Origin of the sequence: Arthrobacter sp. SAFR-023 (assembly GCF_051965295.1) — a bacterium.
In the GTDB taxonomy this organism is placed as follows: Bacteria; Actinomycetota; Actinomycetes; order Actinomycetales; family Micrococcaceae; genus Arthrobacter.
In genome coordinates this window covers 1-54,517 of record NZ_JBQCMF010000011.1, presented here as the reverse complement: position 1 = coordinate 54,517, position 54,517 = coordinate 1, and the positions used below count along the sequence as shown (strand labels likewise).

Below are 54,517 nucleotides of genomic sequence, written 5' to 3'. Positions count from 1 at the left end.
CGGCGCTCATCGCCCTAGGGTATGCCCGCGGAAGGGTCCGGACGCTGGCACGCAGTACTCGTTTTTCCGCCGCGCGCTCCGGCACTACTTGCTTTAAGCCCTGCACCCGGACCGGAAGATGTGGTTAGCTGGCTGCGTGAATGCGAGCGGACAGGTCGGCTGGGACGGGGCAGTAAACGCCTGGCTGGTGGCCGGCTCCGTGTACCGGATGGGGCGGCGGGAATGGGTTACCGAGGCTGGCTGGAGGAAGGCCTACGGGGACGGCATCCGCACCATCATCGACCTCCGGAACGCCGCCGAACGCCAGCCCCGGCCCAGCGACCCTGACGTGGGCGTGGCGCTCGCCGCGTTCGACGTCGTGCACGCGCCCACGGAGGACCCGGACAACCTTGAGTTCAAGGCCCTCTGCGATCCGTACCTCAACGATCCCGCGCACTATGCCGCCAACGCCCGCCTGTTCCCGGACCGGCTGGCCGCCGTCTTCAAAGCGGTGGCCGCTTCCTCCGGTGGCGTGGTGATTCACTGTTCCGCCGGCCGCGACCGGAGCGGCATGATCGCGGCCATGCTGCAGGACCTCGCGGGTACAGGCGACTCGGAGATCGTCGCCAGCTACCAAGCCGCCATGCGCGGCATCAACGAACGCCACCGGACCATGTGGCCCCCGCACCCGCACGAACGCTACCTTGACGAGGAAACCCTCGCCCCGCTCCTGGAAACCCGCGGTGCCCGGGTTCTGGGCTTCGTGCGGCAGCTCAATACCCGGGAATTCCTGCTGCGGAACGGCGTCACCGAGCCTGAGCTGGAGCAGGTGCTGGCCGTCCTCGGCGCTAGGGTTGCCCTGTGACCTCTTCCACTTCCGGCCCTTTGCTCCGGCGCGCACTCGCCCTTGGGGCCGCGGCTGCGGTGGCGCTCGGTGCCCCGGTCGCGTCCGTGCCGGCTTACGCTGCCCCGGAAACCACGACGGCGGCGGTTGGGGCCGGCGCGGGCGCGTCGCCGGCGTCGCCGTCCCCTGCCGCCGATCCTGCCGGGGGTTCCGGAGGGCCGGGCACCGCCGCATTCCCAACAGCCCCGGCGGCCGGGGCGGCAACGGCGGAATTGTCCGGAGAAGGCCTTGCCGGCGCCGTTCTGCGGGACCTGGGCATGACCATGGCGGAATTCAACGCCGCAGGAGAGCAAGGCAAGCGAGCGGCCGCCGCCCTGCCAAGGCTCCGGAAGGCGGCCGGATTCGAATCAATCAGGCTGGACGGGGGCAGGATCCTGGTCGAAGGCACCGGCGCGGAGCTCGCCGACGCCGTGCGCGCACTCAACGACGCCGATGCCGCGTCCCGGCAGGAGTTCGTGCTGGTACGCTCTGAGGCGCCCGCCCCGGAGACCCCTTCCCCGCAATCCTCCCCGCTCCCGGTGTCCCCTGATTCTTCACCCACCCCGCCTGCCGCCGAGCCGGACAGCGCGGCGGCAGATCTCCGTGCGACGGGCATTGACCAGCTTTACCAGGCCTACCTCCGGGAAGTGGGACCGGCAGGCCTCCAGGCTGTGGCCGAGGCGAACGGCAAGTTCGTCATCCGCACGGGTGGTGTGAACCAGCCCGAGTCGAAGCCGCAGGCCCGGCGTGTTGCTGACAGCGACGGTCCTGCGGCCGCGATTGCTGGCACGCCCGGCGGGTCACACCTGTCGCCGTCGGAATTTGTGGAGCAGTATGCCAACGTGGTCCTGGAGAGCGGCGAACCTCTGGTTCGGGAGGAGGACTTCTTCGGCGGACAAGGCTACAGGATCGACGGCTGGGTGGCCTGCTCCGCCGGGTTCAGTGCCTTCAACGCTGAGGGCCTGCCCCTGGTCCTCACTGCCGGCCACTGCGCTGACGACGGCGCCGCGCGGCTCGCCGAGGTGACCCTGCCCGCCGGGGATCCCGCGGGCGGATCCGTGACCGACCCCGCCGTCACCGGAAAACTTGGAACGTTCGGGTTCAGCCAGTTTGGCGGCCCCGGGAACTCGCGGGTCACCGATCCGAAGAATCCCGGCACCCCCGGGAACGACATCGCCGTCATCGAGTCCATCCGAGCGGACCTGGATGCGCGCCCGGCTGCCGCCACCTGGGCGGATGCCGCCAATCTCGCAACCGGCTCAGTACCCATCGTGGGCGCGGCGGCGCCGTTCCAGGGGCAACCCGTCTGCCGTTCCGGACGGACCGTTGGCTGGTCGTGCGGAACTGTCGACGAGGTGGGGATTTACATCGTGGGCGGGGGCTCGGGGGACCCTGCAGACCTGCGTTCCTTCCGCGGACTGTTCTCCAGATCCGTGGAATCCAGCGGCGGCGATTCCGGCGGCCCCTGGATCAGCGGAAACTACGCCGTGGGCACACACTCCGCGGGTAACAGCAGCTTCTCCACCGAGAACTTCGCCGTGGCGGCAACACTTGAGGAGTCCATGGCGGTCCTTCCCGGCGTGCAGCTGAGGCTGTTTCTGAACAGGCCAGTCCTTGCCGGCGTCCTGCCTCCGGGGCCCATCAAAACCGGCCAGCGCGTCGCCGGCCGGCTCGCCGCAGCTCCGGCCACCGACGTGCCGGCACGAACGCAGGTCCGGGTGACGTTCCCCGGCAGCGAACCGTTCGACGTGGACGTGGACGACCAAGGAAACTGGGCCTTCACTGCACCCGCTCCGGCCGGCGAGTTCACGGCCCAGACGGTGAACGGCTTCAGCCGCTCCGGGCTGAGCACCTTCAGCACAGTGCCCGAACCGGCGGCGCCTGAATCACCAGCACCGGGCGGTGCCGGTGCCGGTGCCGGTGCGCCCAGCCCCGGCGGGTCACCGTCCGCGCCCCCGTCGGTGGCGGCCCAGGACCCCAAACCGGCCGGCCTTGTGCCCGCGCCGCAGCCGACGGTGGTGGCCGTGCTTCCTGCTGCAGTTCCGGACCCGGATTCACGGCCGACGATGCTCGCCGACACGGGGGTATCCGGTCTGACGCTCGCCGCTGCTGTAGCAGGCGCGGCCCTGCTGCTCGGCGGCCTGGTGCTGGTAGTCGTGCGGCGCCGCGGCAGGCGCTAGCCTCACGGCGACAGCGGAGCTGGGGCGGATGAAGCCGTGCCGGCTCAGCCGATTGTGGCGGCTTCGTCCAGCGTGTGCGGTTCGAAGTGCTCAATGATGTCGCGGATCGATGCGAGGCCCTCGGTGAACGCTGGCGACGCCCGCCACTGCTCGACCTGCTCGAGTGAGGCCCAGGGCCCGGTGCTGATGAAGCGGTTGGGCACATCCCGGTCACGCATCAGCAGGCCCCGGCCGCCCGGATAATCCTTGTGGGTCCTGTCGGCCATGTCCTTCCAGGCCTTTACGAAGTCGTCCTCGTGGCCCGGCTTCACGAGCCAGATACCCAATGTGTAGACAGACACATCCACCACCTCCATTGGTGTGCAGAGCGGATACCTGATTATCGTCCCGCACCGCAGCGCAGGGAAGACGCTGCTGGCTTACGCCACAGCCGGACTCCTACTTCGGCTGGGTTCCTACTTCAGCGGTGCCGGCCGCACGCGGACCGGGGCCAGCAAGGTGATGAGCATGATGGCGGTGACCGACCCGGCGGCGATGATCGAGGCCAGCACGACGATCTGGAACCGGCCCGCCTCCAGCGGTGAAAGCCCGCCGAAGATTGCGCCGACGAAGGCGCCCGGCAGCGTGACCAGGCCCGTCGTCTTGGTCTGGTCCACCGACGGAATGAGGGCGGAGTACACGGCGCTGCGTGCCATCTCGCGGGTTGCCTGCCGGGGAGAGGCGCCCAGGGCGAGCCAGCCCTCCACCTGGTCCCAGCGGTCGATCACCGCCTCGTTGAACCTGCGGCCCGCAAGCGCCGCGATCGCCATGGAATTGCCCACCACGATCCCGCCGATCGCCAGCGCGTAGCGGGAGGTGAGCTCGATGGCGCCGGTACCGAACACGATGGCCAGGGATGCGAGGATGCCGGCGGCCATCGAACCGGCCACGACGGCAAGGTGGCGCCAGGACCAGGCGAGGCGGCGTGCGGCGGTAAGGGTGGCGACCGTGAACATGACGGCCAGCGCCACGGCCACCCATTCGGCGCTGGCGATCACGGCGCCGAGGACCAGGCTGACCGCGGCGAGCTGCGCAGCGCCGCGGAGGATGGCGAGGGCCGGCGCGAAAGCATGCGGAACCCGGAAACCCTTGAGGACGGCAGCCGTCAGGACCATCAGGAGACCCACCGCGATTAGGGTGGGGGTCAGGCTGCCAAGCTCGGTCACCAGATCAGCCTAGCCGGGGTGCCCCCGCGTAGGACGTCAGGCCCTCGGGGCAAGCAGCAGGTTGGTGATCCGCATGCTGCAGAGCCGCTGCCCGGCGTCGTTGGTGATCAGTACTTCGTGCGTGGTCAGCGTGCCGCCAAGGTGGATGGGAGTGGCCGTGATGGTGATGACGCCGGTCCGGGCCGAGCGGTGGTGCGTTGCGGAGACGTCCACGCCCACGGCGGTCTTGCCCAGCGTGCTGGCGTGGATCACCGCAGCCCACGATCCCACGGCTTCGCCCACGGCCAGCGAGGCGCCGCCGTGCAGCAGGCCGAATGACTGCCGGTTTCCCTCCACCGGCATGGTCGCCACGACGCGCTCGACGGACTCCTCCACGATTCTCACGCCCATCTTCTCGTCCAGCTCGCCGAGGGTGATCTTCCACAGCTCTCCGGGCGTTGGGCCTTCGGGTGCTTTAGTGGCCGCCAGTTCTGCGTCGCGGGCTTCCGGCGTCATGTGCTCTCCTTGGGTCGTGTGGGGTGCCACTAGTGTGCAGCGGGGCTCATTCATGTACTGTAGACATATTACCGAACGGACGGTCAGTAATGTTCTGGCCGGATCAGATTTGTCCCCGTTGGAAGGACCCGTCAACGATGACCACCACCGCCACTGCCCCCGAGGCCACCCTGGACACCGTGCAAACCGTCCCCAGTTTCGTGCAGGACTCCTGGTGGACTCCCGACGCCGGCTCGGCAGCTTCCGCTGTTCCCGTCCGGGACGCCAGCACGGGGGAGATCCTGGCCAAGGTGAGCACCGACGGACTGGACCTTGCCGCCGTGGTGGATTACGGCCGCACCACCGGCCAAACGGAACTCGGCAAGCTGACCTTCCACCAGCGTGCCCTCAAGCTCAAGGAGCTGGCTCAGTACCTGAACGCGCGGCGCGAGCACTTCTACGCGTTCTCCGCGCAGACCGGCGCCACGAAGATCGACTCGATGATCGACATCGACGGCGGCATCGGCGTGCTGTTCACGTTCGGGTCCAAGGGCCGGCGTGAGCTGCCCAACGCCCAGGTGGTGGTGGACGGGCCCATGGAAGTGCTGTCCAAGGACGGCTCATTCGCCGGCGAGCACATCTATACCCGCATCCCCGGGGTCGCGGTGCAGATCAACGCCTTCAACTTCCCGGTCTGGGGCATGCTGGAGAAGCTCGCGCCCGCGTTCATCGCCGGCGTCCCCACCATCGTCAAGCCCGCCACGCCCACCGGCTACGTCGCCGCGGCCGTGGTGAAGGCCATCATCGAATCCAACATCCTGCCCAAGGGATCGCTGCAGCTGATTTCCGGCTCGGTCCGCGGGCTGCTGGACGTGCTGGACTACCGCGACCTCGTGGCCTTCACCGGCTCGGCGTCCACCTCGCAGTCCCTCAGGTCCCACCCGAACGTTGTGCTGGGCGGCGTGCGGTTCACGTCGGAGACCGACTCGCTCAACGCCGCCATCCTCGGCCCGGACGCCGTGGAAGGCACCCCGGAATTCGATGCCTTCATCAAGTCCGTGGTCACCGAAATGACGGTTAAGGCCGGGCAGAAGTGCACCGCAATCCGCCGCGCCATCGTGCCGCAGGAACTGGTGCCCGCCGTGGTTTCCGCCATCGGAGCCCGCGTGGAGCAGCGCGTGGTGCTCGGCGATCCCCGGGCCGAGGGGGTCACCATGGGCGCGCTCGCCTCGGTGGAGCAGCTCGCCGATGTCCGCGCCGCCGTGCAGTCCATGCTCGACGCCGGCGGTGAGCTGGCGTACGGAACGCTCGATTCGCCGTCGGTCACCAGCGCGGATGGCGCAACCGGCGTTGTGGAAGGCGGTGCCTTCATGTCTCCCGTGGTGCTCAGCTGGGCTGACGCCGACGCCGAGCCGGTGCACTCCCTGGAAGCCTTCGGCCCGGTGTCGTCCGTGATCGGGTACAAGGACATTCCCGACGCCGTCCGGCTCGCCGCCCGCGGCGGCGGTTCGCTGGTCGCCTCGGTCTGCACCAACGATCCGTCCGTTGCGCAGGAACTGGTCACGGGCATCGCCGCCCACCACGGCCGCGTGCTGATGCTGAACCGCGAGGACGCGCGGTCGTCAACCGGCCACGGATCGCCCGTCCCGCACCTGGTCCACGGCGGACCGGGACGTGCCGGCGGCGGCGAGGAACTGGGCGGCATCCGTTCGGTGATGCACCACATGCAGCGCACCGCCATCCAGGGCTCGCCCAACATGCTCACCGCCGTGACCGGGATCTGGCACACCGGCGCCGACCGCAACTTCACCGTGGACACCGAGGGCACGCACCCGTTCCGCAAGTCCCTCGAGACCCTGCACATCGGCGACGCTGTCCGTTCGGAACTGCGTGAGGTGTCGCTCGAGGACATCTCGGCCTTCGCGAACTCGACCGGTGACACGTTCTACGCCCACACCAACCAGGAGGCCGCGGAAGCCAACCCGTTCTTCCCGGGCATCGTGGCGCACGGCTACCTGCTGCTGGCCTGGGCTGCCGGGCTGTTCGTCGAGCCGGCTCCGGGTCCGGTCCTGGCCAACTACGGCCTGGAGAACCTGCGGTTCATCACTCCTGTGGCTGCGGGCGACTCCATTCGGGTGACCCTGACCGCCAAGAAGATCACCCCGCGCGAGACCGATGAGTACGGCGAGGTGGCCTGGGATGCCGTCCTGACCAACCAGAACGACGAAATCGTGGCCACCTACGACGTCCTCACCCTCGTGGAGAAGTAACCCCGACGCGCTATCAGATCCTGCAGAATTTCCCCGACGCTCCATCAGATCCTGCAGGGTTTTCCCGGACGTGTCCCCACTGGGCGCGGCCGGGCGGAATTTGCCCTGCTCTTTCGGGGTTCTCCGGGCGTAAAATGACCCGCGTAGGAGGTGGCGAAATGACCCTAGCACTGAGAACAGCCACTACCATCCTGCCTGTCGATGATCCGGACCGCGCCCGCGGATTTTACGCGGAAACGTTGGGCCTCCCACACCGTGGCAAGGCTGAGGATGGAAGCGATTTATTCGGCAACGCTGACGGCCCCATGCTGCAGCTGATGCCTGTAACTGACGGAAAGCACTCGGAGCACACTGCGTTGAGTTTCGAGGTCACTGACATCGAACGGACCGTCCAGGACATGGAGTCCAAGGGCGTTCGGTTCCAGGACTACGACCTCCCCGATTTGAAGACCGACCACCACATCTGTTCAACCGACGCCGAGAAATGCGCCTGGTTCATGGACACCGAAAACAACATCCTCTGCGTCCACGAAAGGCTCGGAACACAGGCTGAATATCAGCTCTGATCCGCCCACCGTTGCAGATTCCCAAACCCTTCCTCACCTAGGTGAGGAGGGGTTTGGTATTAGGCGGCAGGAGGTGGGAGAGGGTTGGTTTTGGCGTCTCAGGACCACGGGGTGACCGGGTGCTCCTGCGGTTCGCCGTCCACGGACACGTCCGCCCGCTCGTTGAAGAAGCAGACCAGGCCGTGGATCTGGCGGGCGTCGATGAACCGCGAGTCGTAGGCCCAGGCGATGTTCTTGCCCCGGGCCGACTCCGGAAAGCTCCAGTACTTGGCCTCGCCCTTATAGGGGCAGACGGTGCGGTGCGGGCTGGCCTCGAGCAGGTCCAGCCGGACGTCCTCGGGCGGGATGTAGTACCGCACGGGAAGCAGCGTTTCGTAGAGCAGATGGGCTCCGACCGTGTCCGCCAGCATCACGCCGTCGAGCTTCACCTCGATGCGCCGCAGCGTGGCACGGATGTCCACGCGGTGGAACGGGTCCCGCGGGTGGCCGATGATCTCCTCGTGGTCCTCGAACCAGTGGAAGGCGCCGAAATCCAGGATGACGTAGCCTTCCAGATCCGGATCCGAGGGCCGGAACGCTGCCCGGGGCACACTGAACGCGGATGCCACGACGTCGAGCTCCTCGCCCGCCGCAGTGTGCCGCCTGAACCCGGTCCGCGGGTCCAGGGCCGGCGGAGCCTCTGCCATCAGGCGGACCGGATACTCGTCCGGACCGGCGTCCGCATCAGCTCCAGGCGGCTCGAGCCGCGCCAGCAGATCCTTTTCGGGCACGGCGTAAACCGGGGTGACGCGTTTCGGTTCCCAGACCAGGAGGGCTTCCACAGTGTCGACGACGGGGCTTCCGTCGATGCCCGCACGGATCCTTTTGGAGGTGGGCTGGTACCGGAGATCAGGAAATGCGCCGAACAGAAGATCCGACAGTTTCGTGGCCATGCATACAATGTGGGCATCAGGGCGCCCGGCGTCAACGGCTAATTCGCCAACGCCTGTTCGCTAGCCTGTCAGGGCTTGGCATGCAGGCCGTCGAACGCCATGGTGATGACGTCGTCGGCCAGCTTTTCCGGCGAGAGCGAACCGCCCGGCTTGTACCACTCGACGATCGAGTTGATGGTTCCGAACAGGAGGCGGGTCACGGTGCGGGGATCTATGTCCTGGCGCAGTGACCCCTCGTCGCGGGCCGCGGAGATCAGCTCCGCCACCCGGTGGTCGAAGGCACGGCGGCGTTCCATGGCGTCCCGTTCGATGTCCGTGTTCCCGCGCAGCCGCAGCAGCAGCGTGACGAAGGGCAGCCGCTCCACCAGCACGGCGATGGTCTGGCGCAGCACGAACTCCAGCCGCGCGTCGGCTGCCCCGGAGGTTGCCCCCGGCTGCTCCAGGATGGCTTCCAGCCCGCCGAGCGCGTGGTCCAGGGCCAGCTTCAGCAGATCGCCCTTTGACGGCACATGATGGTAGATCGCCGACTTGGAGATGCCCAGGTTTTCGGCGAGGATGCCCATGGATGTGGCGTCGTAGCCGTGGCGGTTGAAGACCTCGACGGCGATCAGCAGCACCGACTGCTGGTCGTAGCCGGGACGGCCGCGCTTGGTGGGGGCTGCTGTGTTTGCTGCTGTGTTTGCTGCTGTACTGGGCATACGGGCTATTTTCTCATGAACGTTCGGTAATCCCGGCAGACCGCCAATTCGGAGGGTCTGCGCGGCGGGCCGTCAGCGTTTTCCCAAGGTCCGGATCCCACAGTTTTCTTTCGTCAGGGGAATCAGTGCGGCAAAGCTGACCAGCGGGACAAGGAGGTCCCGGTGGTCGGCGTTCGGTCTCAGAACCACATATTGGGATGACCGCCGGGGCGATGCGTTTGGCATGTGCCCCGGGCCAAGGAGGCACTGAGCATGTCTGAAAAAACAACATCAAACGGGCTGGGACGCCGCGCGCTGCTGCGCCTGGGTGCGGCCGGAGGAGCCGGAGCGGCGCTCGCGGCCGCACAAACCTGGGCCGGTCCGAGGCTGGCTCAGCGAGGGCTGCTGTCGCCCGACGGCGCATTCGCCGCCACATCCACAGCCCTGAGTGACGAGTTGTTCTACATCGAAAAATACCCAACGAGTCCGCTGATCCTCGCGCCGTTCCGTGACGCGCTGCCCATCCCCAAGGCGCTGGCCCCGGTGCCGCGGTCGGTCTATAGCTCCTGGCGGAATCCGCCGGGGCCGGGGCCGGGCCAGCAGAACTCGCTGCGCAACGACCAGCATCAGTTGTGGCCCAGTCGGATCGGCTATCCGGACCCCATTGTCTACAAGATCGACGTGTTGCTGCGGACCCATAGGTTCACGACGTCGCAGGTGCTTGCGATCGACTCGGACGGCAATCCGACGCGGTCATACGACTCACTCGGCCGAAGGGTCGATGCCGGCATCAAGCGGACGTTGCCCCCGAGCACGATCTACGGTTTCAACGGGACCTTCCCCGGCCCGATGATCAACGCCGAATACGGCAGGCCGGTGCTGGTGCGGTTCGAAAACCATCTGGACGAGAACCCGCTGAACCTGGACCGCCAGGACTTCGGGTCACCGGACTGGTCCTTCCTGACCCACCTGCATAACGGCCACACTGCCCCGGAGAGCGACGGCAACCCGCACTACTCCATGGTGAGCGGGCCGAAGCACCCGGGCTACCTGCCAAAGATGTTCGTGGACAACCTCTACCTGAACTGGCCGGCCGGCGGCGACGACCGCGAGAAGCAGAGCTTCTTCTGGTTCCACGACCACCGGATGGACCACACCGGCTCCAACGTCTACAAGGGCATGGTGGGCCTGTACCCGATCTATGACCCGAAGTACGGCACGGACATGGGCGACGAGCGCCAGGGGCTGCGGCTGCCCGGCGTGCGAACCAACAACCCGGACGGGTCCTTCGACGTCAAGTACGACATCCCGCTGGCCTTCTACGACTGCCGGCTGGACGACGGCGAAACTGTGCACAAGGACATCCACGACGTGCAGAACGAGTTCCCGGCCGCGAAGAACCCGGCCGAGCATCCGGAGTGGTGGGGCAAGACCTTCTACAAGCACTTCCCCAATCACGGCTTCGTGGGCGACATCTTCACGGTCAACGGCACCGCGTCGCCGGTACTGGAGGTAAAGCGGCGCAAATACCGCTTCCGCTTCCTGGATGCTTCCGTCGCGAGGATCTACGAGTTCAAGCTGATGAGCTCTACCCAGGGACCAAAATCGTCGGCGTCCCTGGGCTACCAGGACGACGAACTCGACGGCCAGTACCGCATCCCCGACGCGCAGCAGTGCATGCAGTTCACCCAGATCGCGTCCGACGGCGGGCTGCTGCCAGTGCCGCTCAAGCGCGACTCCTTTGAGCTGTGGCCGGCCAAGCGCCGCGAGGTCATCATCGATTTCACCCGGTACCAGGACGGTACGCCCACCACGAAGGGCGACGTCATCTACCTCACCAACGTGATGAAGATGCCCAACGGACGCATGTGGTCCAACTCGTCCCGCTTCTCGCCGGACCCGAAGTACAAGGTGCCGGTGCTTAAGTTCGTGATCGGCGACAGCGCCCCGGATGACAGCCTGATCCCCACGGCCCTCCGGCCCCTTCCGCCGCTGCCAAGCAACTGGCAGACCATGCTGGACAACAGGATGGTCTTCGAGGTGAAGCGCGGCAGCCTGGGAGGGGAGACCGAGTGGCTCATCAACGGCAAGCCCTTTGACCCGGCAGCGGTGGCGGCGAGCCTGAGAAATCCCGCCGGCCGCGCACCCCTGGCCCAGCAAAGGAAGGGCAGCTTTAATCTGTGGGAGGTCCGCAACGGGGGCGGCGGCTGGGTCCACCCGTTCCACCTGCACATGGAGGAACACCGGACGGTCATGCGCAACGGCAAGGACGTTACCCGGGGTGGCGACAAGTCGCATCCCGATGACGTGTCCAAGGAAGACCTGGTGGCCCTCGATCCCGGCGAGTCGACGATCCTCTACCGGGGCTTCCGCGACTTCGTGGGCCCGTACGTGGCGCACTGCCACAACCTGGCACACGAGGACCACGCCATGATGTTCGGCTGGTCGATCACGCCATGACCGTCCGTTGAACCTGGCGCCGGGACCCGCCGGCTGGCGGGTCCCGGCGTGCGGATGGACTTACCCCTTCGGGCGCAGGTCGTAGATCCGGCGCAGCTTGCCGTTGGAGCGTTCGAGCGAGCCTGGCTCCACCACATTCACGGTGCACGAAGAACCCACGTGGATCTTGATCTGCTCGCGCAGGGTGCGGGCCGCCGTCGTGCTGTCCTCGGACGTGACATTGTCACGGCGCTCGATCTTCACGGTCAGCTGGTCCATGCGCTGGCCCTCCGGCCGGGTCAGTTCGAGCTGGAAGTGGGGGCTGAGCTCGGGGATGCGCAGGGCGATTTCCTCGATCTGGGACGGGAAGAGGTTCACGCCGCGGAGGATGATCATGTCGTCGCTGCGGCCGGTGATGCGGCCCATCCGGCGATGTGCCGGGCGGGCGGTGCCGGGGAGCAGGCGCGTGAGGTCCTTGGTGCGGTACCGGATGATCGGCAGGGCTTCCTTGGTGAGCGAGGTGAACACCAGCTCGCCGTGCTCGCCGTCGCCCAGCACGTTCTCCTTGCCCGGGGCAGGGTTGAAGGGGTCGATGATCTCCGGCCGGAAGTGGTCCTCCCAGATGTGGCTGCCGTCCTGGGTCTCCACACATTCGCCCGCGACGCCGGGGCCCATGACCTCGGAGAGCCCGTAAATGTCGCATGCCTTGATGTTCATGGTGACCTCAAGCTCGTGCCGCATCTCCTGCGTCCATGGCTCCGCACCCAGGACCGCGTACTTCAGCGAGGTGGAGGTCGGGTCGATCCCCATGTGCGCCATGGCATCGGCGATGGTGAGCAGGTAGGTGGGCGTGGCCAGTATGACGTCCGGCTCGAAGTCCTGGATCATCTGGATCTGGCGCTCGGTCTGCCCGCCGGACATCGGAATCACCGTGCAGCCGAGGGCCTCGGCGCCGGCGTGGGCACCCAGTCCGCCGGTGAACAGGCCGTAGCCGTAGGCGTTGTGGACCTTCATGCCCGGACGGACGCCGGAGGCGCGGAGGCAGCGGGCCACCAGTTTGGCCCAGTCGGCCAGGTCCTGCTTGGTGTACCCGACGACGGTGGGCCGGCCCGTGGTGCCCGAGCTCGCGTGCACGCGCGCCACCTCGCTCTGCGGCACCGCGAACATGCCGAACGGGTACTCCTGGCGCAGGTCCTCCTTGGTGGTGAAGGGGAAGTTGCCGAGATCAGTCAGTTCACGCAGGTCCGAGGGGTGGATGCCGGCGTCGTCGAACTTGCGCTTGTACAGCGGGACCCGGTCGTAGGCGTACGCGACGGTGTGCTGGAGCCGGCTGAGCTGCAGCGCCTCAAGCTCGTCCCGGGACATGGTCTCCTCGGGGTCCAGGATGGCGTCGATGGCGGCGGGGACGGCCACAGTGCGCGCAGCGACGGTGGGTTCAGGGGCGTGGAGGGTCATGGTCTGCTTCCTACTTCTTGGGGATGGTACGGCTGCGTCCGCGGAACTCGGCAATGAGTTCCCCCGGCTGGCCGGCGCTGGCCCCAGCACCGGGATCGGCAGCGAAGATCTGGATGTCGTAAAGGCCGCTGCGGCCAGCGCTGGAGCGGCGGTCGGCGACGGCGGTGATCACCTGGCCGTGGTAGGCCGGCTTGAGGAAGTTGATGTCGACGCCGGCAGCAACGGTGATGCTGTCGGGGTCGGCGGGCGACGCGGGGTTGCAGGCGAGGGCGAAAGCGGTGTCTGCGAAGGCGAAGATCATTCCGCCGTGGGCCATGCCGAAGCCGTTGAGCATTTCCTGCCGGAGGGTCATCCGGATGGTTGCGTGGCCGTCGCTCACGGCGAGGACTTCTATGCCCATCCATTCCGAGGCGTAGTCGTTCTCAAGGATGTGGTGGGCCACACCGGGGATTGCCGTTTCAGCCATGCGTCGTTGCCTCCAGCTTTATTTACCGAATGTTCATTAGGTAATCCCATTGGAGGGGTGCGTGTCAAGGGTGCGGGCCAGGCGGAGGGGGCCGGCGACGGCAATGACCACCAGCGCTGCCAGGACATGGAGGAGCGCCACGGTCCACCAGAGCGTAAGGTAGTCGGGCCCCAGCATGGCGGGGAAGACCAGGGCCCCGGAGGTGTTGAATGCCGCGTGGAAGACCATGCAAATGGGCACGCTTCCGCTGGTGTTGTAGAGCCAAGCCAGCAGCACGGACTGCGCCAGGACCATCAGCAGGAACGGAAGCGGCGGCCGCTGCCCGGTGGGATCCGACAGCAGCTCGGGCAGGTGCCATGCCGCCCACACCAGCCCGAGGAGCAGCGCCGCGGACAGGGCGGGGCGGTCCCGCTGCAGGAGCGGCAGGGCGTAGCCGCGCCAGCCCAGCTCCTCGAAGAGGCCCACGGCCACCAGCGTGAAGGCGAAGGTGCCCAGCAGCATGAACCAGCCGGGGTTCGGGCCAAGCGAAGGCTCGGGTGCGCCGCCGGAGACGGTGAGACCGGCAGAGACCGCCACCAGCAGGCATGGCAGTCCCATGGCGGCGGCGTACCAGCGGCCGGCCACGCGCCAGCGGGCGAGCTGCCGGAGCAGTCGCAGCAGCTCGGCCTTGCCGCCTGCGAGGTAGGCGGTGATGGCCGCGGCCAAAGCGGGTCCGAATGGTATCAGGGGCGAGCTGTCCGGGTTGAGGAGGGTCAACGGCCAAAGCATCCACGAAATGGCGAACGCCAGAGCAAAGAACAGCGGGAGCCGGTGGCCCGCCGGCCAGGCCAGGGCCCGGCGCCGCGCCCCTTCCTTCCGGGTCCGACGGCGGTCCCCGCCGTCAGCGGGCACTGCCCGTCCGGCGGGCATGGGCTGCTCAGCCGGCGACGGCTGCGCCATGACCCGCCTCCGCCGTCAGTGTGCGGAATTTCCGGAGCAGCGCCAGGACCACCAGCAAAACGGTGGCCGCGGCAATCTGCTGCCAGGCGCCGTCGAACACTGCCAGTTTCGGCGGCTCCGAGGCGCTGAACGAGGCGTGGAGGAGGGCCACGATCAGCAGGCTCTGGCGCGTTCCAAGGTAGGCGAACGCTGCCACCGGGAGCCCAGCGATGAGCCGGCGCAGGGGACGGGCGGACGATGCTGCGGATGGATCGGAAGCGCGGCCAGCGGGGTTCATCGGGACCACCATCGTTCAGGAACGTTGCAGCTCGGGAGGCTGCTGCGGATGGGCCGGTCCCGGGGCGCTGGCCCACTCCGGGTCCGGACGGCGAATGTGCGCCGACGTGGCAATCAACACCATTGTCTGCTCCCGGAAGCGAGGCAACAAGTGAAAGTATGGGGGAGTGCGCGCCCCGGCGCGTGCAAGTCAGCACACCGGCACGTCCAATGCAGTACGTTCCATGCAGGAGCTTCCAACCAGGGGACAGAACATGGCCAAAGGGATATATGTCAGTGCGACCACTCCGGGATCGGGGAAGTCGCTCATAGCGCTGGGCCTGGCGGACACGCTCCACCGGCACGCGGACCGGATCGGATTCTTCAAGCCGGTGGTCCATGGGGAGGACGCCGGCGCGGATCCGATGGTGGCGCTGATGAAGTCCCGCTTTGATCTCGGGGACGATCGCTGCCGCGGAGGGCTGACATTCACCGAAGTCCGAGGCCTGCTCGCGGAGGGCAGGCGCGAAGACATCGACTCCCGCTGTGTGGAGATCTTCGCGGAGATGGGCCGGCACTGCGACGTGATCATCGTGGAGGGCACGGACCTCACCGGCCACGACGCCGCCGTCGAGTTCGACCTCAACGCGCGTCTCGCCAACAACCTGGCCGCGCCCGTCGTGGCGGTGGTGGGCGCCAAGGGTCGCAGCGTGGCGGAGGCTGCGGCCGCCGTCGACGTTGCCCGCAAGGAGCTGGCCGCCGAGAAGTGCTCGCTGCTGGCCATGATGGTTAACCGGGCGGACCCGGAGGACGTGGACGCAATCGTCGCCGCGGTGAAGCCGGGCGCCTCCGGCCGGCCGGTGTACGTTTTCCCTGAACTGGAGGACATCGCCCGGCCCACCACCGGGGAGGTGGGCGCCGTCCTCGGCCTGCAGCAGATTGCCGGCCGCGCGGACATGGAGCGGGACGTCCGTGACGTCAAGGTGGCCGCCATGAACGTGGGCAACTTTTTGAACGTGCTCGACGACGGCGCGCTGGTGATTGCGCCCGGCGACCGGGCGGACGTGATGGTGGCCTGCCTGGCGTCGTCGTTCTCGCCTGAGTTCCCGGTGCCGTCGGGGCTGATCCTCACCGGCGGCTTGGCCCCGGACGCCAACATCTATCCGCTTCTGGCCTCCGCCCCGTTCCCGGTGTTCGCCACGGAGGACGACACCTACACCACGGCCCGGCGCGTCTCCGAGGTCCGCAGTGAGATCTGGAGTGGCCACCGGCGGAAGGTGGCGTCCGCGCTGGGGCTGTGGTCCCGGCAGGTGGACGAGGCCGAGATGCTCGAGCGCCTGCACCTGCCCCGCGCCGAGCGAATGACCCCGCTGCGGTTCCTGCACGACCTCATTGAACGGGCCCGCTCGCAGCGCCGTCACATCGTGCTGCCGGAGGGCAAGGACATCCGGATCCTGAAGGCCGCCGAGATCCTGCACCGCCGGGACGTCTGCGACCTGACGCTGCTGGGCCGGGAAGCCGACGTCCGGGAGCTCGCGGCCAGCCGGGGCATCGACCTCGCCGGCATCAACATCGTGGACCCCGCAACGTCCGAGCTGCGCCAGGACTTCGCCGCCAGGTACGCCGAGCTGCGGGCGCACAAGGGCGTGGACCTGGCCCGGGCGCTGGAGGTCATGCAGGACGAAAGCTACTTCGGCACCATGATGGTCCAGCTCGGCGTCGTGGACGGCATGGTCTCCGGCGCAGCGCACACCACGGCCCACACCATCCGCCCGGCGCTGGAGTTCGTGAAGACCCGGGAGGGCGTGAAGATCGTCTCCTCGGTGTTCCTCATGCTCATGCCGGACCGGGTGCTGGTCTATGGCGACTGTGCGGTGAACCCGGATCCGAACGTGGAGCAGCTCGCGGACATCGCACTGGCCTCGGCGGAGACCGCGGGCCAGTTCGGCGTGGAGCCGAGGGTGGCCATGCTGTCCTACTCCACCGGCGGTTCGGGCTCCGGCGAGGCCGTGGAGGAAGTCCGGCAGGCCACCGACCTGGTGCGTGAGCGCCGCCCGGACCTCGCCGTCGAAGGCCCCATCCAGTACGACGCCGCCGTGGATGCTTCCATCGCCGAATCCAAGATGCCTGGCTCGTCCGTGGCCGGGCAGGCGACCGTGTTCATCTTCCCGGACCTCAACACCGGCAACAACACGTACAAGGCGGTGCAGCAGAGCTCCGGAGCAGTCGCCGTCGGGCCGGTCCTGCAGGGGCTGCGCAAGCCCGTCAATGACCTCTCCCGCGGCTGCACCGTGGAGGACATCGTGAACACGGTGGCCATCACCGCCATCCAAGCGCAGACCGCGGAACCCGCCCCAGAACCCAGTACAGAACCGTCCGCCGTTTCAGCAGCCCAGGCTTAGGAGGCCCCATGCTCGTGCTCGTCATCAACTCCGGCTCGTCCTCGCTCAAGTACCAGGTCCGCGACGTCGCCGAAGGCAGCGTGCTCACCGAGGGACTGATCGAGCGGATCGGGGTGTCCAACGGCGGCCAGGGCGACGGCGAAGTGGTCGGCCCGGCGGACCATGCCGAAGCCCTCGAACAGGTGGACGCGGCCATCCATGAGGTGCTGGGCGAGAGGCAGTTGGACGCGGTCGGGCACCGGGTGGTGCACGGCGGCGAGCGGTTCGGCGAGCCCGTGCTGATCGACAACGAGATCACCCGTGCCATCGAGCGGCTCAACCCGCTCGCGCCGCTGCATAACCCTGCCAACGTGCTGGGCATCCGCGCCATCACCAAGAAGTGGCCGGACATGCCGCAGGTGGCCGTGTTCGACACCGCCTTCCACCGCAGTCTGCCCGAGCACGCCTGGCGCTACGCCGTTCCCGACGAGCTCTACACCAACCACGGGATCCGCCGCTACGGCTTCCACGGCACGTCTCACGAATACGTCACCAACCGTGCCGCCGCGCTGCTGGACATCCCCGTGGAGGAGTTCGACGGCGTGATCGCCCACCTCGGCAACGGCGCCTCCGTCACGGCGATCCGGGGCGGCAAATCCGTGGACACCTCGATGGGTTTCACGCCGCTGGAGGGCCTGGTCATGGGCACCCGCTCCGGCGATCTGGATCCGTCCATCCTGGTGTTCCTGGCCCGCACCGGCTGGAACGCCGAGGACCTCGATTCGATGCTGAACCGCGAGTCGGGGCTCAAGGGGCTGGCCGGCAGCAACGACATGCGCTCGGTGGTGGAGGCGGCCGAGTCCGGCAATGCGCGCGCGGCCACTGCCCTGGCTGTCACCTCCTACCGGCTGGCCAAGTACATCGGGGGCTACCACGTGGCGGTCGGCGGGGCGAAGGCGCTGGTTTTCACGGCCGGGATAGGCGAGAACTCGCACCAGTTCCGTGCCCTGGTGGGGGAGAAGCTGGGGGCGTTGGGCATCGAGCTCGACGCCGGGCTGAACAGTGAGCGGTCCAGGGAACCCCGCTTGATTTCCACCGAGGCCTCCGCCATCCCCGTGCTGGTGGTGCCCACGGACGAGGAGCGCGCCATCGCCGAGGCAACAGCCGCCGTCGTCGGAGGCTAGGCGCTCGTCCATTGCGCCCCGCTGGTTGAGCTTGTCGAAACCCGCGAGCCAATCAGCGGTCCTCAGCCGGGCCAGACGTCCTGCGTGGCGAGGCGGTCGGTGAACTCCGCGGCGGGGAGGGGGCGGCTGAAGTAGTAGCCCTGCCCGCTGATGCAGCCCGTGCTGCGCAGGTGCTCGGCCTGCTCCGCGTTCTCAACGCCCTCCCACACGGCCTCGAGCCCGCAGGCCCGGATGAGCTGGTGGATGGCGGCGATCAGGGCCGGCTGCGCGGGGTCGCTGCCGAGGGCGGTGAGCAGTGTCCGGTCCACCTTGACCCGGTCCACGGGCAGGCGCCGGAGGTAGCTGATGGACGAGTATCCGGTGCCGAAGTCGTCGATCTCCAGGCCCACGCCTAGCTTCCGGAGGCTGGCGAGCGTGTACCTGTCGAGCTCGTTGCCCTGGATGATCGCGCCTTCCGTGAGCTCCAGGACCAGCAGGCCCGGCTCGAGGTCGGCGGCGGTGAGCGCTTCCCGGACGTCCTCAATGAATTGGAGCCGCTGAAGGTCCGCCGCCGTAATGTTGATGCGCATGTCGAAATTGTGCCGGCCGGTTGCGGAAGACGATCGCCAGAGCCGGAGCTGCTCCACCGCATTCTTCAGCACCCAGTTGCCCAGCTCCGAGATGAGGCCGGTTTCCTCGGCGATGGGGATGAATTCGTCCGGCATAATCAGGCCGCGCTTGGGGTGTTTCCAACGGACCAGGGCCTCCACGCCTTCGATTTTGCCCGAGGCAAGTTCGATGACCGGCTGGTAGTACAGCACCAGCTGGTCATTAGCGATAGCCTCGCGCAGTTCCCCCACCAGCTGGTTGCGGAGCTGCCGGGCATGCAGCATGGCCGGTTCGAACACCCGCAGCTTGTTGCGGCCATCGGCCTTGGAGGCGTACATCGCGATGTCCGCCTCCATCAGCAGCTCCTCCGACGTCTCGCCGGGATCCGCAATCCGAAGCCCCAGGCTCGCGCCGCAGCGGATGGTCTTGCCGTCCACTTGCAGGGTTTCGTTGAGCGAATCCAGGATCCGGTTTCCGACGGCGGCCGCCTTGGCCGGCGTGGTGGGAGGAAGCAGGACGGCGAACTCGTCGCCGCCCAGCCGGGCCACCATGCCGCCGTCGCCCACGCACGAACGGATCCGTGCGCCGACCGTTGCCAGCACCTGGTCGCCCATCGAGTGGCCGTACGAATCATTGATGCTCTTGAAGGCGTCCAGGTCCAGCAGCAGCAGCGCCGGCGGAGGCCCGCCGTCGGCCACCTCTGCCTGGGCCGCGTTGACGGCGCTGACCAGCGCCGACCGGTTGTAGAGTCCGGTCAGGGAATCGGTGAGCGCCATCTGCTGCAGCTCTTCGTGCGCCGCGTTGAGCATGCGCGTGCGCAGTTCCACGCGCTGCTCGAGCTCCTGGTAGATGATCTGCAAATCCTCGGCGAGCAGGTTGGTGCCCATGATCACCGCGTCCAGCTCGTCCCTGGCCTCGGAAATCTCAATGCGCGAGTGGAGTTCCCCGGCTGCCAGGCGGACGATTCCGTCGAGAAGCTTCCCCAGCCGGGGATCGTCGTTAGAGAACGTCGTCAAGGCGGCTCAACCAGTCGAGGGCGTCGTTTTCGTCGGTGAAATAGCGGGCCGGCACGGAGCTGAATTCGCCGCCCAGCAGAAAGTGCCCCAGCAGCCTGTCCACCGGCGATTCGCCCAGGATCGCCCAGGCGGACACCGACGGGATCGCTGCGTAGGCAGCACGTGCCGCGCGGGTCACGGAGGCCACTCCCGTGAGTTCAAGTACGACGGCGACCCTCCGTTCTCCCGCCAGCTCGCCGAGGCGGCGGTGCAGGTGGGCGGCCGCGGTCTCGTTAAGGTGCGCGCCGGGCGGGAGGACCGCTTTGACGGCAAGGTCGGGCAGCACGGTAAAGACGGCAGCGGCGGGAGGCGCCGTGGGCTGCAGCGGCGCGGCACCGGGAAACACTCTGGCTTCTGGCATTTACCCCCCCTGGAGAAATTGCTGTTGGCGCCGGTCCGAAGGCTCCGCTGAGGCGATGAAGCCACGGACGGTGGCGCTACGCTCCGGTGCAGCAGCTGTATCGAACAGCGTAGCGGCATCGTCAAGCATTCGCAGCGATTCCGGTTCGTGTCCCTGCGCCATCAGTGCCTTGCCCAGGATGAAGGTGGCTTCCGCCGCGGTCTGGGTGGCAAGGATGGGGAACTTGCTGCGAAGCGGAGTCAGGAGGCTGATTGCCGCTTCCATGTCCCCGGTGAGGAAGCACCAGTGGGCACGCACCAGTGACATCTCCAGGATGTCCCGTTCGCTGCCGCCCACCACTTCGGTGGCAAGTTCCGCGCGTTCGATGCAGCGCAGCGTTGCCGCGTCAGCCAGCTTAGCCTGCAGGCGCATTTCGGCGGAGGCGCGGTTGAACCTGGCCCACAGGTCGACGTCCTGCGAGGGGGAAAGTTTGCCCGCGGCCAGGTCGTGGTAGTGGCCGCCTTCGCTGACCCGGTTGCTGAGGAACGCGACGTTGCCAATAACCCAATAGGCCTTGCCGGCTGTATCTTCGTCCACGTGCTCGGTGAGCAGCGACTCCAGGTCCATGCACTCCTCCCAGGCGTCCTCGAGCCGGCCACTTTCCCCGAGGGCGGCGATCAGTGCCTGCTGGGCGTGGATGTGCAGGTAAACGTTTTCGAAGTCGCCGGCCACCAGAGCGGCTGCGGTGGAAGCAGCATCCACCGCCTCGTGGAGCCGGCCAAGGCCCTGCAACGAATGTGCCAGCAGCATGGCGGCGCGGGCACCCAGATCGGGGGCCGAACCCGCAACCGGATGGGCTGCGAGTTCCGCGGCGAGCTTCTGGCACTCCTGCATGGCGCCCTGGTCCCGCAGGCATTCGGCCTGTAGCAGGACCATCTTCCACCAGCGCAGCTCGTCACCGGCCTCCCGGGCCAGTTCCGCCGCGTGCCCGGCCTGGTCGTGTCCGGCGGTGTAGTCCCGCCGCTTCCAGCTTTCGCGCGCAGCCAGCTCTGCAATCACGAAGGGGGACAGGTCACGCTGCATAGGCATGCTCCCAATTATCCACAATCCCGTCCGTGGGAGGACCGGGTAAGGGGCAGAACCACGGTTGTTACGGCAATTGCAAGAACGGGCGAAAAAAACATGGCGAATCCTTCGGAATTGACAGGATTTGACTTGACCAAACCTTGATCTGATGACCGTATACTGTCGCCGTAATGTGCAATTCGGTTTACAGCTACAAACAACGAAAGGGACAGCGGATGAAGAAACTTGCCGCAACACTTGTTATGACCGGCATCCTTGCAGTTGCAGGCTTCGCTGCTCCTGCCAACGCGGCCTCGAAGGACAAGGACATCTCCACGACCTCCACTTCGAGCTCCGAGGTCAATTACGCCAGCGTCGGCTGGTGGCCCCACTAGGATTGGCCCCTGGCCAAGCAAAATTGTGAAAAGCCGCCCCGGACCATAATGGCCGGGGCGGCTTTCGTTTGGGCTAAGCCGGTTGTTTAGGCGTCGGGCGTGGGGCCGCCGGACCCTGCGTCGTGGTCGTCCTCGGCGTTCTCCTCGGCCTGGGGTCCGTCGACCGGAAGGGTCACGGATACGGTGGTTCCCTTGCCCAGAACGGACGAAAGGTCCAGTGAGCCGCCATGGCGGCGGACGATGTCCTGTGCGATGGCGAGTCCCAGGCCGCTGCCCGGGATGGCGGCTGAGGAAGCATTGGATGCCCGGTAGAAACGCGTAAACACCTGGGCGATTTCCTGATCGGGAATCCCCACCCCTGTGTCTGTGATGCTCACGGCGGCGCAGGACCTCCCGCCCGCGGAGTCAAGGGACATGAAGGTGATGCTGATCCGGCCGCCATGGGGCGTGAACTTGATGGCGTTCGCCACGATGTTGGTGAAGACCTGCTCCAGCTGGGCCTCGTCGGCCTGGACCTTGACGTCCTCGTGCGAGTCGGCGCCGGCGATGGTGACGTTCCGCGACTCGGCGAGCGGGCGCAATGCGGCCACGACGATCCGCAGGACCTGGCCGAGCTCCACCTGCTTGAGGTTCAGGTTGCCGGGGGTGTCTTGCTGGGAGACCGTGAGCATGTCCTCGATCAGCCGTCGGAGGCGGTCGGAGTTCCGCGAGATGACGTCCATCATGGATTCGATGCCCGCGGGAACGGGGCCACCGGCTCCGTCGCGGATCATGTCGAGGTAGGCCGTGATGGACGTGAGCGGCGTGCGGAGCTCGTGGTTGACCGTGGCGAGGAAGTCTGTCTTGGCCTTGTCCAGTTCGCGGAGCTGCTGCAGCACCTGCAACTGGGCGCTGATCAGGTGGCCCTGGATGAGGCTGTGGGCGAGGTTGCCAGCGACGTGCTGGATTAGGGCGATCTCGGCCCTGGTCCAGTCGCGAGGAGCCGACACCTGCGCTATCCAAACGATCCCCAGGGCCGTCTCGCCTTCCCCCACGGGCAGGGCAACCGACGCGCGGACCGGGCCCAGGCCGGACCACTCCCGCAATCCCTCGGCCAGTGCTGCGGATTGTTCCCTCTGGTGGTCCGGAACCGCGAGGGCCTCGGCGGCCGACCACAGCGACGTCGTCTGCTCCCGGGCAGCATCCTCGAAGGAGCCGAGCGTGTCCGGCAGCTTGGAGTGGCCGGGCAGGCACCACTGGGCGCTGATCCTTGGCACGCGCGAATCCTGGAACGTGGTGAACCAGACGTGGTCCACCCCCAGGGATTCCCCGAAGCCGCGGACCAGGTGCCCCGCCATCTGCTGGGGGCTGTTGGTGCCGCGGATGGCGGCCGAGACGTTCCGGAGGCTTTCGCGCAGGAACTCGGCTTCAGCCCGGATGCGGCGGCGTTCCCGGGCCCGGCCAATCAGCGTTTCCACCCGGTGGGTCAGCTCCCGGGCAGCTGCGTCATAGGAGATGTAGTCGGCGATGCCCCACGGTTCGAGCTGGGCCAGGTCGAAGTCACCGGCGAGGTCCACCAGCAGCAGCACGGGGGTGCCCTCCCACGCGTACCCGTCCGTCAGTTCGGTATCAAGAAGTACGACGGCGGCGGTGTTGCCTTCCAGCGCATCGGCAAGTGATCCGGCGTCGGGCGCTTTACGGACGGTAAAACCCGCATCGGTGAGAACCGACGCCACGGCGTCCAGGCGGGCGGCGTCGGTAAGGGCGACCACCGCCTCGCGAGGTGCGGAGGCAGACTCCGCCGGTGCCTGGACCATGTGCCCCCTGTGTTGCAAGTGCCTTTTGAGGCTACCGTGACTTTGGACTCACATTATCAGTCCGCGGAGCGTTGGCCGCGGACGGAATGGCTGTACCTTGATACTTGTCCCCTTAGCCACCGCGGAGGTTTGATTTGGATTCCCACAGCACGGGCCCGCACACACTGTTCGACTTGGAATTGGATCCCGAATACCTCCTTCGGCTGACCTGGGCGCGGGACGCCAGCATCACCGAGGCCGATGCCGAGGCTGCCATGGAGAGGGTGAACCTCCTTTGCGGTCAGAACCGGCATCCCATGCTCGTGGACATGGCCACGACTGCCGATGTGAGCCGCGGCGCGCGTGCCGTCTTCGGCCGTCCGTGCCAGGCCTCAAGGATCGCGCTGCTCGGTTCGTCTCCGGTAGACCGGGTAATGGCCAACTTCTTCCTGGGCATCAACAAGCTCCCGTGCCCCACAAGGTTTTTCACGTCCGAGGCCGACGCCCTCGCCTGGCTGAAGCTCAGGTAGCCCCAGGTCCTGCCCGCCGGCTCTCCGGCGGGCTCCTTCGCGCCCTCAGCGTGCCTGGAGCACCGCGAAATAGCCCGGAATCTGTTCCGGCCGGTCAACGGACCTGAGGGGCCGGGTTTCGATGGTGACCGGACCGTCTTCCACCACATCCCACTGCGCCTCCGGAAAGGCCCGCCGGCGCTGCTCGGCGCCGAAGCGGCCGGGGATGGGCAGGGCGCGGATGGCCTTTTCGAGGGGTCCGGGGATGGAGTGCGGTGTCGCACCAAGATGGCTGACGTACTCGATGGGATTCCCGCGGAAGTTAGTCTCGGCCAGGAACACGCGGCCGCGTTTGCCCACGAGCGTATGCAGCTGCCCGGCCAACGCCGCCTGGGCAGGCCGTTTCAGCACGTGGAAGACGCCCCGGATGAAGATGTTGGCTTCACCGGAGAATCCGGCTGCGGCCAGGGCGTCGGCCACGGCACGGGTGCCCGCGGCGCTTGTCATGTCGGCCGCGACGAAGGAGACCCGCGCCAGCCCTTCTGATTCGGTGGCCGCACGGGCGACGGCGTTGGCTGAGACGTCCACCCCCAGAACGTACGGAAAGTAGGTGGCAAGCGCGCGGCTGAAGACGCCGCTGCCGCACCCGACATCGACGAGGGGAATGGTGGGGTCCAGCTGCCGCGTCAGGTGCTCCAGATACGCCTGCAGCTCGTGGTCACTGCCGGAATCCCACAGGACGTCGCCTCGGGCGCCAGTGGCTCCCACCCGCCCCCAGTACTGGTCCCAGGCCACACCGGGATCCTTTGGCGCATTCGAGGACAACTTCACCAGTTTGGGGAGCAGCAGGTATTTCTTGAGCGCCGAGAGCATCATTCAAATATATGTTGCCTGGGACACATCGCCGTTCAGCGGGCACCCCGTGGCCCGCGCTCGTTATTTCGCCGCCCGGGGGTCTACGGGCCGGCCGCGTCCTGCGTCGGTGACCCGGGCGCCGCGCTGGCAGGACCCGTAGCCGCCGGGTCCGGGGCCGCACCTGTCGGGGCTGGTGCGGGAACTGCGGGGTCCGGGGCCGCACCTGTGGAGGCTGGCGCGGGAACCGCAGGGCCCGCCGTCGTTTCTGGCGGCGGCGCACCCGGAGATGCTGCGCCCGGCGACTGCGCACCTTGCGACGGGACGGCCGGCTGCCCCGGCGTCGGTGCACCCGGCTGGGATCCTGAGCCCGGGTCAGACCCGCCAGTGGCTCCGGGCGACGGCGATGATCCGGGCGACGGCGCGCCCGTGCCGGTTTCGGGCTTGGCGCTTGGATCGGTTCGGATGATCTCCATGAGCTGTTCCTTGTAGGCGCCCAACCGTCCCTCGATCTCGGACAGGGGAACGCCCTGCAGGGTGCGTCCGAACTCGGCGATCTCCTGCCACAGCGCATTGAGCCGGGCCATGCCGTTCGTGCTGAGCGGCCCGTCGAGGGTGAGTACCAGCTGGCTGGCCAGGGCGTACGTCAGGCAGCGGACGCAGTTGTAATTCGCGGCGGCGGACAGGTTCTCGGGGACCACCACATCCGCCTGGCCAACGATCAGCACCACCTGGAACCCGACGGCCACCGCCGCGCAGTCCCTGCAACTGGCGAAGGCGTACGCCTCGTTGCGGGTGTCCACCGGCCCGTCCTCGGCCCACACCAGCGCGAACGCGACGTCGTAAGTAACGGAGCCGTCGGTCCTGTTCACGGCGAGTGCCTGGTTGCCGTCCTCTTCCGGGGCCGGGGGCTTGTCGAAGGGAAAGACCCACGACGGCGGCGCGGCGTCACCGGTTGCCGTACCCGGGCTTTGGTCTCGGGCCGGGCCGGGCTGGTTGCGTTCCGTTTGGCCCGGAGCGGATGCGGTTGCTGCTCCTTGCCTCGGCACGAGCACCATGCTGAGTTGCGGCTCCTCCCGCGTGGGCAGCGCCGTTCCGTCCGGCCAGAGCGCCACGGTCTGCCCCGTCCGGCCCTCGTGAAGGGCGCCGTCGGGACCAGCCATGGCCGGATAGACGGCGGCCGTGGCATCGGCGAGGGTCCCGCGTTCGTAGGGCTGCACCGGGCGGTAGTTGTCGGGCCCTGGCCACCACGCCCACGCCAGCCCGGCGGCGACGGCGCCCGCCGTTGCCAAGGCGGTCGCGCGCTGCAGGGGCCTGCCCCGGGTTTTGGTCCAGAGGCCCGTGAGGAGTTGCCGCGCCAGCCGCAGCAGCATGTACACCACGCCCAGCACGGGAAGGACGACGGCGGCAATCGCCAGCACGCGCACGGCACCGTCAGCAACGTTTCCACTCGTAAGGCTTCCGGACAGAAGGGCTTGCTGATGCTGCAGGCTCGCCCACGCCGTGCCCAGGAGCCGCGGGAAGGAGACAACCATGAGCACCAGGCTGAGCAGCAGCAGGGGGACGGTGACCAGGACCCAGACCGTGATGATGGCCCGCGCCCACGGCCTAAGGGCCTGCGCCTCGGGTTCAGGCTTGCCCCAGCGCCAGGGCAGAAGCCCGTGCAGAGTGGGCCGGATCCGCTGGAAGAGGTCGGGCACTCCTGTGGCGTCGGCCAGGATGTGGTACCCGTCGAAGCGGACCAGAGGAAGGAGTTGGCGCACCATTTGCAGGATCTGCGTGAGCACCACCAGGAGCAGCGCATCGAAACCTGTCGCCCACCAGACACCCATGGTGGCGATCGCGACGATGGCGTTGAAGTACAGGCCGCCCATATCCGTCCGCAGCCTGCCACCACGCCCCAGCCGGTAGGAGTCGGTGACATCCGTGTAGAAGGCTGGCCAGACGAGGTAGAGCCCGGCACCCATCGCGCCGGGAGTAGCACCGCCGCGGCGTGCTGCAGCGGCGTGGCCGAATTCGTGGAAGCCGGCCGACAGTACCGTGACGGCGAAAATCAGCAGGAGCAGCCAAGGGTTGGCGAAGGCGTCGTGCGTGGCGGAGGCCAGGCCTTTAACCATCAGGACCCACCAGCACGATGCCAGGAATCCCCCGGCGACAACTGCCACGATCAGGGGATTGAACAGCACCGCGAACGGGGCCGTCAGCCTCCGGGTGCGTTCCGGGTCCGTGACGGTGTACCGGAATCGCATGCCCAGCAGCGGATCCGTTCGGCGGACTTCCGGCTGCGACCCGTCCGCCAGCTGCAGCAGGCCAAGTGGCAGCAGCTGCCCCTCGATCAGCGTCCTGACATTGTCTCCGGTGATGAGCCGGCCTGACCGCGGGCTGGCCACCTCGGCGATCTCATCCACGTCCCGAACACCGTCGATGGCTTCGAGGACGTGAAAAAGCAGCCGGGTGAGCTGGATGGTCTGGCCGTCGGCTCGGCGGACCAGCGAAGGGGCCTCCCGGTACCCGGACGCCTTCGCCTCACCGATGAGCTGGATCCCCGCCGCCCGCACCGGCACGTCGCCGCTTGTGCCAGGGCTGAGTACGACGGCGGCGGGGGTACCTCGCGTGGGGGACCCGCCGGCCGTCGTCGGACCCGGTGAGGGAACCGGATCCGGTGAGGGAACCGGGGTGGCTGGGGGCGTAGGGGAAACCGGCGGGCCGTCCACGCCGGACGGCCCGCTGTGTTTGGCGCTCATTCAGGAACTACTGCTGCAGATCGGACTGCTGATCTGCCGATGCGGTTGCCTCGCCGTCGATGTCCTGCGTGATGATGGCGTCCTGCTGGGCCACGGCGAAGGCATCGCTGTCGATCGAGCCGATGTTGGCTGCAACTGCGGCGTCGATGGGCGCGGCAACGTTGGCGTTCGCAGCCACGGCGCCGTTGATGGGTGCGGCGATGTCGGCGTCGGCCGCGAGATCTACGTTGACGTTGAGCAGGTCCCCGTCGAGGGCATCGGCCGGATCGACGGGTAGGGAGCCGACACCCGTGCCGTCGGGAAGGGTTCCGTCCGGAAGGGTGCCGTCGGGAACCGTGCCATCGGGCAGCGTGCCGCCGTCGATGAGGCTGTCCGAGGTGTTGTCGGAAGCGCCGCCGTCGATGACGCCAGTCGAGGTGCTGCCCGGCGTCGCGCCGTCGACATTTCCGCCGTCAGCATTCCCGCCGTCAACACCGGATCCTTGGGTGATGGTGCTGTCCTGCACGGAGTCCGCCGTGGCATCCGCCGTAATTCCCTGGTCGATGATGACGCCCTGGTCGGCGAGGGCCTGCGACTCCGACCCAAAGGACAGGATGTTGGCGGAGGCCGCCGCGTCAATCGGCGCTGCGACGTTGGCATTGGCCGCCACGGCGAGGTCGATCGGCGCGGCGGCGCTGATGCCCAAGTCGAGGTCCGCGTTGAGGTCGAGTACGGACGCGACTTCCTTGTCCGGCAGGGCGGTGCCCGCCTGCGCATTGAGTTCGTCGTCGGAAAGCGGGGTCAATCCCTGTTCATTGCTCACGCTAGGCTCCAGTTCCGGCGTCGGATTCCCCGCCCCCAGCGGACAGGTGCACCGAGCCCGTATGCCCGTCAATAGTAAGCAGGATTACTATTTCCTGAAAACACCTCAGCGCAGGCGGGAACCCCACAAAACCCCTCCATTGCTCCGAAGATGCCCTTCTCAGGGTTCAAAAGGGCACTTCCGGAGCAACGGATGGGCTATTTGAGCCCGGCGCCGGGCAGCAGCTCCGTGGCCCCTAGCGAGTCCGCAATGAAGCCGTAATCCCAGGCCCGCTCGCGCCACTGCACATAGCGGCCCGAAGCCCCGCCGTGGCCACCGTCCATCTCAATCTTCATGACGATCGGCTCGCTGCCCGTGGTCTTGTTCCGCAGTTCCTGCACCCACTTGGCCGGCTCCACGTAGAGCACGCGGGTGTCGTTGAAGGACGTCACCGCCGCGATCTTCGGGTAGGCAACCTCGCGGACATTCTCGTACGGCGTGTACGACTTCATGTACTCATACACCGCGGGATCGGTGATCGGGTTGCCCCATTCCTCCCACTCGAGGGCCGACAACGGCAGCTCGGGGTCCAGGATGCTGGTGAGGGGATCAACGAACGGAACCTGCGCCACGATGGCGGTGTACTTCTCCGGGGCGAGGTTGGCCACCGCGCCCATAAGCAGGCCGCCCGCGGATCCGCCCAGCGCGGCGATCCGGTCCGGTGCCACCCAGCCGGACTGCGCCAGCCAGTCTGTGGCCGCAATGAAGTCTGTGAACGTGTTTTTCTTGCTGAGCTTCTTGCCGTCCTCGTACCAGTGCCGGCCGAGTTCGCCGCCTCCGCGGATGTGGGCGATGACGAACACAACTCCGCGGTCCAGCAGGGAAAGCCGGGCGATGCCGAAGCCCGGGTCCATGCTCAGCTCATACGAGCCGTAGCCATAAACCAGCCCGGCCGCCGTCGAGTCCTGCTTGACGGCTTTGTGCCGCAGCACCGACAGGGGGATCCGGGTGCCGTCGGCGGCGTCGGCCCACTCCCGGGTGGCCACGTAGTCGGAGCCGTCGTAGCCGCCGAGCACCGGGCTTTCCTTGCGCAGCAGCAGTTCGCCGGCCGGCCGCTCCGGCGTGGGCAGGACGAAGTCGTACACCCGCGACGGCGTGAAATAGGACGTGTAGCCAAGCCGGATGACGGGAGCTTCGTAGTCGGAGCCGCCCACCCCCGAGGTGTACAGCTCCTCATCGAATGCAGGCTCCACCGGAGCCTGCTGGGCGGCGGTGCCCAGCCCGGACAGGGGCCTCACCTGGACCCGCTCGATGGTGTCCTTCCGGATCGAGACCACCAGGTGGGTGGCGGTGACCCCCGCCCCGTTGACCCTGACGTCGTCGGAATGCTCGACGACGGTGCTCCAGTGCTGTTCGGCCAGCGGCTTGGACAGCTCGGCCGGGTCCACCAGCGAGACCATCGAGTTCACGGCGTTGCGGTTGTGGGTGATCAGGATGCGTTCGGTTTTCTGCCCGTCCGGGCCCTCAAGCAGGAAGGGTTCGGCCTCGTAAAGCACGCGCTCGTTGCGGGAGATGACGGTGGACAGGCCGCCCGCGGGGTCGTCAAAGCGCAGCAGGCGCGTTTCGCTGTACTCGGAGCAGCCGATGCCGAGCACGAGGTGACGCCGGTCCGAGGAGAGCTCAAAGCCCAGCCACATGGCGGCGTCATCCTCCTGGTAAATCACCTCATCGTCGGTGACGGGGGTTCCCAGGACGTGGGACTTGACCTGGTACGGCCGCCAGGAATCATCCACCACGGTGTAGAAGATGCGGGTGCCGTCCGGGGAGAAGGAAACCCCGTAGAAGACGTTCTCGATGATGTCCGGCAGCAGTTCGCCGGTTCGCAGGTCCTTGATCCGCAGGGTGAACCGTTCGTCGCCGGAGTTGTCCACGGCGTAGGCGTAAAGGTTTCCGTCGATGGTGACTGCGGTGCCGCCCACGGAGAAGAACGGCTTGCCTTCGGCCTCGACGTTGCCGTCCAGCAGGACTTCCTCACCGGGGATCTCGACGCCGGCCTCCACAGCCGGCGGCGTCCACTCCGCCACGGGATTGCCTGTGTTTCGGGCGCGGACCCGGCACTGGATGCCGTACTCCTTGCCCTCGACAGACCGGCTGAAGTACCACCAGCTGTCCTTGCGGTTGGGAACGGACAGGTCTGTCTCTTTGGTCCTGCTTTTGATCTCCTGGAAGATGGCCTCGCGCAGCGGTTCCTGGTGGGCCGTCAGGGCTTCCTGGTAGGCGTTCTCTGCCTTCAGGTGCGCCACGACTTCCTCGGACTCCTTGTCCCGCAGCCACTCATACTGGTCCAGGAAGGTATCCCCGTGATGCGTTCGCTCGGCCGGCACCCTCTTGGCGACGGGCGGCCGGGGCGGGGCAGCGGCGGAGGAGCTTGCGGGTTGCTGCAGCGGAGTGTGGGTCATTTCCTCAATATATAGAGCCGCTCCGACATTTGGGCTGCCGTTCGCTACCGGGGGAGAGGTTGGCTTTTTGACGCTCTCCGCCCGCAAGCCAAGGCCCTGTCCCCGTTCAGGCGCCGGGCGTATCCTGAACTCGCGTCAGCAATATGAACCCACACGAGCCTTCGAGGGGGAAGCATGACCATCCCGCCAGTGCATGAACCGGAGCCGTTTCCGCCGGAGCCCGGACCGGATCCGATGCGGCCGGACCCGTCCCGTCCCGCACCGCCGAACCCTGTTCCCACGCCCGAGCCGCCCGGCCCGCTTCCGGTGCCGGACCCCGGGCCCGAGCCACTGCGCCCCGACCCGACCCGCAGTTAGGCTGCCCGCCGGCCGTCCGCCGTCGTCGTCGAACGCGTGAGGATGGCGGTGAGGACACGCAAAATACCTGGGGACGCGGAAACTAGCTGGGGACGCACAAAATACCTGAGGACGCGCACATGGTCCGGCGATGCGGGGATTCCCGCATCGCCGGGCCATTTTCGTGTCCCGGGCCCAAATGCGCGTCGCCAACCGCATGCCGAGCAGCAGGGAAATGTCCCAATTCCGCAACATTCGGGATTTTCCTGTTACCTGAGTCACATGCAGGCTAGGGTTAGATCCGGTCGCAGCGTCGCGGCCAAGCATGAGGGGAGAAGTTTTGAACCAGAAGCTCAAGGTACTGGTCCGCGTGGACCTTGACTGCGGTGAGGCTCAGGCCGCCGCCCAGGGACATGTAACCGCCCAAAGCATCCAAGCTCTTTACGTCGTTATGAAGCGCGCCAACCACCTCCGTCAGGGCCTGCAGCTCGTCGTCGATGTCAGCCACGCCCGTGTCGAACCCGTCGCGCTGGAACAGTTGCGGGAATGCTCCAAAACGCACCACCTGCCGCGTTCCATTGATCCGCAGCAGTCCGAATGCAACGTCCGCGTCCTGGCCCCGGCCGACGGCGGTACGGGCGCCCGAGCGCGCCGCTTCCCGGTCGCTGCGGCTGCTTGAGCGGTTCATAAGTTAGCTGGACTGCACACCTTGCTGAACTGCACAGCTACTTGAACTGAACACAGCGAGGCCCCGGATTCCCCAAGGAGTCCGGGGCCTCAGTCTGTGCCGGAAGGTGCCTGCGGCAGCGGCCGGGCCTGAGTGCCAGGAGCCGCCGGATCAGACGTCCGGATTCGGGTTCTTCACGTCGCGCTCGCCGATGTCTGCAGCACCCAGAGCGTCAGCCACCGGGGAGTGCACGGCGTCGTGTTCGCGAACGCGCAGCTCGGGATGGTGCAGGTCCAGGGCGGGGCGTTCGGAGCGGATGCGCGGCAGGGACGTGAAGTTGTGCCGCGGCGGCGGGCAGGACGTGGCCCATTCCAGCGAGGCACCGAAGCCCCAGGGATCGTCGACTTCCACCTTTTCCCGGCTCCGGGCGGTGATGAAAACGTTCCAGAAGAACGGAATCAGCGAGGCCCCCAGCAGGAACGAGCCAATGGTGGAGAACTGGTTCATGGCCTCGAAGTTGTCCTGCGGCATGTAGTCCGCGTAGCGGCGGGGCATGCCTTCAACGCCTAGCCAGTGCTGGATCAGGAACGTGGCGTGGAAGCCCACGAGCAGCATCCAGAAGTGGATCTTGCCGAGGCGCTCGTTGAGCATCTTGCCCGTCCACTTCGGCCACCAGAAGTAGAAGCCGGCGAACATCGCGAACACCACGGTGCCGAAGACCACGTAGTGGAAGTGTGCCACCACGAAGTAGGAGTCGGAGACGTGGAAGTCCAGCGGCGGGGAGGCCAGGATGATGCCGGTCAGGCCGCCGAAGAGGAACGTGATGAGGAAGCCGATGCTCCACAGCATGGGGGTCTCGAATGTCAGCGAACCGCCCCACAGGGTCCCGATCCAGTTGAAGAACTTCACGCCGGTGGGGACCGCGATGAACATGGTCATGAGCGCAAAGAACGGGAGCAGCACGGAGCCGGTGACGTACATGTGGTGCGCCCAGACCGTGGCCGACAGGGCGGCGATGGCGATGGTCGCGTAGACCAGGCCCTTGTAGCCGAAGATCGGCTTGCGGCTGAAGACCGGGAAGATCTCGGACACGATGCCGAAGAACGGCAGCGCGATGATGTACACCTCGGGGTGCCCGAAGAACCAGAACAGGTGCTGCCACAACAACGCCCCGCCATTCTCGGGGTCGTAGATGTGGGCGCCGAAGCGGCGGTCCGCGCCGACACCGAACAGCGCGGCGGCCAGTGGCGGGAAGGCCATGATCACCAGCACCGAGGTGATGAAGGTATTCCAGGTGAAGATCGGCATGCGCCACATGGTCATGCCGGGGGCGCGCATGCAGATGATGGTGGTGATGAAGTTGACCGCGCCTAGGATCGTGCCGAAGCCGGACAGTGCCAGGCCGAAGACCCAGAGGTCACCGCCAATGCCCGGTGTAAACGTGGTGTTGTTAAGCGGCGCGTACGCCGTCCAGCCGAAGGACGCCGATCCCTGCGGGGTGATGAAGCCGGACACGGCGATGGTGGAGCCGAACAGGAAGAACCAGAAGGCCAGCGCGTTCAGCCGGGGGAACGCGACGTCAGGTGCACCGATCTGCAGGGGCATGATCACGTTGGTGAAGCCGGCGAACAGCGGGGTGGCGAACATGAGCAGCATGACCGTGCCGTGCATGGTGAACATCTGGTTGTACTGTTCCTTCGTCACCAGAATCTGCATGCCGGGTTCGAAGAGCTCTGCGCGGATGATCAAAGCCATCACGCCGCCGAGGCAGAAGAAAACGAAGGACGCGATCAGGTACATGTACCCGATGGTCTTGTGGTCTGTGGAGGTGATCCACTTGACCACCATGTTGCCTTTTCGGCGGGGCACCACACGAGGAGCCTCGGTGGCGGTGGTGCTGGCTGGTTGCTGATATGCGGTCATTTTCTGCCACTCCCCGGCATCGCGCTTCAACGCCCCGTTTGGTGCGGGGGTGCCGGCAACACCGTGAGCGGTTCACAGAACCGACGGCATCAGGATAGCGCCTGCGGCACCCCCGCAAAAGGTTTACAGATTAATGGCCCGTGGCTGGACCGTGGACCCTCCTGGTGTTGCGGGAGAGCAACAGGGCCAGTCCGATCATGCCGACGCCCAGCAGGAAGTGCAGCCAGTTGTCAGCTGTATTGACCGGAACGAAGTTTGCTGCGGTGTCGTGGCCGATGAGCAGGCCATACAGCCAGAGGACCAGGTATATGACCCCGCCGTACAGCAGGTAGCTCTTGGCCTGTCCCGGCGTCCGGGCCATGAGCAGTCCGGCCACGCCGAAGAGCAGGTGGACGATGTTGTGCAGGATGGATACCTGGAAGACGCCCAGAAGCATGGCTTCGGAGGCGGGTCCGGCCATTCCCAGCGACGGGTAATTCGAGGTGATGCCGGGAATGAAGCCGAGGATGCCGACGAGCAGGAATACTGCTCCGACGGCCTGGGCGGCCCTTTGCAGCCGGGACCTTGCACCGGCCGCGCTGTCCATGGTGGTCATGGCGCCTACTCCTTAATTGGAAGTGGTGAAACGGCTACTCAATTGGAACTGGTGAAGCGGCTACTCTGATGTGGCCCTGTTATGGAAGCCCGTTCTCGGCGGCACTTAGACCACGGTTTTGTTCCCGCGGCGGCGTCGCCAGACAAAGATGACGATCAGGGTGACAATCAATACCGCCGCGATGACGTACGGGGCGTAGTTGAGGCGGTTGGCTTCCGATTCGGCCGGTTCTCCGGTGCCTGGGTTGGCCGGAGGCTCCGACGGGGTTGCGGACGGGGACGACGTTCCGGTGGGCGCGGGCGTTCCGGCCGCATCGGACGTGCCCGTCTGGACCGCGACAGCTTGGACTGTCCCGGCGTGGACAGCCGCCGTTGCGCTCGTAACGGATGGCCCTGCATACGACGGTGCAGCGAGCAAAAGTCCGGCACCGGCAAGGGCAAGTACGGCGGTGAAAGTGGCAAACACTCTGCGCATAGATTCTCCTGCGGTTGTCCAATGCTGGCATGAATATAGTAAGCATGATTAGTATCTGAAGATAAGTACCCGGCGCAACTTGTGTTGGCGCCAGTCCAAAAGGCGGTTCTGTGGGAAACGGACAGGAAGTCCAAGTTGGAGATCTTCAGGAGCTGGTCTTTGCCCTGACCCAGGACCAGTGGCAGCCGTCGGAGGCCAAGTACCGCATCAACATCGCCTACCGCGGCCTCTCCTCGGACGAATACCCGCTGGAGACCGGCCTCGCCAGGCTGCAGGCTGAAGCCGCCGGTGGCCTGGAGCAGCACCTGCTGCGCAACTTCAAGAAGTACGCCCACCGGAATGCCACGCCTGGCGATTCGCTCTGGAACTGGCTGAGCGTCGCGCAGCACCACGGACTTCCAACCCGCCTGCTCGACTGGACGTTCTCCCCGTACGTCGCACTCCACTTCGCCACCTCGAACCTCCGGGGCTACGGGCGGCCCGGTGTGGTTTGGTGCGTGGACTACGTGGCGGCGCACGAGCTGCTGCCGTCGGGCCTGCGGACCCATGTGGAGCCGCTGGGCCACGGCCTGTTCACCACAGAAATCCTCTCCGCTGCGGCTGAGTCGCTGGAAGGCTTCGATGAATACAGGTCCGACGACGGCGGCGGCGTCCCGCTGTTCTTTGAACCTCCGTCACTGGATGACCGGATCGTCAACCAGTCCGCCGTGTTCTCGATCATGACGGATCCGGAGGCTTCGCTGGCGGACTGGCTGGCGGAGCATCCGGAGCTGTACCGCAAGGTGGTGTTTCCGGCTGAGTTGAAATGGGCCATCCGGAACCACCTGGACCAGGCAAACGTCACCGAACGTGTGCTGTTTCCCGGCCTCGACGGGCTGTGCCGCTGGCTCGCCCGTTATTACGGCGACCGCCCCGAGCAGGTGTACCCGGACGCCCAGATCTCGCCCACCGAGCCTGCCGACACCGAGCCTGCCGACAGCGGCGACGGGCAGCCCGGTTCCGGCGATGGGCAGCCCGGCACCCGCTCTGGCGCTCAGTAGGAGATGAACTCCACTAGTTCGCCCACCCGGTCCTCCGGATAGTTCCTGGCAATGTCGGCCTGGCTGAGCATTCCGATCAGGTCGTGGCCGTCGATGACCGGCAGCCTGCGCACCTGGTGCTGCTGCATGGTCCTGATGGCTTCCTCGACTGTGTCGTCGGCGCCGATGGTCACGGGCTTGCCTTCGGCGAGATCGCCTGCCTTGGTGCTCTTGGGGTCGCCGCCTTCCGCCAGGCAGCGGACCACGATGTCCCGGTCGGTCAGCATGCCCTTGAGCCGGTTGTCTTCACCGCAGATCGGGAGGGAACCAACGTCGAGGTCTTTCATCTTCCTGGCCGCCTGTTCCAGGGTTTCGTTGGCGCCGATGCACTCTGCCCCACCGGTCATGATGTCGCGTGCCAAGATGGACATTGCCGTTCTCCTCACCTTCGTTGCCCGTACGACGGCGGGCTGCCGCCGCTCCCTGCGGTCCTTGTCAGTCCGGCACCTCCATTTGGAACCCGCAGACGCAGTGCAGCAGCCGGGTGGGCAGATGCACGTCGTGGATGGTGCGGTGCCGGCCGAGCTCCGAGCCGAAGATGCTGCTGGTTCCCGAACTGGCCGATGTCATCGGCGCGCCGCAGTGGAAGTATTCGCCGCCGAATTGCAGCACCCCCATCACCTGGCCGTGACGGTTCAGCACACCGGCGACATCGTGGACGCCGGCCGGGTGGGCATAGAAGTGGTCGCACTCGACGCAGGTGTAGGACACGTCCACTAAGCCGTCCTGCGGGGGATGAAGGGCCTCGATCGACTCGACGATCAGGTGCTCATCCGTCTGGCACTCGGAACACCACAAGGGGTCGCCGGACGGACGCTGCGCTTCGCCGGGCAGTTGGGCGTTGGAGATAGTCGTCATTGACGTGCTCCTGGTAAGGGGGCATCGGTGCCCTGCTGCTTGAGCTCAATCCCACGCTTAAAATACTCCCGCCCTCCCGGAGCAAGCAATAGGAGCCCCAGCCGGCCGGGCTCCGCCGAAACAGCCGGCCGGCCGCCGTCGTACGCCTTCAATCCCTGATAGCGCACGGCAGCAGCATCCGGATCCTCTCGCGGACGGCCTCCGGCGGAATGAGCGGGGGCCGTCCCTTCATTTGCGCCCCGAGCGGTGCGGAAGCCCCGCCCTGCTGACAGTCGGGCAGCAATTGGATACGCTCTTAATACAGGTCTCCTAGTTGTGCGCGGGGGTTCGTTGCCCGCCGTGCACCCATACTGCGGCACCGTTTGGCAGGAGCGCCAGGTGAATAGGACCAGAGGCCACGTCAGGGCGGGCGTTCTAGCGGCGGTGTCCTTGGCGGCGGCCTTCCTGGTGTCGTGCACGTCCGGCAACGGGCAGCCACCCGCACCCAACCTGGACGCCGACCACCACAACATCACGGTCTGGACCACCGAGACGCTTCCGGACCGCATGGCCAAGCTTCGGGTGGTCATCGAGGATTTCACCGCGGCCACAGGCATCAAGGCTGACCTTGTGGGGGTGCCCCCGCACCGCTTCAACCAGGTGCTGACCTCCTCGGCCGCCTCCGGAGACCTTCCCGACGTGATGGCTTCCCTGTCGCTGGGGCAGGTCCGGACCATGGCGGCGGCCGGCCACATCAACTACAAGACAAATGCGGACATAGTGCAGAGCCTCGGCGAACAAACCTGGACCGCCCGCGCACTCGAACTGACGCGCGAAGACGGCCAGCAGCTGGCCGTCCCCGGCTCCGCCTGGCAGCAGCTGATCTATTACCGCAAGGACATCTTCGCCGAGGCTGGATTGAAGGCGCCGCGGACGTACGCGGACATTGTTGCCGCGGCCAGGAAGCTGAATTCCCCGGAGCTGGCGGGCATTGTCGCGGCAAACAAGACCGGCCAGGCTTTCACGCAGCAGTCCTTTGAGCACATTGCGCAGGGCAACGGCTGCGAGATGGTCGATGCCAAGGGTCGTATCACGTTCGGCAGCCCGCAGTGCGTGGCGGCGCTCGCCTTCTACCGAGACCTGCTCAGGGACTACTCCAGGCCCGGCGTCCAGGATGTTGATACGGTGCGGACCGCGTACTTCGCCGGCAAGGCCGCCATGGCGATCTGGCCCACGCACATGTTGGATGAACTGGCCGGCACCCGCGTTGACGCACGGCCCAGTTGCCCCGAATGCAGCAAAGACCCGCTGTTCCTGGCGCGGAACACGGGGGTAGTTGCCGGCCTCCAGGGTCCCAACGGGCAGCGTCCGGCACACTTCGGCGAGGTCATCTCGTGGACCGTGACAGCTGATTCGGACACCGAACCTGCCCGCCGGTTCGTGGAGTACTTCCTGACCGACGGCTATGCCGACTGGCTGGCAATCGCCCCGGAGGAGCGGGTTCCCGTGCGCTCCGGCAGCGCCGCAAATCCGGGCGAGTACGCGGAGGCCTGGATGTCCATTCCCGTGGCAGCGGGAAAGGCTGAGCGTTTCGGCAGCGTCTACGGAAAAGACCTTCTCTCCACCGTGCTGCAGGGCTCCGGGGACCTGGAACACTGGGGGATTGTCCCGGGCCACGGTGACCTTGCCGCTGCTGCTACGAACGAACTGCCCATAGCGAATGCCGTCAGCGACGTTGCAGCGGGCCGGGCCGGGCCGCAGGCCGCAGCCGCCAAGGCCGCCGCGTCCCTCCGCTCCATCCTGAAGTCAATGAAGTGAGCCGCCGGTTGCGCTGGCCGCTGCTAGGTGGACAACTCCATCATGAGCGGGGGCAGTTCCTCGGCAAGTTCCCGAGCCAGATAGCCCAGGCTGCCCACCCGGCTGGCGAGCCTGTCGCCTGCTGCGGCGTGAAGGTGCGTGCCCCAGCAGGCGGCCTGGGCGTCGCTGGTGCCCCGCGCGCGGAGCCCGGCAATCGCACCCGCCAGAATGTCGCCGCTGCCGGACGTCCCCAGGCCGCCGTATCCGGTAGTGATTTCCCAGTGGTCTCCGGTGTCCGGGAAGTCGACGCCGGGGGGGCCGGTGCCGGGTGCGCCGCCGTCGGGGTTTCCCACGCCGGGAGGCCCGGCAATGACGCCCTGGCAGCTCACCACCGCCCGGTACTTCCGGGCGAGCTCGACGACGTCGGCCGCCAAGTCCGCAGCGTCCCGGCCCAGCAGGATCCCGGCCTCGGTGGGGTTCGGCGTGAGGATCAGCCGCCCCGCCCAGGGGCCCAGTTCGTCGAGCAGCCGGGGGAGGGCGCCCAGGGCGTAGGCGTCAAGCACAACTGTCGGAGCATCACCCGGATCCCGGGAGGACTCATGCCGCAGCAGGCCGCGGAGGAGGGCTTCGGTCTGCTCGATGTCGTCCAGTCCCGGGCCGATCAGGACGGCATCGGCCGCATCGAAGTCCGCGAGCAGGTTTTCCAGCCCGGCATCGGCCACGGAACCGCCTGCGGACTGGGGCAGCCCGATCACCCCTGCCTCCGGCAGCGTCACCCCCAGCTGAACGGCCACTGACTCCGCTACGGCCAGGGTCACCCGGCCGGCTCCGGCGCGCAGTGCGGCGGTGCCGGCGAGCAGTGCGGCACCCGGAGTGCGCCGGCCGCCGCCGATGACCAGCACCGCGCCGCGGGAGTATTTGTCGGAACCGGCCGAGGGCAGCGGCCAGCTCCGCAGCAGCGTCGGCGTGATCAGGGTGGCGGCCGCGCCGGCGGCACTGTCGGCGGCAGGCGCCCTGGCAGGTTCAGCGCGGGTGGACACTGGCGTCCCCGGCGTGTTCCGTCACTTCAACGCCCTGCTCCATCAGGTGGTCGGCCACGTTGAAACTGTCCAGCGTCCACGGGCCCACGCCGTCCGGCCGCACATAACGGGTCATCGAGGCGTTCAGGACCGGATTGCTGGCCGCCACGTCCAGGAGCTCCCGTTCGGACATGCCTTCGAGGATGTAGCGGAACAGCATGACGATGGCGTCGTGGCAGACCAGCATCACCCGGTGGCCGCTGCCCAGCGCGTTCAGTTCCCCGATCACGGAACGAAGCCGGAGTGCCACGTCCGCCCAGGATTCCCCGCCCGGCGGGCGGTAGTAGAACTTGCCCAGCCACCGCCGTCGTTCTGCCTCCTGCGGAAGCCGGGTTTCCACGCCAAAGGCAGTGAGCATGTCCAGGATGCCCAGTTCGCGGTCGCGGAGGCGCTCGTCCGAGCGGACGGGGACGGGCCAGCCCGCCGTCTCCACGGCGATCTCCGCCGTCTGGTAGGCACGCATGTACGGGGAGGAGATGACGACGTCGGGCCGGCGGTCCTCGGGAACCGCCGCCAGTGCGCGGCCCAGGGCCGTCACCTGTTCCCGCCCAGTGGAGGAAAGCTCGACGTCGGCATCACGGGCCGGGACCGCGATCACCTCGGCGCCCGAAACCGTTGCGTCGGTGGCGGCCACGTTGCCCTGGCTCTCGCCGTGCCGGATCAGGATGAGTTCCACGGCACCGGCGGTCCAGGCAGCCGGTACCGGGGCATCCTTGTGCGTTCCGTCAGCGGAGATTCCGTTCTGTCCCACGATTGCACTCCCGTTCAGCCTAGGCCTGCGAATTTTCCACGTTACTAGTGCCGTACCCGGAATGTCAGCAGAGTAACCACCCGCCGCGCAACCCCACACGCTTCCTCAGGTCTCGTCGCCCTTTTCGGCACGCTTCCTCACATCTCGTCGCCTTTTCCGGCACGCTTCCTCAGGTAAGACGTGAGGAAGCGATGGGCCGAAACGTGCAGGATCTGAGGAAGCGTTGGAAGGGTCAGGGGATGCGTTGGCCGCCCGAGCGGTTGATGAAGAACACCAGCACGGCTGCCAGCAGGAGGACCGGCGCCACCCACAGCAGGAAGGCCACCGCCTTGATGACGGCGCCCACGATGAAAAACGCCACCGCGACGGCAACGATGATCCATAAGAGTTTTCTCATCGAATAATTTCCCCTTATTTGAGAGCGTCTCACTTCCCCAGCGTGGCGGCGTACTGCCCCAACCGGTCCTTCCCCAGCGCTGCGCCAACCTGGGCCACGGCGCCGTAGTCCGGCAGGATGATCGACTGCCCGTCGGTGCTGGTCCCAAATCCCGCCGTCGGAAGCGTGAACGAGACCGCGTCCTCCACCCGGACATTCCGCAGGCTGTAGGCGAGGCTGGCCAGCGTCGCAGCATTGAGGCCCTTGTCCACCGTAATGTACTTGGACGCTGTGCTGACCAGCTTGTAGAGCGTGACCGGGTTCGCCAGGGTGCGGGCCGAGAGCAGCTTGCCCAGCGTGGAGCGGAGGAAAAGCTGCTGGTTCGCGACGCGCTGGAAGTCACCGTCTGCAAATGCGTAGCGCTCGCGGACGAATTCGAGCGCGCGCTGGCCCTTGAGCCGGTTCACTCCGGCGGGAAAATGTTGGTGCGTGTCGTGCGTCGAGGTGAAGGCCTCCCGAACGTTCACGTCCACGCCGCCGAGCGCCTCGGTGATTCCCCTGAAGCCTTCAAAATCGATCATGACCGAGTGCTGGATCTTCTGCCCGAACAGCGATTCCACTGTTTTCACGGCGAGCGGCATGCCGCCCTGCTCGAGCGAGGCGTTGATCTTTGCTTCGCCGTATCCAGGGATCGAAACCCACAGGTCGCGCATGAGCGAGATGCCGTAGGCGTGTTTGCCGTCGGCCGCGAGGTGCACCAGAATCAGGACGTCCGAGCGCTGGTTCGGCAGGCCCTTGGGCGTGGGGGCGTCGCCTTTACGGTGATCGCTGCCGATGAGCAGGATGTTCATCGGCAGCGTGGGCGGGGGTGGGGGCTTCACCGGTTTGGCGGGCGAAGGTTTGGCGGTGGCTGTTTGCGGAGGGTTTTCCGGGGCCGCGCTGATCTCTGTCTTGGCGGTCTGGGTATTCCATATCTGTGCCACATTGAACAGGAAGCCGGAGGCCACCAGGGCAATCCCGAGCAGCCCTATTAAAACCACGTTGCGTATGGTCCGCTTGGGTTTGGCGCCGCCATTGGCACCTGGAGCGGGGTCGCCGTTGCCCCCTGCTCCCGGACTGTTCCGGGATTTCATGATCGGACGCTACCATCAAAAGTCGCTCATGAGAACGACGGCGGCCGGCCGGGTTTAAGAGGGCGCGTTCAGCCGGGCGAAACGCAGGATGGAGATGATCGCCGGGGCCAGTTCGTCTTCCATCTGCCGGTAGTACTCGTCGCTGCGGCGGTAGGGGTCGACGACGTCGTTGTCCGCGGCGTCTGGGGCCAGCGCGAGGTGCCGCACGGATGCTGCCTTGGCGGGAAGCTTGCGCCACAGCTTGGTGTTGGCCGCGAGCCGTTCACCGTTGAGGCCGCCGCTCCGGGGTGGCTGGTCCTCGCGCTCCTCCAGTACGTCGAGCATCCTGGCAAACTCGCGGATGGTAAAGGTGCGCTTCAGCAGCGACGCGTCCAGCTGCAGCACCTCGCCCCGGTGCCCCGACGTCATGGTGAGGACCAGGTCCACGTTCCGAAGAATCTTGCCCGACAGTTGGCGTGCCGCGAAGCCCTCGGCCGTGCCGCCGAAGGTGTGGATGATGTCCGCGGAGAGCGGCTGGACGGGGTCACCCACCAGGGCGCGGGTTCCCGCGCTGCGCACCTCGAAGCCGCCGGGGAGCACCTGGTCAAGGCCTGCCTGGAGCAGGCGTTCCGCCACGGGGGAACGGCAGATGTTGCCCGTGCAGACGGTCAGGATTCGGACTGGCGAAGGCGATTCCACGTATTGGCTCTCTCAGTCTGGCGCGCAGGACAGGCCTGTCCCACCACTTCAACTTAACACGTGAGCCAACCCGTCTTCCGGAGGATCGGGGTGCGCCCTCCCAAACAACTCCCAGCTTTCTTTCATGCTGCTACCGGGACAGCGGTGCCAGCATGGCCCGGGACTCATGTCTGCTGGCCCAGCATCGGGGACGCCTTCGGCCTGCCCTATCTGGGGTACGCTGCCGCCCCCGGGCTGAACCGCTTCGGGGCCGATTTTTTCAGCCGCTGGACCAGCAGAAATGTCAGCAGCGCCGCCGCAACGTGCGCATAGAGCAGCACGTGCAGGGGCTGGGTTGGCACGCCGGCCAGCAGCAGGCCGGGGCCGGTGAACTGGGCTGCGGCTGCATGTCCGTGGCCGGCCAGGGTGGTGGTGGCCAACGGGTTGGAGAAGAATGCGAACGCCCAGTGAATGACCTGCTGTCCCACCCCGGCCAGCACCAGCAGGGCCCAGTTCGGAACACCAAGGCGGGTGACGGCTGCGCCGGCCAGGCTCAGCAGCGCGGCGGTGGCGACGACGATCGGCGCCGCAGGCACGGTATGGCCGGCCGCAGCGTGAATGACCAAGCCCAGGACAACACTGGCGGACCCGAAGAGCCAGCCGGCAACAGCAAACTGTGTGCGACCATCACGTTCCGCCATGCGCCCATCCTCCACCTGGTTGCCCGCCGATGCCAGTGGGTCCTAGTAGGCTGGCAATGAGAGTCACCCGGATCTGCCGTGAGGACAGTGTGGAATGGCATCACTCATGAATGAGCCAGCAAGGAAGGCCGGTTCTCCGGGCGGGGAGGACGAATTCGTCCCCCAGCGGATTGCCGGCCCGGTGGTGGCCGGCATCGTGCCCGGGCAGCCGGCCGCCGTCGTGCACAGCGCCGCCCGGTTGGCGTACTCCCTGAACGTCAAGCTCATCTGTGCCTACGTGGACATCACCTCCTACCTCAGCAACGAGCGGGACGACCAGGACCTGCTGCAAACGGCGGGGCAGGACGGAACCGTCGACGACGCCGAGCAAACGAGCGCCCACCTGAGGGAGCACCTGCAGGCTGTCCTCGGCAAGGCGGGGATCCGCTGGTCGCTCCTGACCCTTGTCGGGGAACCCGCGCGGGCGCTGGCGCGGCTGGCCGATTCGGCGGATGCCTCGGTCATTGTGGTGGGCACGCGCGAAGGCGGGGTGGGCGCGCGGCTGGAGCAGTTGCTGCTCGGCTCGGTGGCCGGCCACCTGACGCACTGGCAGACCCGGCCGGTAGTGGTTGTTCCGCTCGCTCCGCAGAGACGGCACCGCCCGAAGGAGGACGCCTGACGCTGTTCGGACTAGCCTGACGGTCCACACACAAACACCATCACCCAGACAAGCTGAATGCGAGGGACTTCACATGGCCGACCTGATCGATTTTCTGGAAGCGCGGATCGCCGAGGACGAGGCGGATGCCCGGCGGGGACTGGAGATGGAGGGATCGGCGGGACCCGTTGTCGGCTGGTTCAATCCCGGGCGCGTGCTTTCGGAATGCGCGGCCAAACGAGTGATTCTGGGCAATGTCCCGCTGGTCACCGATGTCCCCTCCGCGATTGGCACCACGAGCGAGTACGTCCTGATGTCCCTCGCCGCGGTTTACAAGGACCACCCGGACTACCAGGAAGGCTGGACCGTTGACGGGCTGTGAGGCGGCACTAGCCGGTGGCGCCGGTGTCGTCGTGCGCCGAGCCGACGGGCTTGGACTCCGGTGAGCCGCGCTGGCGAAGGTAGATCGACAGCACAACCATGGAACCGACCGCGAGGAACTCCGACTGCCAGTTCTGCAGGGTGCGGTTCCAAAACTCCGGCGAGGCGATGTACTCAGGCCAGCTGACCGGCTGCTGGAAATTCTGGATCTGCTCCTGGTTGTAGTTACTGTTGCCGGCAATCGACTGGACCAGCCAGGACAGGAGGAAGATCAGCCCCATGGTGAGGCACAGCGAGTTGGAGTACAGGGTGCGGCGCCAGCCGGAAACGCGCGCCCACTTGGGGGATTTCGCATTGCTGTACTCGCCCACGAGTTGTTCCTCATCCGACTCGATGCCGGGCTCGTCAAGTTCCTTCGACTCGGGGGATCCCTTCTGGACCAGCCAGATGGTGGCGAAGATGTATAGCAGGAACTGCAGGTACTCGGATTGCCAGTTTTCGGAGACGTCCACGGCAAAGTTCGACGACACCAGGTACTGCGTGAAGCTGATCTCCTCCAGCCCGGAGGCGACCTGCTCCTCGTTGAAAAGTGCGTGGCCGGTGAGCGCCTGGCCCAGCAGGGCCAGAAGGAAGATCACGCCGAAGAAGAGGCTAAGGCCGTTATTTCTGAGTGCTTTTTTCACCGTCCGCCTATCCCCGAACGAGCCCGACGATGGCCATGTAGGCCAGTCCGCCGAAGATCAGGATGAGATAAAGGGCAAAGCTCCAGCGCATTCTATTTGCCTCCCACTTCGCAGGTGAACGGCGCTTCTTCTCCGTTGGGTTTGCAACCGGCGCCCGTTATTTTCCAGCCCGCATCGGAGGCGGCCAGGAAGACAACGTCGTTCTCGAACTCCACGAAGGCGTCGCGGCCGAACTGCTCGGTGCTCAGCAGCTTCCCGGCGTCCGGAATTTTTGCCTTTTCCAGCTGGCTTTCGCACGTCCCGGCGTCACTCGCCCGGGCTGTGTCCTCCCGCGTCTTGGACTGGAGCAGCGAGCATGCCGCGGTCATGTCGGAATTGGCCACATCCCGGTGGAATTCTTCGGCTGCGAGGGACGCCGCAGTTCCCTCCGGTGCGCAACCGGAAAGTGCGCCCCCTGCAACCGTGAGCAGGGCGAGAAATGCAGGCTGGAGGCCTCGCCGTGCCCTATGCGTCTTCACGTTCCGGGTTTTCAAGACGGAAAAAGTTGGACTGCGTTCCATCCGTACGCTGTTCCTGGTAGATGAAATTCAGGCCTCGGCCGTCAAACGTCTTGAACCATTCCTCCCAGCTGACGCGGCGCAGGTTGGTGTCGTTGCCGCCGAAATCTATGCGCAGCACGCCAAGATGGTCGCCGTGTTCGGTGCCTTCAACCGTGGCCGGCACCCCACCGCGTTCCTCGGCCCACTGCCTGATGACCTCGTGGTGGGTCGTGGCCAGGCTGCGGCCCTCCCGTTCGGGCTCATCCTCAGTGGAGGTGACCTCCTGCGAATACTTCAAGGAGCTGGACGAGGCGTTGCCGTGGCGGATCTTGCCGCCTTCGGGGCCGGCGCCCAGATCACCAGCGTCAGCGCCGCCGTCGTCGTTGCCCCCGCCTTCGGAACGGGCTTTGGCGACTTCCTGCACCAGTTCCTCTTTGCGCATCCCGGAAGTCCCGCTGACGTTTTCGTCCTTCGCCTCCTGGCGCAGTGCATCCACCTTCATCTCGCGCAGCTCCGTCTCGCTGACATCGGGCGTGTTCGGCGTCTGGTTACCTGGCTTGTCGCTCATGGCAATTCCTCCTCGTGCAGGACGTCAACAATTACTAAGGCTACTTATTGTCTAGTCCGTGCGGTGCGCGCCGTCAAGCTGTCCCATCCCTCTGAACAGGAGAAGTGCGTTTTCGACTCTGGGATGTCAGGCCTTGTGCCGGCGCAAGTTTCGGGCAATGGCCACTACGGCCGCACCGGCGAGGATCCATGGGCCCGCGACCAGGGCAGGGTCGATCCACTGGTGCGCGAGGTCGGCACGTTTCTTGCCGAATCGTGACCGGACGCCGTGCCCGGAGAACTCACTGAGGACGCCGGTTTCGGTGATCGGGTTGTCCGGATGCAGCGAAACGAAGGACCCCAGATGGGCCTCCCAGGCGTTCACGCGGTCGGCGGCGAGCAGGATCAGCCAGTGGGCCGCCCGGCCTTCGCTGTACCGGTAGGCGAACCTGCGCAGGGTTCCGGAGACGCCGGCGGGCGGGGTGGACGTGCCGAAGACGGGGGTAAGGAACTTGTGCTCGATGGACCGCTCCCGCGGTACCTTCTCTTCCTGCCGCTCAGGGAACTCCCAGTGGGCCCCGGTGGGGCGGTCCCTGCGTTCCCGCGGCACGGACGGCCGGTCCTTCGGGTCCAGGTCTACGCCCCACCCCGGGATGCGGGCCCGCAGTTGCTCGCTGGTTTCCTTCGGCTGGGGCTTATCTGCTGTGTAGGGCATGGCATCCGCTCCTTTCAGCTGGCACTCGGGACGATGAGCGGCTTGATGATCCCATCAAGCTTGGCGGAGAACATGTGATACCCCTCCGCGATGTGTTCCAGCGGGATGCGGTGCGTGACAATGTCGCTGGGTTTGAGGTAGCCGTTGCGGACGTGCTCGAAGAGCCGCGGCCACTGCCGCTTGACCGGGCACTGGTTCATCCGCAGCGTCAGGCCCTTGTTCACGGCGTCGCCGAATTTAACGGCGCTGAACATGGGACCGTAGGCCCCCATCACGGACACTGTCCCGCCCTTGCGGACAGAATCAATGGCCCAATTGAGGGCCACAGGCGACCCGCCCTGCAACTTCAGCTGGGAGGACGTCACATGCTGGGTGAGGTTGCCGTCCGCTTCTGCGCCCACGGCGTCGATCACCACCCGCCCGGCCCCCATCAGCCACGAGGACTTGGCAGCGAATAGTCCCACCGGTCCGGCACCGAAGACCACCACGGTGTCGCCTTCACTGATGTCACCGAGCTGGGCGCCGAAGTAACCCGTGGCGACGGCGTCCGTGAGCAGTACCGCATCCTCCTCGTCCATCCACTCGGGAATCAGGGAAGGTCCCACGTCCGCAAAGGGCACGCGTACATACTCGGACTGCCCGCCGTCGTAACCCCCGCAGGTGTGGGAGTACCCGTAAATGCCGCCCACCGCCGTGGCGTTCGCGTTCACGTTGTGGCAGTTGGAATAAAGCCCCCGGGCGCAGAAGTAGCACGACCCGCAGAAGATGTTGAACGGCACCATCACACGGTCCCCGGGCTTCAGGTTCTGCCCAGAGGATCCGACCTCGTGGACCGTGCCGACAAATTCGTGCCCGAACGTCATCCCCACCCGGGTGTCAGGCATCATGCCGTGATAAAGATGCAGGTCCGAGCCGCAGGTCGCTGCCAGGGAGACGCGCGCAATGGCGTCGTTAGGATGTTCAACCTTTGGAATGTCTTTTTCTTCCACCCGGCAGCGAGGAGGTCAAGAGGGCGTCCTGTTTCCGCCCCAGTACATCCCAGAGAAATGCCAGCGTCGCTGCGCCCGCTTTCAGGATGTCGATGTTTACGCTTTCGTCGCTGTCGTGCCAGTTGTCCTCCACCAGCCCCGTCCCGAAAAAGACCACCGGAACATCCAGCGCGGAGGAGAGAAGGTCGGCGGGTCCGCCGCCCGCGTTTCCCATCCGCCCCACGTCGCCAGCCCCGAAGCCCTTTGCCATTGCCACCGAGAGGGCCTCTACAAATACGCAGTCCGGCGTTCGGTAGGCTTCCTGGGCGGTCTCGGTTTCGATCGACAGCTCGTAGGCGTAGCGGTCACTGATGGTCGCGGCAACCCAGCGCCGGAGCTGGTCAGCGACTTCTTTCACTTTCTGCCCGGAGACGGTGCGGATGCTGAGGTCCGCCGACGCCATCGAGGGAACCGCTGCCCGGGCAACGCCGATGGGGTCCCCAGCCGCCACCGCAATGACCTCGACGGCGGGACGCTCCCAGAGCCGCTCCGGAACCGTGTAGCCTTCCTCGCCGCCGATGCTGCGGGTATGCGAACGCTCCAGCCAGTCCTCCGCGTCGAATGGGAGTGCGGCCAGTTCGGCACGGCGGCGGGGAAAGATCTCCTCGACGTCGTCGTAGAAGCCCGGGAGCGTGATCCTGCCTTTTTGGTCATGCAGCTGCGCAAGCACGTTGCTGAGCGCGAAGGCAGGGTTGGGCGCGGTGCCGGACACGGCGCCGCTATGAATGTCCGTCAGCGGACCATAGACCTCGAGCCTGGCCCCGAGCATGCCGCGGATGCTGGTGCAGAGTGCCGGATGGTCGGCGCGCCACAGCAGGGTGTCGGAGAAAATCACTGCGTCCACGTCCAGTCGGGACCGGTGCTCCCGAAGAATGTCTGCCAGTCCCGGGGAGCCAGCCTCTTCCTCGCCTTCCACGATCACCTTGAGGTTTACGGCCGGTGCCGTGCGTCCCGTGGCGTGAAGGTGCGCGCGAAGGCCCCACATGTGGGCCATGACCTGGCCCTTGGCATCCGAACTTCCCCGGCCGTAGAGGCGGCCGTCCCGCGGCACGGGGTCGAACGGGGAGGTCTGGTCCCAGTTTTCCTCCTTGACGGCGCGGACATCATGGTGGCTGTAGATAAGAACCGTGGGGGCGTCCGGGGCGCCGGACCATTCGGCAAAGACAGCAGGGCCATCGGCCCCCTCCCAGATCTCCGTTGTGGGGAACCCGACGTCGCGCAGTTCCCCGGCCAGCCAGTTTGCTGACCGGGTCAGATTGTGTTTCCGTTCGGGAACGCCGGCCACCGAGGGTATGCGGACCCACTCGGTCAGCCGCTCCAGCAGCGCAGGCAGGTTGGCGTCCAGGTAGCTTCGGACCTTATCGTCCACATCCATATGGTGGTGCTCCCGTCGGGTAGTCAGGCTGATTGAAGTCGTCCCGGCACAGCAGGCAGCCCCTGCCTTGTTCCATGTGTGAGTTCCACGGCCTCCATCACTACGGCCGTCAGGCTTTGGCTGTTGAGCATCACTTCCCGCTGCCGCCGTGCACCCGTGCCGGCCGCAAGAATGCGAGCGAGCCCGGTGGTTACCTGTTCCTCGTCGCCTGTTTCTGCCAGGGAGGGGTGTACATGGGTCAAGAGGGCCTGCACCACTTCAGTTGCCGGGCGCGGGGCGTTAAGCAACGGGTGTACCAGGTTTCCGTCCACGCCCGCCGAACTCGCCTTCCACGAGGCGAGACGGAGTTCCGCGGCGGAGACGCGGGGAGCTGGCCTGCCGGCTGCCACTTCCCGGGCCGCCTGCCCGACCAGTGCCCGCACGAGGGCTGCAATGACCGTGGCATGGCCGGCCTCAAGGCACACGTCGGCGATGCGAACTTCTACCGTGGGATGGCTCCGCGACAGGCGGGCGTCGAAATACACCATGCCTTCATCCAGAAGTACGCCTGTAGCCAGCAGGGATCGGATATGGCGCCGGTATTCGCGCGCAGAGCCAAAGCGCTCGCAGGGGCCGGCGGTCTGCCAGCGGCACCAGGCCTGGTACCGGAAGCTCGCGTAACCGCTGTCGGTTCCCCGCCAGAACGGGGAATTCCCGCTCAACGCAAGCACAACCGGCAACCAAATGCGGATCCGGTCCAGAATCGCGACACCTTCCTCGGCCGACCTGATCCGGACGTGAACATGGAAGCCGCACGTGAGTTGCTCTTGGAAGGTCAGTCCGAACCGGGCAGCCATGTTCAGGTACCGCGGCTGGGGTACCACCGTCGGAGTCGTTGGCAGGGGGCTCGTGCCGAGCGCCACTGCCCGGGCTCCCACCGACATGGCAGCCTCGTCGGCCATGGTGCGGCCTGCGCGGATAGCTGAAGCCACCTCCTGCAGGGTAGAACAGACTGGGCCAACCGCCTCGAGTTGCTCCTGCTTGACCTCCAGTGTCAGTGCCGGGCCCGGGACTGCTCCCGCAGGATGATGGCGGCGGGAAAGTGCCTGTTCGGCGACTGGCATGGGCTGCCCCGTCTGGCCGTCGACGAGCAGGAACTCTTCTTCCACGCCGAACGTGCGGGCTTTCTCCCTATGCATAGTTGGTCCAACTCGGCTCATGGAGATCCTAGATGGGAAAGGGCCGGTCAACGCCCCAGGCTGTGGTGGCTGCTGAACTATCAGCACCAGCGGCCCTCCTGCAAGAGCCTCAGCCGCCGCCTGATCCCGCAGACGTGAAGGCCGATGATTTTCCCAGATTACCCACCATCTCCTCACGTGGGAAGGCTCAGGGGCTGTAACCAGGGGGAGGCCGCGGTAGCGTACGCCTATGGCAAGACAGGAAGACCTTCGCGGAGCAGCCGGAATTCCCCCGTCCAAGGCGGGGGGAATTCTCTTCGGCCTGGGTCTGGGCGGTTTTGTGGACGGCATCGTTCTCCACCAGATCCTGCAGTGGCACCATATGGTGAGCAACACGCACGATCACCCGGTGGACACGGTGCCGGGACTGGAAGTGAACACGCTCGTGGACGGGTTTTTCCACCTCGCGATGTGGCTCCTGGTCCTCGCGGCGTCCGTTGTCACGATTAGCGCCTGGCGCCGGGGGAGGCTGGCACCCAACTGGAGCTTTCATTTCGGCCTGGTGCTCGCCGGCTGGGGGATCTTCAACGTCGTGGAAGGCCTCGTGGATCATCAGCTGCTTCAGATCCACCACGTCCGGGACGACCTGGGAGGCCCGCTGGCGTGGGACCTCGGGTTCCTGGCCATCAGCCTGCTACTCATCGCTGGCGGCTGGTTGCTCCATAGGCGGGGTTTGGCTGCGCTCGCGGTCAGGAGCACCTGACTTATGCTCCGGCACGATCACTGCTATTTTGGCAAGACTGACCGGTGCCTGCCGTCCTTGCTGGCAACGCAGGCTGTTGTTTTAGGAGGTTGCTTCAATGAACGATGTTCCTGAACACGATGAATTGCCCCTCGCGGATTATGACCACATCCCCAGCGGAACCCTGCCGTCCCGGATCTCGGGGCTTGACGAGGGCGGCGTGGGCCAGCTGCTGGAGTACGAGCGGGCCCATGGCAACAGGCTCCCGGTGGTGCAGATCCTGGAGCACCGCCTGGAGGCCCTAAAGGGAGGCGCGCAGCCCAGCGGCTCCTCCGCGCCGGACACCCCGGAAGTGGGCCAGACCCAGACGGGCTCCAAGGTCAGCCCGGCGACATCGGGACCGCCCATCAATCCGCCGTCGCACGGCGTCCCCAACAATCCGTCGCAGCAGCCCCGCTGACGCGCACGGAGCTGACGGGCTGGAGCTGGCTGCCGACGGCGGGCTGAGGCGTCGACGCCGTTAACTGACGACGGCGGGACTAACGTGGGAGCCGCGGCCCGGCTCCTCCAAGTCCCGCCTCAGTCCCCATGCGAGTTGCCCAGTTCGTACATGGCGTGGTCCAGCAGGTCCCGCTGTATGGGCCGCAGCATGTACGAACCGTGAAGGTAAGCCTCGATCTCCAGTGCGCCCGCGTCGCCGCCGATACTGAAGTAGTGCATCCAGAGTTCGTCGACTTCGAGGTCTGCCTCCCGGAATGCCTTGGCAGTCAGCTCCCGCTGCGCCTCTCCCTCCCCGTCAACGCTCATGACATCTGGCGGGGGTCCGTTGCGGGTTCGATGATGTCACGGGCCACGGCGCTGAGGAGGGTTTCCTCGGCGCGTGACCGGGTGATCATGACCTGCAGGGCACCACGTTCGCTCACCCGCAGCCGCTCCATGAGCACGCCCTTGGCCATGTCAACAAGGCTCCGGCTGTGCAAGGCATCTTTCAGAACCTCGCTGACGTGGGCCGCGCGTTCCCTCGCCTGGAGGTTCGACAGAAAAAGCGCAGCTGGGCCAGCCAGAAGGGACAGGACCTGCTCGCTATGCTCGTCGAAGGCATGCGGCTGGTCCGCGTAGACTTTCAGGGCTCCAATGGGTTCAGGTTCACTGGCCCCGTTCACATCGGGTACCAGCATCGGGACGCTGATGCACGACATCAGACCCAGACGGGCACTTGCGGCGCTCCACTCCGGCCAGCGGTCCTCCTGTCGGAGGTCGTCTACGCGGACAGCACGGCCGCTGGCCCAGGCTGACAGGCAGGGTCCCTCCCCGAGGTCGTACTGCAGGCGGTCCGCCTCTTCCACGAGGCTGTTCGTCGAGGCCGTGCTGGTTGGCCGGCCCTGGACGTCGATAAGCGTCCCGCCGGCACCGACACTGCCGGCAAGGGTTTCATGAGCAGCCTGGGCAATGTTGGCCACGGCTCCGTCAACCACAGATTCTGTGAGCAGCAGACCCGCCACCCGAGCAAAGATCTCGGGCAGCTCACCTGCCATTTGGTGCTTCCGCGTCACTGGCTGGCCTCGCATGTCCTCAGGGTTGTGAATATCCCTTTGGGGGAAATATACAACAGGTGCTCTCCATACTAGTCCCGGTCCTTCGGCCAAGGCCGTGGCTATTGGTCCGCCTCGCCATCACGGTATTGCTGCTCCGGGAGCTCAGAACCATTGAGGATATCGGTCGCGATCTGCCTGAGTTGTTGTTTGCCGGACCGTGCCATGCCATGGAGAAGCTTGGCGGCTTCCTCACGGCTGCCCCGGGTCTGGGCCATGACGAGGCTTAGTGCGGCGTCGACTGCTGCCCTTGATTGCAGGGCGCGGTGCAAGCCTTCGGGATGCACCGGGGAGCGATGTACCCGAAGTGCCAGGCGGAGAATGCGGGACAGGGACACGCTGTAGGATTCCACGGCGGCTATGGTCGACGTGTCGAAAGTGGAAGTACTCCGGGCATAACAGTTAAGAGCTGCCGCTGCGTTGGCTCCTGCATCAATGGGAACTGCGAGGACCGATACGACGCCTTCACCTGTGACCGCTTCTGAGTACCGCTGCCATCTCTCCGACGTTCTGAGGTCTTCGACCAGTACGGTGCGGTCTTCCCTCAAAGCGGTCAGGCAGGGGCCGTCGTCGAACCCGTACTGCTTCTCATCCATTTGCTTGGCGGCTTCGCTGCTGCTGGCTACGGTGATCGGCCCGCCGTCGCGCTCCAACGAAATCGCGCACAGCAACGGTTCGGACGCTGCGAGCTTCGACGCCGAGAAAACCGTCAACTCAAGGAGGAACTCGTCAAAACCAGGGCTTTCCAGCAGCAGGTCCTGCAACTGCTCGAGCGTTGGTGTGCGATCTTGTCCGGATTTCGGCGGCCGGCCAGACTCAGTGGCCATGAAGTGCCCCGATCCACGTGGAGCCGGTTGCCCGGTCCGTTTCTACGGCCGGATTTAAGGTCCGGGAACGATCGTGGACTGGTTGCCTCCACGGCCAATGACGTGACGAACAGGAGGATCACGACCTTGGCACCAGCAGCGTGCTGCAATTGGATGATCGTTTCGCCTTCACTTTTGAGCCTACTCCCTATCCGTTGGAACTACATCAATTGTCCTCATCCACTTGGCTGGATGGCGGACGAGCTGCAGCAACACTTCCGCCAATGTGTTCCGCCAGCTCTTCAATCCCCGAATCCTCTGCCCAGGGCGGGGGCAGGACGTACTCCCTGTCCGGTCCTGCGCCCACTGACGTCATCCACTCCCCCCCATGCCCCCATAGCGCGGTCAGGGCCAGACGGGCGGAACGCTACATCCGCAGGTCGCGGATGTAGCGTTCCAGATCGAGGCGGAGGGCGGACTCTGTATCCGGCCTGCTCTCCGTGAGGCGCTGGACCAAGGCTGCGGCAGTGGCCAGTGCCTTCCGGCCGTGGTGCGTGAGCCGGATGTCGGTGTAGCGCCGGTCGTCGCTGCGTTCCATGCTTAGGAAGCCAAGCCCCTGAAGGCGATGGACCACCCTGCCCATGCTTTGCTTGCTTACACAGAGCAAGGCGGCCAGATCGGAAACGGTGACCGGCTCGAGCTCCGCCACCGATTCCAGCACGTCCAGCGATCCTTTGGTCAGGCCCAGGTGCGTGAGGTTGCGGTTGATTCGCAGCTCATCCAGACGGGCCGCGATGCTGAGGAGCCGGTGCGTTGGCCAGCGTTCCGGTCCTGTTGAATGAGCCAGGCTCATGCCGGTTCACGGGTTTTGGACGTGGTCCTTGGCGTCCGTGGCGGTGGCTTTGACGTCGGAGGCGGCGGTTTGGCCTTCGTCTTTGACGTGCTGGGCGGCGTCGGTGGCGGTGGCCTTGACGTTTTCCATGGCTTCCTGGGCGGGTTCCTTCCAGCCCTGGGCCATGTCCTTGGCGGCCTCGGTGACCTGGCTGGTCATCGGTTCGGCCGC

At 66.4% G+C, this 54,517-nt stretch carries 55 protein-coding genes and 1 pseudogene; 15 read left to right on the top strand and 41 right to left on the bottom strand.

The window, feature by feature from the left end:
- Positions 1–118 precede the first annotated feature (118 nt).
- Together ACTHQX_RS13050 and ACTHQX_RS13045 are read left to right on the top strand one after the other, a co-directional pair.
- Positions 119–844, top strand: a complete 726-nt coding sequence (locus tag ACTHQX_RS13050; protein ID WP_440157765.1) for a tyrosine-protein phosphatase — start codon at positions 119–121, stop codon at positions 842–844.
- Positions 841–3,042: a S1 family peptidase gene (locus ACTHQX_RS13045; protein ID WP_440157766.1), complete on the top strand. Its 2,202-nt coding sequence runs from the start codon at positions 841–843 to the stop codon at positions 3,040–3,042. The genes ACTHQX_RS13050 and ACTHQX_RS13045 overlap by 4 nt, the downstream gene beginning before the upstream one ends.
- Before the next feature lie 44 nt (positions 3,043–3,086).
- Here the strand turns inward: ACTHQX_RS13045 and ACTHQX_RS13040 are convergent, their stop codons facing one another.
- The 3 genes from ACTHQX_RS13040 to ACTHQX_RS13030 form a co-directional block, all read right to left on the bottom strand.
- Positions 3,087–3,383 carry an antibiotic biosynthesis monooxygenase family protein gene (locus ACTHQX_RS13040; protein WP_236804980.1) on the bottom strand — a complete coding sequence of 99 codons (297 nt, stop codon included), beginning with the start codon at positions 3,381–3,383 and terminating at the stop codon, positions 3,087–3,089.
- A gap of 114 nt (positions 3,384–3,497) precedes the next feature.
- On the bottom strand, positions 3,498–4,247 hold the full coding sequence (locus ACTHQX_RS13035) for an ABC transporter permease (protein WP_440157767.1): 750 nt from the start codon (positions 4,245–4,247) through the stop codon (positions 3,498–3,500).
- A 36-nt stretch (positions 4,248–4,283) separates the two neighbouring features.
- Positions 4,284–4,742, bottom strand: a complete 459-nt coding sequence (locus tag ACTHQX_RS13030; RefSeq protein ID WP_440157768.1) for a PaaI family thioesterase — start codon at positions 4,740–4,742, stop codon at positions 4,284–4,286.
- Positions 4,743–4,879: 137 nt separating this feature from the next.
- Between ACTHQX_RS13030 and paaZ the strand changes: the two genes are divergently transcribed.
- Entirely contained in the window at positions 4,880–6,991 is a 2,112-nt protein-coding gene (gene paaZ / locus ACTHQX_RS13025; RefSeq protein WP_236804978.1) for a phenylacetic acid degradation bifunctional protein PaaZ, read from the top strand.
- Between the two features lie 158 nt (positions 6,992–7,149).
- A complete protein-coding gene (locus tag ACTHQX_RS13020; RefSeq protein ID WP_111902543.1) occupies positions 7,150–7,557 on the top strand; it encodes a VOC family protein in 408 nt (135 codons plus the stop codon).
- Between the two features lie 98 nt (positions 7,558–7,655).
- Here ACTHQX_RS13020 and ACTHQX_RS13015 read toward each other — a convergent pair whose 3' ends face one another.
- On the bottom strand, positions 7,656–8,489 hold the full coding sequence (locus ACTHQX_RS13015) for a DUF427 domain-containing protein (RefSeq protein WP_440157769.1): 834 nt from the start codon (positions 8,487–8,489) through the stop codon (positions 7,656–7,658).
- 68 nt (positions 8,490–8,557) lie between these two features.
- On the bottom strand, positions 8,558–9,187 hold the full coding sequence (locus tag ACTHQX_RS13010; protein WP_440157770.1) for a TetR/AcrR family transcriptional regulator: 630 nt from the start codon (positions 9,185–9,187) through the stop codon (positions 8,558–8,560).
- A gap of 252 nt (positions 9,188–9,439) precedes the next feature.
- On the opposite strand from ACTHQX_RS13010, the gene ACTHQX_RS13005 reads away from it, so the two are divergent.
- On the top strand, positions 9,440–11,626 hold the full coding sequence (locus ACTHQX_RS13005; protein ID WP_440157771.1) for a multicopper oxidase family protein: 2,187 nt from the start codon (positions 9,440–9,442) through the stop codon (positions 11,624–11,626).
- Positions 11,627–11,686: 60 nt separating this feature from the next.
- Here the strand turns inward: ACTHQX_RS13005 and paaK are convergent, their stop codons facing one another.
- The 4 genes from paaK to ACTHQX_RS12985 are packed head-to-tail and all read right to left on the bottom strand — an operon-like array spanning position 11,687 to position 14,742.
- Positions 11,687–13,060, bottom strand: coding sequence for a phenylacetate--CoA ligase PaaK (gene paaK, locus ACTHQX_RS13000; protein ID WP_440157772.1), 1,374 nt, complete (start codon positions 13,058–13,060; stop codon positions 11,687–11,689).
- Positions 13,061–13,070: 10 nt separating this feature from the next.
- Positions 13,071–13,526: a hotdog fold thioesterase gene (locus tag ACTHQX_RS12995; RefSeq protein ID WP_440157773.1), complete on the bottom strand. Its 456-nt coding sequence runs from the start codon at positions 13,524–13,526 to the stop codon at positions 13,071–13,073.
- 36 nt (positions 13,527–13,562) lie between these two features.
- Entirely contained in the window at positions 13,563–14,465 is a 903-nt protein-coding gene (locus tag ACTHQX_RS12990; protein WP_440157774.1) for a lysostaphin resistance A-like protein, read from the bottom strand.
- Entirely contained in the window at positions 14,443–14,742 is a 300-nt protein-coding gene (locus tag ACTHQX_RS12985) for a hypothetical protein (RefSeq protein WP_440157775.1), read from the bottom strand. The genes ACTHQX_RS12990 and ACTHQX_RS12985 overlap by 23 nt, the downstream gene beginning before the upstream one ends.
- A gap of 253 nt (positions 14,743–14,995) precedes the next feature.
- Between ACTHQX_RS12985 and pta the strand changes: the two genes are divergently transcribed.
- Both pta and ACTHQX_RS12975 read left to right on the top strand, forming a co-directional pair.
- Complete coding sequence (gene pta / locus ACTHQX_RS12980; RefSeq protein WP_236804970.1) at positions 14,996–17,122, top strand: phosphate acetyltransferase; 2,127 nt, start codon at positions 14,996–14,998, stop codon at positions 17,120–17,122.
- A gap of 8 nt (positions 17,123–17,130) precedes the next feature.
- Positions 17,131–18,285, top strand: a complete 1,155-nt coding sequence (locus tag ACTHQX_RS12975) for an acetate kinase (RefSeq protein WP_236804969.1) — start codon at positions 17,131–17,133, stop codon at positions 18,283–18,285.
- A 62-nt stretch (positions 18,286–18,347) separates the two neighbouring features.
- Here the strand turns inward: ACTHQX_RS12975 and ACTHQX_RS12970 are convergent, their stop codons facing one another.
- The 3 genes from ACTHQX_RS12970 to ACTHQX_RS12960 are packed head-to-tail and all read right to left on the bottom strand — an operon-like array spanning position 18,348 to position 21,357.
- Positions 18,348–19,889, bottom strand: coding sequence for a putative bifunctional diguanylate cyclase/phosphodiesterase (locus ACTHQX_RS12970; protein ID WP_236804968.1), 1,542 nt, complete (start codon positions 19,887–19,889; stop codon positions 18,348–18,350).
- A complete protein-coding gene (locus ACTHQX_RS12965; RefSeq protein WP_236804967.1) occupies positions 19,873–20,289 on the bottom strand; it encodes a DUF7793 family protein in 417 nt (138 codons plus the stop codon). The genes ACTHQX_RS12970 and ACTHQX_RS12965 overlap by 17 nt, the downstream gene beginning before the upstream one ends.
- Complete coding sequence (locus tag ACTHQX_RS12960; RefSeq protein WP_236804966.1) at positions 20,290–21,357, bottom strand: hypothetical protein; 1,068 nt, start codon at positions 21,355–21,357, stop codon at positions 20,290–20,292. It lies immediately after the preceding gene.
- Positions 21,358–21,569: 212 nt separating this feature from the next.
- On the opposite strand from ACTHQX_RS12960, the gene ACTHQX_RS12955 reads away from it, so the two are divergent.
- On the top strand, positions 21,570–21,728 hold the full coding sequence (locus ACTHQX_RS12955) for a hypothetical protein (RefSeq protein WP_236804965.1): 159 nt from the start codon (positions 21,570–21,572) through the stop codon (positions 21,726–21,728).
- An 86-nt stretch (positions 21,729–21,814) separates the two neighbouring features.
- On the opposite strand, the gene ACTHQX_RS12950 is transcribed toward ACTHQX_RS12955, so the two are convergent.
- Positions 21,815–23,524 carry an ATP-binding response regulator gene (locus ACTHQX_RS12950; protein ID WP_236804964.1) on the bottom strand — a complete coding sequence of 570 codons (1,710 nt, stop codon included), beginning with the start codon at positions 23,522–23,524 and terminating at the stop codon, positions 21,815–21,817.
- A gap of 164 nt (positions 23,525–23,688) precedes the next feature.
- On the opposite strand from ACTHQX_RS12950, the gene ACTHQX_RS12945 reads away from it, so the two are divergent.
- Positions 23,689–24,033: an STAS/SEC14 domain-containing protein gene (locus tag ACTHQX_RS12945; RefSeq protein ID WP_440157788.1), complete on the top strand. Its 345-nt coding sequence runs from the start codon at positions 23,689–23,691 to the stop codon at positions 24,031–24,033.
- Positions 24,034–24,078: 45 nt separating this feature from the next.
- On the opposite strand, the gene ACTHQX_RS12940 is transcribed toward ACTHQX_RS12945, so the two are convergent.
- The 8 genes from ACTHQX_RS12940 to ACTHQX_RS12905 all read right to left on the bottom strand — a co-directional run bounded on the left by ACTHQX_RS12940 (position 24,079) and on the right by ACTHQX_RS12905 (position 34,843).
- Complete coding sequence (locus ACTHQX_RS12940) at positions 24,079–24,885, bottom strand: class I SAM-dependent methyltransferase (RefSeq protein ID WP_440157789.1); 807 nt, start codon at positions 24,883–24,885, stop codon at positions 24,079–24,081.
- A gap of 83 nt (positions 24,886–24,968) precedes the next feature.
- Positions 24,969–27,608, bottom strand: a complete 2,640-nt coding sequence (locus ACTHQX_RS12935; protein WP_440157776.1) for a hypothetical protein — start codon at positions 27,606–27,608, stop codon at positions 24,969–24,971.
- Positions 27,609–27,615: 7 nt separating this feature from the next.
- Positions 27,616–28,410 carry a peptidoglycan-binding protein gene (locus ACTHQX_RS12930; protein WP_440157777.1) on the bottom strand — a complete coding sequence of 265 codons (795 nt, stop codon included), beginning with the start codon at positions 28,408–28,410 and terminating at the stop codon, positions 27,616–27,618.
- 197 nt (positions 28,411–28,607) lie between these two features.
- Positions 28,608–30,848, bottom strand: a complete 2,241-nt coding sequence (locus tag ACTHQX_RS12925) for a S9 family peptidase (protein ID WP_440157778.1) — start codon at positions 30,846–30,848, stop codon at positions 28,608–28,610.
- Between the two features lie 631 nt (positions 30,849–31,479).
- Complete coding sequence (locus tag ACTHQX_RS12920; RefSeq protein WP_440157779.1) at positions 31,480–31,872, bottom strand: hypothetical protein; 393 nt, start codon at positions 31,870–31,872, stop codon at positions 31,480–31,482.
- A 150-nt stretch (positions 31,873–32,022) separates the two neighbouring features.
- Positions 32,023–33,774, bottom strand: coding sequence for an aa3-type cytochrome oxidase subunit I (ctaD, locus tag ACTHQX_RS12915; protein WP_236804959.1), 1,752 nt, complete (start codon positions 33,772–33,774; stop codon positions 32,023–32,025).
- 130 nt (positions 33,775–33,904) lie between these two features.
- On the bottom strand, positions 33,905–34,369 hold the full coding sequence (locus ACTHQX_RS12910) for a DUF4383 domain-containing protein (protein ID WP_236804958.1): 465 nt from the start codon (positions 34,367–34,369) through the stop codon (positions 33,905–33,907).
- Positions 34,370–34,474: 105 nt separating this feature from the next.
- On the bottom strand, positions 34,475–34,843 hold the full coding sequence (locus ACTHQX_RS12905; protein ID WP_236804957.1) for a LuxR family transcriptional regulator: 369 nt from the start codon (positions 34,841–34,843) through the stop codon (positions 34,475–34,477).
- A gap of 110 nt (positions 34,844–34,953) precedes the next feature.
- Between ACTHQX_RS12905 and ACTHQX_RS12900 the strand changes: the two genes are divergently transcribed.
- The gene (locus ACTHQX_RS12900) at positions 34,954–35,883 is read left to right on the top strand and encodes an FRG domain-containing protein (protein ID WP_236804956.1); all 930 of its coding nucleotides are present in this window, start codon (positions 34,954–34,956) and stop codon (positions 35,881–35,883) included.
- Here the strand turns inward: ACTHQX_RS12900 and ACTHQX_RS12895 are convergent.
- Positions 35,877–36,293: a CBS domain-containing protein gene (locus tag ACTHQX_RS12895; RefSeq protein WP_236804955.1), complete on the bottom strand. Its 417-nt coding sequence runs from the start codon at positions 36,291–36,293 to the stop codon at positions 35,877–35,879. The genes ACTHQX_RS12900 and ACTHQX_RS12895 overlap by 7 nt on opposite strands.
- A 64-nt stretch (positions 36,294–36,357) precedes the next feature.
- On the bottom strand, positions 36,358–36,780 hold the full coding sequence (locus ACTHQX_RS12890; protein ID WP_236804954.1) for a hypothetical protein: 423 nt from the start codon (positions 36,778–36,780) through the stop codon (positions 36,358–36,360).
- A 378-nt stretch (positions 36,781–37,158) separates the two neighbouring features.
- On the opposite strand from ACTHQX_RS12890, the gene ACTHQX_RS12885 reads away from it, so the two are divergent.
- On the top strand, positions 37,159–38,577 hold the full coding sequence (locus ACTHQX_RS12885; protein WP_440157780.1) for an ABC transporter substrate-binding protein: 1,419 nt from the start codon (positions 37,159–37,161) through the stop codon (positions 38,575–38,577).
- A 23-nt stretch (positions 38,578–38,600) separates the two neighbouring features.
- Here ACTHQX_RS12885 and ACTHQX_RS12880 read toward each other — a convergent pair whose 3' ends face one another.
- The 6 genes from ACTHQX_RS12880 to ACTHQX_RS12855 form a co-directional block, all read right to left on the bottom strand.
- The gene (locus ACTHQX_RS12880) at positions 38,601–39,596 is read right to left on the bottom strand and encodes an ADP-dependent NAD(P)H-hydrate dehydratase (RefSeq protein WP_440174599.1); all 996 of its coding nucleotides are present in this window, start codon (positions 39,594–39,596) and stop codon (positions 38,601–38,603) included.
- A complete protein-coding gene (locus ACTHQX_RS12875; protein WP_440157781.1) occupies positions 39,580–40,386 on the bottom strand; it encodes a histidine phosphatase family protein in 807 nt (268 codons plus the stop codon). The genes ACTHQX_RS12880 and ACTHQX_RS12875 overlap by 17 nt, the downstream gene beginning before the upstream one ends.
- A 232-nt stretch (positions 40,387–40,618) precedes the next feature.
- On the bottom strand, positions 40,619–40,783 hold the full coding sequence (locus ACTHQX_RS12870; RefSeq protein WP_236804952.1) for a hypothetical protein: 165 nt from the start codon (positions 40,781–40,783) through the stop codon (positions 40,619–40,621).
- Positions 40,784–40,812: 29 nt separating this feature from the next.
- Positions 40,813–41,895 (bottom strand): LCP family protein, encoded by a 1,083-nt coding sequence (locus ACTHQX_RS12865; RefSeq protein ID WP_236804951.1) that lies wholly within the window; start codon positions 41,893–41,895, stop codon positions 40,813–40,815.
- Positions 41,896–41,949: 54 nt separating this feature from the next.
- A complete protein-coding gene (locus tag ACTHQX_RS12860; protein WP_236804950.1) occupies positions 41,950–42,573 on the bottom strand; it encodes an arsenate reductase/protein-tyrosine-phosphatase family protein in 624 nt (207 codons plus the stop codon).
- Between the two features lie 206 nt (positions 42,574–42,779).
- Positions 42,780–43,253 (bottom strand): hypothetical protein, encoded by a 474-nt coding sequence (locus ACTHQX_RS12855; protein ID WP_236804949.1) that lies wholly within the window; start codon positions 43,251–43,253, stop codon positions 42,780–42,782.
- A gap of 106 nt (positions 43,254–43,359) precedes the next feature.
- Between ACTHQX_RS12855 and ACTHQX_RS12850 the strand changes: the two genes are divergently transcribed.
- The gene (locus tag ACTHQX_RS12850) at positions 43,360–43,911 is read left to right on the top strand and encodes a universal stress protein (protein WP_236804948.1); all 552 of its coding nucleotides are present in this window, start codon (positions 43,360–43,362) and stop codon (positions 43,909–43,911) included.
- Positions 43,912–43,984: 73 nt separating this feature from the next.
- Positions 43,985–44,272 carry a DUF6221 family protein gene (locus tag ACTHQX_RS12845; RefSeq protein ID WP_236804947.1) on the top strand — a complete coding sequence of 96 codons (288 nt, stop codon included), beginning with the start codon at positions 43,985–43,987 and terminating at the stop codon, positions 44,270–44,272.
- A 7-nt stretch (positions 44,273–44,279) separates the two neighbouring features.
- Here ACTHQX_RS12845 and ACTHQX_RS12840 read toward each other — a convergent pair whose 3' ends face one another.
- The 7 genes from ACTHQX_RS12840 to ACTHQX_RS12810 all read right to left on the bottom strand — a co-directional run bounded on the left by ACTHQX_RS12840 (position 44,280) and on the right by ACTHQX_RS12810 (position 50,335).
- On the bottom strand, positions 44,280–44,954 hold the full coding sequence (locus ACTHQX_RS12840) for a DUF6766 family protein (RefSeq protein WP_236804946.1): 675 nt from the start codon (positions 44,952–44,954) through the stop codon (positions 44,280–44,282).
- Between the two features lie 92 nt (positions 44,955–45,046).
- Entirely contained in the window at positions 45,047–45,337 is a 291-nt protein-coding gene (locus ACTHQX_RS12835; protein WP_236804945.1) for a hypothetical protein, read from the bottom strand.
- 121 nt (positions 45,338–45,458) lie between these two features.
- Complete coding sequence (locus ACTHQX_RS12830; RefSeq protein ID WP_236804944.1) at positions 45,459–46,061, bottom strand: Rho termination factor N-terminal domain-containing protein; 603 nt, start codon at positions 46,059–46,061, stop codon at positions 45,459–45,461.
- 126 nt (positions 46,062–46,187) lie between these two features.
- Positions 46,188–46,754, bottom strand: a complete 567-nt coding sequence (locus tag ACTHQX_RS12825) for a hypothetical protein (protein ID WP_236804943.1) — start codon at positions 46,752–46,754, stop codon at positions 46,188–46,190.
- Between the two features lie 14 nt (positions 46,755–46,768).
- Positions 46,769–47,743 (bottom strand): alcohol dehydrogenase catalytic domain-containing protein, encoded by a 975-nt coding sequence (locus ACTHQX_RS12820; protein WP_236804942.1) that lies wholly within the window; start codon positions 47,741–47,743, stop codon positions 46,769–46,771.
- Positions 47,715–49,151: a M20/M25/M40 family metallo-hydrolase gene (locus ACTHQX_RS12815; RefSeq protein WP_440157782.1), complete on the bottom strand. Its 1,437-nt coding sequence runs from the start codon at positions 49,149–49,151 to the stop codon at positions 47,715–47,717. The genes ACTHQX_RS12820 and ACTHQX_RS12815 overlap by 29 nt, the downstream gene beginning before the upstream one ends.
- Positions 49,152–49,180: 29 nt before the next feature.
- Entirely contained in the window at positions 49,181–50,335 is a 1,155-nt protein-coding gene (locus ACTHQX_RS12810; RefSeq protein WP_236804940.1) for a glutamate--cysteine ligase, read from the bottom strand.
- Positions 50,336–50,564: 229 nt separating this feature from the next.
- Here ACTHQX_RS12810 and ACTHQX_RS12805 point away from each other — a divergent pair, with 229 nt between their 5' ends.
- Both ACTHQX_RS12805 and ACTHQX_RS12800 read left to right on the top strand, forming a co-directional pair.
- Positions 50,565–51,077, top strand: a complete 513-nt coding sequence (locus ACTHQX_RS12805) for a DUF2243 domain-containing protein (protein ID WP_236804939.1) — start codon at positions 50,565–50,567, stop codon at positions 51,075–51,077.
- Positions 51,078–51,174: 97 nt separating this feature from the next.
- Complete coding sequence (locus ACTHQX_RS12800; RefSeq protein WP_236804938.1) at positions 51,175–51,516, top strand: hypothetical protein; 342 nt, start codon at positions 51,175–51,177, stop codon at positions 51,514–51,516.
- Between the two features lie 119 nt (positions 51,517–51,635).
- Here the strand turns inward: ACTHQX_RS12800 and ACTHQX_RS12795 are convergent, their stop codons facing one another.
- From ACTHQX_RS12795 to ACTHQX_RS12775, 5 genes and pseudogenes are all read right to left on the bottom strand, one after another.
- A complete protein-coding gene (locus tag ACTHQX_RS12795) occupies positions 51,636–51,863 on the bottom strand; it encodes a hypothetical protein (RefSeq protein ID WP_236804937.1) in 228 nt (75 codons plus the stop codon).
- Positions 51,860–52,591, bottom strand: a complete 732-nt coding sequence (locus ACTHQX_RS12790; protein WP_440157783.1) for a GAF and ANTAR domain-containing protein — start codon at positions 52,589–52,591, stop codon at positions 51,860–51,862. The genes ACTHQX_RS12795 and ACTHQX_RS12790 overlap by 4 nt, the downstream gene beginning before the upstream one ends.
- Positions 52,592–52,710: 119 nt before the next feature.
- Positions 52,711–53,475 carry a GAF and ANTAR domain-containing protein gene (locus tag ACTHQX_RS12785; RefSeq protein ID WP_236804935.1) on the bottom strand — a complete coding sequence of 255 codons (765 nt, stop codon included), beginning with the start codon at positions 53,473–53,475 and terminating at the stop codon, positions 52,711–52,713.
- Positions 53,476–53,881: 406 nt separating this feature from the next.
- Complete coding sequence (locus ACTHQX_RS12780) at positions 53,882–54,307, bottom strand: MarR family winged helix-turn-helix transcriptional regulator (protein ID WP_236804934.1); 426 nt, start codon at positions 54,305–54,307, stop codon at positions 53,882–53,884.
- A gap of 6 nt (positions 54,308–54,313) precedes the next feature.
- Positions 54,314–54,517 (bottom strand): annotated as a pseudogene (locus tag ACTHQX_RS12775) (DUF3618 domain-containing protein); the annotation flags it as partial.

Excerpts from the sequence above, each read along its gene's own strand:
- ACTHQX_RS13050 (WP_440157765.1), top strand. The coding sequence starts at position 119 with ATGTGGTTAGCTGGCTGCGTGAATGCGAGCGGACAGGTCGGCTGGGAC.
- ACTHQX_RS13030 (WP_440157768.1), bottom strand. The coding sequence starts at position 4,742 with ATGACGCCGGAAGCCCGCGACGCAGAACTGGCGGCCACTAAAGCACCC.
- paaZ (WP_236804978.1), top strand. The coding sequence starts at position 4,880 with ATGACCACCACCGCCACTGCCCCCGAGGCCACCCTGGACACCGTGCAA.
- ACTHQX_RS13020 (WP_111902543.1), top strand. The coding sequence starts at position 7,150 with ATGACCCTAGCACTGAGAACAGCCACTACCATCCTGCCTGTCGATGAT.
- ACTHQX_RS13015 (WP_440157769.1), bottom strand. The coding sequence starts at position 8,489 with ATGGCCACGAAACTGTCGGATCTTCTGTTCGGCGCATTTCCTGATCTC.
- ACTHQX_RS13010 (WP_440157770.1), bottom strand. The coding sequence starts at position 9,187 with ATGCCCAGTACAGCAGCAAACACAGCAGCAAACACAGCAGCCCCCACC.
- ACTHQX_RS13005 (WP_440157771.1), top strand. The coding sequence starts at position 9,440 with ATGTCTGAAAAAACAACATCAAACGGGCTGGGACGCCGCGCGCTGCTG.
- paaK (WP_440157772.1), bottom strand. The coding sequence starts at position 13,060 with ATGACCCTCCACGCCCCTGAACCCACCGTCGCTGCGCGCACTGTGGCC.
- ACTHQX_RS12995 (WP_440157773.1), bottom strand. The coding sequence starts at position 13,526 with ATGGCTGAAACGGCAATCCCCGGTGTGGCCCACCACATCCTTGAGAAC.
- ACTHQX_RS12990 (WP_440157774.1), bottom strand. The coding sequence starts at position 14,465 with ATGGCGCAGCCGTCGCCGGCTGAGCAGCCCATGCCCGCCGGACGGGCA.
- ACTHQX_RS12985 (WP_440157775.1), bottom strand. The coding sequence starts at position 14,742 with ATGAACCCCGCTGGCCGCGCTTCCGATCCATCCGCAGCATCGTCCGCC.
- pta (WP_236804970.1), top strand. The coding sequence starts at position 14,996 with ATGGCCAAAGGGATATATGTCAGTGCGACCACTCCGGGATCGGGGAAG.
- ACTHQX_RS12975 (WP_236804969.1), top strand. The coding sequence starts at position 17,131 with ATGCTCGTGCTCGTCATCAACTCCGGCTCGTCCTCGCTCAAGTACCAG.
- ACTHQX_RS12965 (WP_236804967.1), bottom strand. The coding sequence starts at position 20,289 with ATGCCAGAAGCCAGAGTGTTTCCCGGTGCCGCGCCGCTGCAGCCCACG.
- ACTHQX_RS12960 (WP_236804966.1), bottom strand. The coding sequence starts at position 21,357 with ATGCCTATGCAGCGTGACCTGTCCCCCTTCGTGATTGCAGAGCTGGCT.
- ACTHQX_RS12955 (WP_236804965.1), top strand. The coding sequence starts at position 21,570 with ATGAAGAAACTTGCCGCAACACTTGTTATGACCGGCATCCTTGCAGTT.
- ACTHQX_RS12950 (WP_236804964.1), bottom strand. The coding sequence starts at position 23,524 with ATGGTCCAGGCACCGGCGGAGTCTGCCTCCGCACCTCGCGAGGCGGTG.
- ACTHQX_RS12940 (WP_440157789.1), bottom strand. The coding sequence starts at position 24,885 with ATGCTCTCGGCGCTCAAGAAATACCTGCTGCTCCCCAAACTGGTGAAG.
- ACTHQX_RS12935 (WP_440157776.1), bottom strand. The coding sequence starts at position 27,608 with ATGAGCGCCAAACACAGCGGGCCGTCCGGCGTGGACGGCCCGCCGGTT.
- ACTHQX_RS12925 (WP_440157778.1), bottom strand. The coding sequence starts at position 30,848 with ATGACCCACACTCCGCTGCAGCAACCCGCAAGCTCCTCCGCCGCTGCC.
- ACTHQX_RS12920 (WP_440157779.1), bottom strand. The coding sequence starts at position 31,872 with ATGAACCGCTCAAGCAGCCGCAGCGACCGGGAAGCGGCGCGCTCGGGC.
- ctaD (WP_236804959.1), bottom strand. The coding sequence starts at position 33,774 with ATGACCGCATATCAGCAACCAGCCAGCACCACCGCCACCGAGGCTCCT.
- ACTHQX_RS12910 (WP_236804958.1), bottom strand. The coding sequence starts at position 34,369 with ATGACCACCATGGACAGCGCGGCCGGTGCAAGGTCCCGGCTGCAAAGG.
- ACTHQX_RS12905 (WP_236804957.1), bottom strand. The coding sequence starts at position 34,843 with ATGCGCAGAGTGTTTGCCACTTTCACCGCCGTACTTGCCCTTGCCGGT.
- ACTHQX_RS12895 (WP_236804955.1), bottom strand. The coding sequence starts at position 36,293 with ATGTCCATCTTGGCACGCGACATCATGACCGGTGGGGCAGAGTGCATC.
- ACTHQX_RS12890 (WP_236804954.1), bottom strand. The coding sequence starts at position 36,780 with ATGACGACTATCTCCAACGCCCAACTGCCCGGCGAAGCGCAGCGTCCG.
- ACTHQX_RS12870 (WP_236804952.1), bottom strand. The coding sequence starts at position 40,783 with ATGAGAAAACTCTTATGGATCATCGTTGCCGTCGCGGTGGCGTTTTTC.
- ACTHQX_RS12865 (WP_236804951.1), bottom strand. The coding sequence starts at position 41,895 with ATGAAATCCCGGAACAGTCCGGGAGCAGGGGGCAACGGCGACCCCGCT.
- ACTHQX_RS12855 (WP_236804949.1), bottom strand. The coding sequence starts at position 43,253 with ATGGCGGAACGTGATGGTCGCACACAGTTTGCTGTTGCCGGCTGGCTC.
- ACTHQX_RS12850 (WP_236804948.1), top strand. The coding sequence starts at position 43,360 with ATGAATGAGCCAGCAAGGAAGGCCGGTTCTCCGGGCGGGGAGGACGAA.
- ACTHQX_RS12845 (WP_236804947.1), top strand. The coding sequence starts at position 43,985 with ATGGCCGACCTGATCGATTTTCTGGAAGCGCGGATCGCCGAGGACGAG.
- ACTHQX_RS12830 (WP_236804944.1), bottom strand. The coding sequence starts at position 46,061 with ATGAGCGACAAGCCAGGTAACCAGACGCCGAACACGCCCGATGTCAGC.
- ACTHQX_RS12825 (WP_236804943.1), bottom strand. The coding sequence starts at position 46,754 with ATGCCCTACACAGCAGATAAGCCCCAGCCGAAGGAAACCAGCGAGCAA.
- ACTHQX_RS12810 (WP_236804940.1), bottom strand. The coding sequence starts at position 50,335 with ATGCATAGGGAGAAAGCCCGCACGTTCGGCGTGGAAGAAGAGTTCCTG.
- ACTHQX_RS12805 (WP_236804939.1), top strand. The coding sequence starts at position 50,565 with ATGGCAAGACAGGAAGACCTTCGCGGAGCAGCCGGAATTCCCCCGTCC.
- ACTHQX_RS12800 (WP_236804938.1), top strand. The coding sequence starts at position 51,175 with ATGAACGATGTTCCTGAACACGATGAATTGCCCCTCGCGGATTATGAC.
- ACTHQX_RS12795 (WP_236804937.1), bottom strand. The coding sequence starts at position 51,863 with ATGAGCGTTGACGGGGAGGGAGAGGCGCAGCGGGAGCTGACTGCCAAG.
- ACTHQX_RS12790 (WP_440157783.1), bottom strand. The coding sequence starts at position 52,591 with ATGGCAGGTGAGCTGCCCGAGATCTTTGCTCGGGTGGCGGGTCTGCTG.
- ACTHQX_RS12785 (WP_236804935.1), bottom strand. The coding sequence starts at position 53,475 with ATGGCCACTGAGTCTGGCCGGCCGCCGAAATCCGGACAAGATCGCACA.
- ACTHQX_RS12780 (WP_236804934.1), bottom strand. The coding sequence starts at position 54,307 with ATGAGCCTGGCTCATTCAACAGGACCGGAACGCTGGCCAACGCACCGG.